The following is a 55199-nucleotide window of genomic DNA, read 5'->3' as shown; positions in this document are numbered from 1 at the left end:
CACCGCGGCGCGCCCTTACACCTGCCTAATCGACGGACGAGGGTGAAAGGTTACGCTTCCGTGATTTTCGGGAGAAACATTTATCCCGGGAAACACCGGTGGCCGGGGCATCACGCCCCGGCCACCGGCTTCGACCGGATATCGGATCAGTAGGCCTTGACCCGCTGTTCGACCACCAGGTGGATCAGCGCGAAGGTCTTGTCCTCGTCGATGGCCTTCAGCGCGGCCGCGAGGGCGGCAGGTACATCGGCGTCCTGCTCCACCTTCACCCCGAAGCCGCCGAAGGCCTGGGCCATCAAGGCGAAGTCGGGGTTCTTCAGCTGGGTGCCGGAGATGCGCTCGGGGTACCAGCGTTCCTGGTGGGTGCGGATGGTGCCGTATTCCTGGTTGTCCATGACGATGACCAGCGGAGTGGCGCCGTACTGGGCGGCAGTCGCCAGTTCCTGGCCGTTCATGAGGAACTCGCCGTCGCCGGCGATGGTCACCACGCGACGTCCCGGGTGGGCCAGCGAGGCGGCGATGGCCGAGGGGACGGAGTAGCCCATGGAACCATTGCGGGCCGACAGCATGGAGGCGTAGCCGTGGGTGGGGAAGTAGCGGTGCGCCCAGTTGGTGTGCTCGCCGGCGCCGAGGGTGACCATGGCGTCGCGCGGCAGGCCCGCGACCAGGTTGGCCATCATGGTGTCCATCCGCGCCGGTCCGTCGGTGGGCTCGGCCGGCGGCAGGGCGGCGAACTTGACCTGCTCGCCGCGCATGCGCTGGGTGAAGTCTTTCCACTCGTCCTTCAGCGGCAGGTCCATCATGACCAGGTCGCGGACGAAGACGTCGGGCTTGGCCACGATCTGGTAGGAGACGGGGCCGGAGCGGCCCCGCAGTGACGGGTCGATGGTGACCAGGAAGTTCTTTTTGGACCAATCCTGCCGGACCAGGAAGCCGTCGGTGATGACATCGCCCGGGACCGTGCCGACGAAGACCAGCAGGTCGGTTTCCTCGAGCAGGTCGTAGGTGGGCTTCGGCCGGCCGTAGCCGATCGGGCCCACGTAGGAGGGGGAGTCGAAGGGGATGGTGCCCTCGCAACGCCATTCGACGGCCGCCGCAATGTGGTGCTCTTCGAGCCAGGTCGTGAGTGCGCTGGACCCTTCCTGGGTCCAGTCATTCCCGCCGACCACGAACAGCGGCTTCTCGGCTTCCTTGAGCGCGGACTTCAGCGCCTTCCAGTCCGTGACCGTCATGCCGCCCTGCGCGACGGGGATGACCGGGTGCAGCGTGGCGTCTACTTCTTCGCGGATGACATCCTCGGGGAGACCGACGACGACGGGTCCCGGCCGGCCGCTCATGGCAGCAAACATGGCCTCGGCGACGATTTCGGATGCCCGTTCGGGGTGGTCCAGCACCATGACCCGCTTGGCGCCGGTGTCGAACCAGGATTTGATGTCGAATTCCTGGAATGCTTCGCGGTCACGGTGCTCGAAGGGGATCAGGCCCACGAACAGCACCATGGGCGTGGCGTCCTGCCAGGCGGTGTGGAGGCCAACATGCGCGTTGGCCGCGCCGGGTCCGCGGGTGACCATGGCGATGCCGGGCCGCTGGTTCATCTTTCCGTCCGTCTCGGCCATGTAGGCCGCGCCGCCTTCATGGCGGCAGACGATGGTGTCGATGCTGGAATTGTGGAGTCCGTCCAGCACTTCCAGGTAGCTCTCGCCGGGAACCACGTACGTTCGTTCGACCCCGTGCGCCATCAATGAATCGACAATGATATGCCCCGCCGATTTGCGGACCGGCTGCTGCTGCTGCGCTGCGACTGCGACCGCTTCCATTTGATCCTGTGTCACAGGAGACCTCTTTCACCTTTGAATCGAACTCGTCCGCGGCATTCTTCTCGTGCGGGTGCACGGTTCCCGATGAACGCGCTTGAGCAAAAGTACATGATGAGGTGTGTTATGGCAGCGTCCCTGTGACATGGCGAGGTAACGAAAGTGACGTGGTTCGCATCTGCGGGTCGGGGCGTGCAATCTAAGCGGACCTCCGGCAGCGCCCTCCGGAGCACCGGCACGGCTGTGCGGACCCGCGCGAGGGTTCCTGTTTCAGGCCAGGGGTGTCTGCCGCGACCGTTCTCACACGTGGCGGTGGCGGGACACGAAATCGGCGCAGCCGCGGATGGCGCCCGCCGCCAGACAGATCAGTCCCAGCATGGCCAGAACCAGCGCATTTCCCGCTATGCCTATGAACAGCAGGAGTGCGCCGGCCAGGGCCAGCAGGGTCGCCGCACCGACAATGTGGCCGAAGACCATCACGCCACGGGCAGACAGGGAACGGGCCAGGCGGGGGTCGTCATTCTCCAGTTGCTGCCCCAGCCTGTCCAGGCGCTGCCGTTCTTCATCCGATAAGGACATTCCGACCTCCTCGGGCTCCGCGGCGCCGCAGCTGATGCCGCGCCGGACACCGTATAAGACAAATGTAGCCTCGGGATGCCCGCCGGGGGTATGGGCTGGGGCCAAGCGAAGGCCGATTTGTTACCGGCAGGGCGGCGGTTCGGGGCGGTTTTGCTGGAGCCTCTCGGCCAGTGGTACCTTGATCCGGATAAATCTGATTTATTGACGAGAGGTTGGTCACCAAATCAGATGTAATGGAGCGTCTGAGGAGTTCTGACCATGTCTCTGCAATATCCCCCGCTGGTGGTCATGGGCGTCCAAGGATGCGGAAAGTCTACGGTGGGCCGCGCGGTCGCCAAGCACCTGGGCGTGGAGTTCGTCGACGGCGACGACCTGCACAGCGAGGCGAACAAGGAAAAGATGGCCTCGGGCCACCCGCTGACCGACGCCGACCGCGAGCCCTGGCTGAGCGCCATCGGCCGCGTCATGGCAGGAAAACTGGCGGACGGAACCACCGCCGTCGTCGCATGCTCGGCGCTGAAGCGCAGTTACCGCGACCTCATCCGCTCCTTCGCGCCGCAGGCCCGGTTCATCCACCTCACCGGCAGCCAGGAACTGATTGCCGAGCGGATCAGCGGGCGCGACCACGAATACATGCCCCCGACGCTGCTGGATTCGCAGTTCCAAACGCTGGAACCGCTCGGCGAGGACGAGGCGGGGCTTGTGGTCTCCGTTACCGATTCGCCCGAGGAGATCGCGGTGCTGGTGGAGAACTACCTGCGGGACCCGGCGGGCTCGGCGGGCAGTTAGCGCCGGCGGGCGGGAAGCAACTGAAACACAACTGAAACGGTTAAACCGATAACCCATCGGACGACCGTCCGATACAACGAAGGACAATGATGACCGAACTCGAGCTCAACTGGACGTTGAGCACGGCGGGCCTCCTGCTTGTCGCCGTAGCAGCCATCGCGCTGCTGCTGGTGCTGATCATGCGGTTCCGCGTGCACGCTTTCCTGTCGCTGATTATTGTCAGCCTGCTCACGGCGGTGGCGACCGGCGTTCCGGCCGTAGACATTATGCCGACCCTCCTGGGCGGCTTCGGCGGAACCTTGGCCAGCGTGGCCCTGCTGGTCGGCCTGGGCGCCATGCTCGGCCGCATGCTGGAGGTCTCCGGCGGCGCGGACGTCATGACGCAGGCGTTGATCAACAAGTTCGGCGAGAAGCGTGCTCCGCTGGCGCTCTCCGTGGCGTCGCTGCTGTTCGGTTTCCCGATCTTCTTTGACGCCGGCCTGGTCGTCATGCTGCCGATCATTTTCACCGTGGCACGACGCCTGGGCGGATCGCTGCTGACCTATGCGTTCCCCGCCGCCACCGCCTTCTCCGTCATGCACATCTTCGTGCCGCCGCACCCGGGTCCCGTGGCCGCCACCGGCCTGCTGGGCGCCGACGTCGGACTGGTCCTGATCCTCGGCCTCGTGGTGGCTATTCCCACCTGGTACCTGGTGGGCTACCTGTTCGGACACTTTTTGGGCCGCCGGTTCAACATCGCCGTGCCGGACATCCTCGATGCCCCGAAGGGTTCGGTGGAAAACGAATTCCGCTCCTCCCCGAAGCTGGGCACCATCTTCTTCCTGCTGCTGCTGCCGCTGCTGCTGATCTTCCTCAACACCGGCCTGAACATGCTCGCTACCGCCGAGGTTGTCTCGCTTGAGGACACCTGGGTGCAGATCCTGCGCACGCTGGGTGAGACCCCGGTCGCGCTGCTGATCACCGTGCTCCTGGCCATGTGGCTGCTGGGCCACCGCCAGGGCAAGAAGCACAGCCTCGTCGAGACCGTGGTGGACAGCGCACTGGGCCCGGTCTGCTCGATCATCCTGATCACCGGCGCCGGCGGTATGTTCGGCGGCGTGCTGCGCTCGAGCGGCATCGGCAACGCGATCGCGGAGTCGCTGGACGCCATCGGCCTGCCGATCATCGTGGCCGGCTTCGTAATCGCCGCCGTCGTCCGCGTGGCGCAGGGCTCCGCAACGGTGGCGCTGACCACCGCGGCCGCGCTGGTCCAGCCGGTCGTGATGGGCAACCCCGAGTTCAACCCGGTGGAACTGGCTGCGATTGTGCTGGCGCTGGCCGCCGGCTCGGTGTTCGCCGGCCACGTGAACGACTCGGGCTTCTGGCTGGTCAGCCGGTTCTTCCAGATGGACACCAAGACCACGCTGAAGACCTGGACCGTGGGCCAGGCGCTGGTGGGCATCGTCGGCTTTGTCTTGGCGCTGGCCATCTACTTGGTCGCCACGAACTTCTAGTACAACCTTGGACAACATGGACGGGGCGGCTGCGGCCGTCCCGTCCGCATTTGGAGAGTAAATGACTGTGAACCTGTTCGACATTTCCTCCCGTGTGGCGCTGGTGACCGGCTCCAGCCGCGGGATCGGCAAGGCGATCGCCCGCGGGCTCGCCGCCGCGGGCGCCGTCGTGGTGCTCAACGGGCTGGACGAGGAACGGCTGGAAGGCACCCGCGCGGAACTGGCCGCCGAGTTCGGCGGGGACCGTATTTTTGCCCGGGCCTTCGACGTCACCGACGCCCAGGCGGCGGCCGACGGCGTGGCCTGGGTCGAGCGCGAAGTGGGCCCCCTGTGGGTGCTGGTCAACAATGCCGGCGTCCAGCACCGGGTGCCGATGCTGGACCTGGACGTGGACGACTGGGAGCGCGTGCTGCGCACCAACCTGACCAGCGCGTTCCTGGTGGGCCGCGAGGCCGCGCGGCACATGATCGAACGCGGTGCCGGGAAGATCATCAACATCGCGTCCGTCCAGGCCGACCTGGCCCGTCCGACCATCGCCCCGTACACGGCGTCCAAGGGCGGCATCCGCAACCTGACCCGGGCGATGACCGCCGAGTGGGCCAGCCAGGGACTGCAGATCAATGCGATCGCCCCGGGCTACATCCACACCGAGATGACCCAGAAGCTGGTGGACGACGAGGCGTTCAACACGTGGATCCTGGGCCGCACCCCGGCGCACCGCTGGGGCACCGTGGAGGACATCGTGGGACCGGCCATCTGGCTGGCCTCCGACGCCTCCAACTTCGTGAACGGCCAGGTGGTGTTTATCGACGGCGGCATGACCACCGTCGTCTGACCCGTCTGACCGTCTGGCCGTCTGCGCCGCTGGCCTCGGTCCCCAGGCCGGCCGGCGCAGGCACCCAAGGCGGACCACCGCCGTCGTAGTTTTGCAGCACCACCTGAAAGGCATTTTCCATGACTTCCCTCCCAGCACAGTCCCTCGGCGTTGTGGCCCACGCGGCCGGTGATCTGCGGGTCGAACCGGTCGCGCTCGCGCCGGCCGGGCCCGACGAAGCCGTGGTCGAGATTGCCTACGGCGGCATCTGCGGGTCCGATCTGCACTACTGGCAGCACGGCGCTGCCGGCGAATCCATCCTGAAAGCACCGATGCTGCTGGGCCACGAAGTGGTGGGTACCGTGGCGGCGGCGGCCGCCGATGGCAGCGGACCGGCGGCGGGCACCGCCGTCGCCGTGCATCCGGCGACGCCCGGACCGGGTGACGGATCCAGGTATCCGGAGGACCGCCCGAACCTCTCGCCGGGCTGCACGTACCTGGGCAGCGCCGCACGTTTCCCGCACACCGAAGGCGCGTTCGCCCGCTACGTCAACCTGCCCACGCGGATGCTGCGGGAGCTGCCCGCCAAACTGCCGCTGCGGCGGGCCGCCCTGGTGGAGCCGGCCAGCGTGGCCTGGCATGCCGTCGCGCGCGCCGGAGACGTGGCCGGCAAGCGCGCGCTGGTCATCGGCTGCGGCCCGATCGGCGCCCTGATTATCGCGGTGCTGAAGCGGGCCGGCGCGGCCGAGATCGTCGCCGTCGACATGCACGAGAAGCCCCTGGACATCGCCCGGGAAGTCGGTGCCAGCCGCACGCTGCTGGCGACCGATGCCGAGGCGATCGCCGGGGTCGAAGCAGACATCTGCCTGGAGTCGTCGGGCAACCATTACGGGCTGGCGTCGGCCGTGCGCGGTGCGGCCCGGGGCGGCCGCGTGGTGATGGTAGGACTGCTGCCCTCGGGTGAGCAGCCTGCGCTGATCTCGCTGGCGATCACCCGCGAGCTCGAGCTGGTGGGTTCCTTCCGCTTCAACGACGAGATCGACGAAGTGATCGCGGCGCTGGCCGACGGTTCCCTCTACGCGGACCCCGTGATGACGCACGAATACGCCGCGGCCGAGGCCCTGGAGGCGTTCGGCATGGCGCGGGACTCGTCGCAGAGCGGCAAGGTGCTGCTGCGGTTCAGCGACGCGGAGTAGGCGCCGGGGCGGCGGCCACGGTGGCGCCGGCGGCTTCGAAAAGTCGCGGCTCGGACTCCCAGACGCTGCGCACTTCCTCGACCGTCCGCCGCATGATCTGGTCCATGGCCGCCCGGGCCGCTTCCGGGCGGCCGGACTGGATGGCGTCCGCGACGTCGACGTGCAATTGCAGCGCTTCTTCGTGCGGGTGCGCGGGCATCAGCCCGTAATGGGTGCGGCCACGCAGCACCTCGGCGATCATCGAGTGCATCTGCGCGAACATCTCGTTGCCGGAGGCTGCCAGCACCAAGGTGTGGTAGTGGATGTCCAGTTCCAGGAACTGCTGCAGGTCGCCGGCGCGTCCCACCGCCCGCATCCTCGCCGCGACGGCCATGAGCTCTGCCGATATTTCCTGCGGCGAATGCTGCGCGGCCAGCTCGGCGGCAGCCGGTTCGACGGCGGAGCGCAGCTCGGTCAGCGAGCGGAGCTGGACGCCCTTGCCGTCCCCGGCCAGGCGCCACCGGATCACCGAGGGGTCGAACTTGTTCCAATGCTCCGGCGGCAGGACGCGGATTCCGATGCGCTTGACCGACTCAACGAGTCCCAGGGACTGCAGCACGCGCACGGCCTCGCGCATCACGGAACGGGAAACCCCGAGCTCGGCCTCGAACTGCTCGGCATGCGCGGTGGCACCTGCCGCCAGTTCACCGGAGACGATGCGCTTGCCGAGCGTCTCGATGACGAGGCTGTGCAGGCGCGAACTCATGCGCGCAGAAGGGTAGCGGTCACGCGTTCATTCTATGGTGGCCGGGCGAGTGAACCCGGCTGTGTTGCGGACGTTGCCGAGGCCAACAGGCAGGATGCTAGGGCCTTCGCGGAGGAAGGATCGGCCCCGGGTCGGGGAAGGGGCCGGGCTGCGGTTGCGGCGGAAGGGGCTGTGGCCCCGGGTCCGGCGGCGGCTCCGGCCGTTCGGGCGTGGGCGGCGCGTAGGGATCCGGACTCGGCTCCGGCCGTTCGGGCGTGGGCGGCGCGAAGGGATCCGGGTTCGGCTCCGGCGGGAACGGATGCCTGGGCCCCGGCTCGTTCGGGTCGTGTGCCGGCTCCGGCGGCGGTGGAATTGTCACGGCGTGCCTCCTTGGGCAGCGGTGGTGCGGTAGGCCTGCTGCCTGCCACGCTACAACTGTGTCCCGGGCGTTCTCAAGGATCGTTCCCGCTGTCCATGGCCGGACCCTCAGGAGCGGGGGTGCGCGATGGTCAGCAGCCGGCGCTCGTCGTCCGGGGCCAGGCCGGACTTACGCGGACGGTCGGCGCTGGCCGCCAGCTCCCACGCCAAGGTGTCGGCCAGTGTATCCTTCAGCGGGCGCAAAGCCAGGCCGGCTGCCTTGGCGGCGGCGTTGCTGCGGGAGGCGAAGCCGGCGAACTCGGGCAGCGGCAGCCAGAGCGGCAAGGAGCACTCGCCGGCCCAGGGGCTGACGCCGGCCGCTGCCAGTTCCTCTTGGTTTAGGGACAGGACCGGCCCGGTATGGCCCGCGACCCGGCGCGCGGTTTCAAGGTGCTCGGCCAACGGAAGCACGTCGCCCACCGCGTTGAACTCGCCGGCCAGTTGCTGTTCGGCTGCGGCAATGAGCCAGGCGGCGAGGTCCCGGACGTCGATGACTTGGGCGCCCAACTCCGGCGCGTCGGGAACCAGCACGGCGCCGTCCTCGGCCACGGGCCGGGCGAAACGCAGGGGCCAGTAGCCGGTGCGGTCGGTGATATCACCCGGACCGGCGATGAGGCCCGGTCGGACGATCAGGCTGCGGTCGGGGCCGAAGGCCCGCCGCACCGCCTGCTCGCAGGCGGCCTTCGCCTCGCCGTAGACGTCCGGAGACGTCATCACCTCCGAGGCCAAGGGCGGCAGCAACCCGGCGGTTTCGTCGGCGCCCGGGGTGCCGTGGTCGGCGTAGACGCTGCAGGAGGACACGAAAACAAAGTGCTCCGCCGTGCCGGCCAGCGCGGCCGCAGCGCGGCGAACCTGGCCCGGCTGCCGGGAGACGTCGAGCACGACATCCCAGTGCTGGCCCGCGACCGTGTCCAAGCTGTCCGGGGCATCCCGGTCCGCGCGGACCAGCCGGGCCCCGGCCGGAGCGGACCCCGATGTTCCGCGGGCCAGGCAGGTGACCCGGTGGCCGCGGCGCAGCGCCGCGGCGGCGGTTTCGTGTCCCAACCAGGCCGTGCCGCCCAGGACGAGTAGATGCATGCTGCCCATGGAACACCGTCAAAGGCGCTCCGCGCACCGGTTGTTCGCCTAAAGCAGGGAGAACCGCACGGATTCGTGCCCAAACCCCCTATAGGCCGGGGCGCCCTGTGTCCGGAACTGTGTCTATGCTCCGTAGATGGCTAAACCCGACGACTTCACGCCGCGCCTCGACGCGCCGGACCTGGGGGATCTGTCGGCAGACATCAGCCTTGGTTCCCGAGGTGCGCGTGGCCGGGAAACGGTTTGCGGGGGCGGAAGCGGACGGCCTCCGGCTGGCCGGTGCCTCCTGCACGGAGTGCGAATTCCTGGATGTTTCCGTGGACAGGGTGGATCTGCGTTCTGCCGGTTTCGTGGACGTAACATTCGAGCGGTTGAATGCCCCGGAGTTCAGTGCGCCGCGCTCGCGCTTCCGTCGGGTGGTGATCGACGGTTCACGGCTCGGCTCGGCCGAAGTCTACGAATCCGAGTGGGAGTCGGTGGAATTCCGCAACTGCAAACTTGGGTATGTGAACCTGCGCGGAGCCGAACTTCAAGATGTCGTGTTTGCCGGCTGCATCCTGGACGAACTGGATCTGGGCGGCGCGACCGGTCGCCGGGTGGCCTTCGAAGACAGCCGCGTCGGCCGGCTCGACCTGACCGGGGCGAGCCTAAAGCACGTCGACCTGCGCGGCCTGGAGATTCGGGAACTGGCGGGGCTGGAAGGCCTGCGCGGGGCGGCAATGACCCCCACCCAGATCAGTGAACTCGCCCCGCTGTTCGCCGCCCATTTTGGGATCGTGGAAAAAACTTAGCCGCAATATACGGAATTGCCGCACCGAATTCATCCACAGTTCAGCTTTTTTCTGTTTGGATGGTCTGTAGTGGACTGGACAGCACGCGTCCGGCGAACAACAGAAGGTAGATGATGGACTTCCGTCAGGCCGAGCATCCACGGCCAAACCATTTCTTACTTCACATCAGCGACACCCATTTAGTGGGCGGCGACGGCCGGCTGTACGGGGCGGTGGACAGCGAAGCGAAGCTGGAGCAGATCTTCGAGGATCTTGAAGACTCCGGCTCCCGGCCCGAAGCCCTGGTATTTACCGGCGATCTGGCCGACAAGGGCGAACCGGAAGCCTACGGAAGGCTCCGCCGGATCGTCGAGCCGGCAGCCGTCCGGCTGGGAGCCCAGGTGATCTGGGCCATGGGCAACCACGACGACCGTGCCGGGCTGAAAACCATGCTTTTGGACGAGCCCGGCGGCTCCGAGCCGCTCGACCGGGTCTACGACGTCAACGGCCTGCGCGTGATGACCCTGGACTCAACCGTGCCCGGGGCACACTACGGCCGGCTGGAGGACGAGCAGCTCCAGTGGCTGGCCCACGAGTTGGCCGAACCTGCGCCGCACGGGACCATCCTGGCCATGCACCACCCGCCGGTGCCGAGCGTGCAGGACCTGTCCGTGCTGGTGGAACTGCGCGGCCAGGCCGAACTGGCCGAGGTGCTGCGGGGCAGCGACGTGAAGTCGATCATCGCCGGCCACCTGCACTATTCCACCACGGCCACGGTTGCCGGCATCCCGGTGTCCGTTGCCTCCGCCACGTGCTACACCCAGGATCTCGCCGCCGACGCGGGCAGCACCCGCGGCCGCGACGCCGCGCAGGCCTACAACATGGTCCACGTCTACGAGGAGACCGTGGTCCATTCCGTGGTTCCGGCGCGCGGAGGCCTGCCGGTGGGCCGCCAGGTCACCGCGGAGCAGACCAGGCAGCTGCTCGAGGCCGCCGCCGTCAGCATCCCCGATGCCGTGCGGCCGGGCCGGGTGCCGGCGCACCACTAACCGGAGAGATTACGACGCCGGCGGTTTCTCCCACGGCGCACGGAGCGGGAAGTAGCGGGCCAGGAAGTCCGTGACCACCCGCTGGCGTTCCTCGGCCGGGACCTCCGGGAAGCTGCCGTCGTTAAGGCAGAAGAAGTCCCTGTTCCGTTTCTGCAGCAGTTTCTCCAGCTGCTTCAGGCCCGAGTACATGGTGGTGTCCACGTACGTGACCTTGGCGCCGGGGTTGGTCACCGCGCGGCCGGTCAGCAGCGCATAGTAGTGGTAGAGCGAGTTGGTCACCGAGATGTTGTCCTTGGCCCGGAAGCGGCTGGCCGCCGTCGTCTTGAACTCCTCGGCGAATTCTTCCTCCATCTCCAGCAACACGGATTTGCGCAGCGGCGCGGCGCAGTGTTCCAGGTGCCGGGTGGTGATCCTGCCGAAGCGGTCGTGCAGCAGCATGCGGTTTACCCGGGCGGCGTTCTCGAAACCGGAACGGTCCAGGTGGTTGTCGCCGAGCCCGATCCGGGTGTCTGCCTCCACGAACTTGGTGATGCCGCCGGGAGAGAAGAACATGTCCGGACCCACCGGCCGGCCGAAGAACATGTCGTCATTCGAGTACAGGAAGTGCTCGCCCAGTCCCTCGATGTGCTGCAGCTGCGCCTCGATCGCCTGCGAGTTGAACACCGGCAGCACCGACGGGTCGCGGAAATGCTGCTCGCTGCGCACCACCTGGATGTCCGGGTGCTCCGCGTCCAGCCACGCCGGCAGCGGCGAGTCCGTGCAGATGAAGATGCGCCGGATCCAGGGCGCGAACATGTAGACCGAGCGCAGCGCGTACCGCAATTCGTCGATCTGGCGGAACCGGGCATCGGCGTCGTCGCCCTCACCCACCACGGCGTGCTCCATGAAACTGTTCCGGTAGCGCCGGTACTCCGCGTTGTTTCCGTCCACCCAGGAGAAGACGATGTCGATTTCGAAGTCGATGTCCGTGGCGTGGTCGGCGAACATGTTCTCGATGGTGGGCCAGCGGTGCCCGTAGCGCTCCACTTCGCCGCGCACTGCCTCCCCGGCCGGCAGGGTGCGGCGCGTCAGCGAGTTTTCGATCGGCAAGTGGATCAGATCGTTCTCCCACCGCCACAGCTCCACCTGCACACCCGTGCCCTGGCCGTACCGCAGCCCGCCGGTCGGCTCGATCCGGGGCCGGTACAGCCGGAAGGCGCGCGCCTGGTCGCCATCGGCGAGCTCCCCGTCGGCCACCAGCCTCGCCGTTTTTTTCTTCGCGTCCACGGTCAGCGAATAGAACGGCTCATCGGCGCAGGCGTCCACCAGCGCCGCGCGCAGTTCGTCGCGCTTCTCCCAGTTCACCGCCACCACCGGGCGGGCATCGTTGCCGCGCACCAGCAGGTAGGGAATCTGCGCCTCGTCCAGCACCCTGCGGACAAACAGCAGGTCCTCCACCATGGCCTGGTGCGGCGTCAGGGTGGTGTTGACCAGTGCGTAACCGCCCTTGACCATGACCACGTCGGGGCGCTGCGTGAGGCGTACGACGGCGGCGGGCGAGGCTATCTCGACCGTCGACTCGGGTGCGAGGTCGGGTTCGGGCTCGGCGTAGAACGCGTCCTGCACAGCAGGCATGCTGGTCACAAAAAACCTCCGGAGAATGGTGGCGCCAGCCGGTCAAAGGGCTGATGTCACCAATGGTAGAACGTGGGTGTCGGGCGTTACAGGCGCTGCCGCAACGAAATGAGGGCTGCCACGGATCGTCCGCGGCAGGCCACCCTTTGACGGTACATGCAGTTGCGCCTGCCCGCGGCGCAAAGACGCGACCGGTCGGCAAAAAACGTTCCGGTACGGCACCCTGGCAGAGCCTGCCGGCTCCGCCGTCGTTGTCTTGGCGCTCCCGGCCGTGCAAAGTTCAGCAGCATTTTCCCCGCTGCATGCCCAAGGTGGCATACGATCTGTGCATGCCAGATCTTGCCGCGTCGATCGGACTGGTGTCCGAAGTGCTGACGTGGGCTGCCCTGGTCCCCGGCCTGTTGTTGCTGTTCGTGGCCGCTGTGCTGCGCCTGGCCGGGACCCGCTGGCACAGCGCCGAAGGCGTCGCGTTCGACGACGGCCGGCGCCGCGGGGTGCGCTGGTTCGACACCCGGCACGGTTTCCTGGAGGGCGTCTTTCCGACCGGAACGGGCGCCGAGGTGGCCGCCGGGTCGGACGTGCTGGTCTTCTACGACGCACGGCGGCCCGACCGCTGGCAGGTATCCGAACCGGAGCGGCCGGGCCGGACGGTCTTGCTGCTGGGCAAGATCCTCACCGCCGTCGGTGTGCTGTCCGCCGTTGTCGGGCTGCTGGCCATGGTCCTGGCCGGGGGCTAGCCGGGCCGGCTTTTGCTCTCGCTGCATGCGCGGGTAGGGTGAAACCCGGTGCGCCGGGAAGTCTGGTCGGCAAGTTCTATTGTCGACCCGTGAGGAGCCGCTGTGGCAGCCAAGACCCCTGAATCGTCCGCCAAACCCAAGGTGTTGGGGCGCGGAAGTTATGCCGAAGCGCTGCGAATCGGCGAGATCCTGCGGAAGGAAACCGTGGGCGGTGCCTTCTTGGTGGCCGCCGCCGTCATCGCCCTGATCTGGGCCAACTCGCCCGCCGCAGACAGCTACTTCGCCCTGCGCGACTTCACCATCGGCTACGAGCCCTGGCACCTGGAGCTGAGCCTCGGTGCGTGGGCCGCCGACGGGCTCCTGGCGGTGTTCTTCTTCCTGGTGGGGCTGGAGCTCAAACGCGAGTTCGTCGCGGGGGACCTCAGCAGCCCGCGGAAGGCCATGGTGCCGGTAGCGGCCGCCATTGGCGGTGTGGTTGTTCCCGCTGTCATCTACGCGGCCATCAACTGGGGCAGTCCGGAGACCATCCGCGGCTGGGCCATCCCGACGGCGACGGACATCGCCTTTGCGGTGGCGGTCCTGGCCGTCATCGGGTCGCACCTGCCCAGCGCGCTGCGGATTTTCTTGCTGACGCTGGCCGTCGTGGACGATCTCATCGCCATCGCCATCATTGCGTTCGTCTACACCAGTGAAATCGAGGTACCGGCACTGCTGCTGGCCCTGATCCCCATCGCGCTCTACGCCTTCCTGGCCCAGAAGTTCCGCAGGTTCTTTGGGAAGCATCAGGCGGCTTTGTGGGCGGTCCTGTTGCCCATCGGCATCGTGGCCTGGGCCCTGGTCCATGCCTCCGGCATCCACGCCACCATCGCGGGCGTGGTGCTCGGCTTCACCGTCCCGGTATTGCGCAGCAAGGCCAGCGGCGGACCGGAAGCGGGACCGGGGCTCGCCGAGATCTTCGAACACCGGGTCCGGCCCGTTTCCGCCGGCTTCGCGGTCCCGGTCTTCGCGTTCTTCTCCGCCGGCGTCGCCGTGGGTGGAGTTGATGGGTTTGTCTCGGCCCTCGGCGACCCGGTGGCGATTGGCGTCATCGTCGGCCTGGTGCTCGGCAAGCCGATCGGCATCGTCGGCACCACATGGCTGATGAGCAAGGTGACCCGTGCGGAGCTGGACAAGTCGATGAAGTGGGTCGACCTGTTGGGCATCTCCATGCTGGCCGGCATCGGCTTTACCGTCTCCCTGCTGGTGGCCGAGCTCAGCTTCGGGCTCGGCACGCCGGCCAACGACCACGCCAAGGTGGCGATTCTCGCGGCGTCCCTGCTGGCCGCGTTGGTGGCAGCGGTGGTATTGCGCGCCCGCAACCGGCATTACCGGCGGATTCAGGCCGAAGAACAGGTCGACGCGGACAACGACGGCATTCCGGACGTCTACCAAGAGGGCACGGCATAGCCACACCGGGCCTTCGGCACCGCCGGCGCGGCTTCCCATCTGCTGCCACGCCGGCACGGCCACACCGGACCGCGGCCGCCCCTACTCAGCGGCGCCGCCGTCCCCTAGGGTGGAGGCATGGAAGAGGTCGTCCTGGTGGGGTTCGACGGCTCGGAATCCAGCGCCCGGGCATTGGACTGGGGGTTGTTCGAGGCCCAGTCCCGCGGCTGGCCGGTGCGGCTGGTCACCGTCGTTTCAACCGCGGGCGTGGACGATCCGCAGGTGGACCACCAGTATCTGGCCTCCGCCCGGCGCGGCGGGGAAGGGGTGCTGCAGGCAGCGCTTGACCGCGCCGGAGCACTGGGACTCCAGGCCGAAGGGCACGTGATGGCCGGGGACCCGAGCGAAGTGTTGGTGGACGAATCCGCTTCCGCCGGACTGGCCGTGGTGGGCAAGCGCGGCCGCGGCGGCTTCGCGGGCCGACTGCTGGGCAGTGTCTCCTCGGGACTGGCGGCCCACGGCGCCTGCCCCACGGTGGTGGTGCCGCAGCGCTGGAAACCGGGCGCGACGGCCGCGGAGGTCTCCCCGGATGCCGCCGCCGAACTGCCCGACGGACCGGTGCCCTGGCTGCTGCCGTCGCCGCGGGAGGGGGCGGACCGAGGGCTGCATCCGCCGGATGCCCCCGAACAGTTCAGCTACGCCGGGCAGGTGGTGGTCGGCGTCGACCAATCGGGCAGTTCGAACCCCGCCCTGTGGGCGGCGGCCGAAATAGCCAGCCAGCGTGCCGTCCCGCTGCGGATGCTCTCGTCCCGGGCGCCCTTCTACCGCGATTCGGTCTGGCTGGACCACGCCGAAGGGGCGCACCATTTCCGCGAGGAGGTCGCCGCCGAGCTGGACGGCCCGCTGCGGGAGGTCCGCGGCCGCTACCCGGACCTGGATGCGAGCTGGAACTTCTATCTGGCCAAGCCCGCGGAAGTCCTGGTCCACGCCACCCGCACGGCCCAACTGATGGTGCTGGGGACGCGCGGCCACGGCGGATTCCCGGGCCTGCTGCTGGGATCGGTCAGCCAGGCGGTACTGCATCATGGCCTCTGCCCCATGATGGTGGTGCCCAAGGGTGTGGAGTTCAGCCGGACCCCGTGACGCCGGGAGCCCGGTAGCGGACCTCTCCGGCCATTCGCAGGGCGTCGATGGTTTCATCGATGGTCAGCAGCACGGTTGTTTCGAAGGAACTCAGCGCACCGCCTCCGCTGATGGCCAGCGCGACGGCGGCCATGGAGACGTTGTTCGGGGCCTCCCACACACTGTAGCCGTCGTGCGCGCCGAAGGCGTACCAGAAGCCGTGCAGTTGTCCGCCGACGGATTCGATGTAGGCCTTGGCCGCTTTCCCCCGGTCCTCCGGGTTGTTGATCATTCTGGCCCAGGTCTCCGGGGTGTAGCTGAACTTCGATAGATACAGCACCATTGGCTTTCCTTTCGAACGTGTCCGGCCCTGGATGGGTGCGGAGCAGGCGTTGGCTCACACCTTGGCAGAACGGCGTCCGCGCCTCAGTGCCTGGGCGAACGTGGCAACGGCGTGGCTGGGCAGGGACTGCGCTGCCACGAAGCCGTCAGGCCGCACCAGGTACAGCTGCTCAGGATCGAGCTTCTTGTTTTCGTTCCGCGGCAGCACGTGCATCGAAAGCCCCAGCGCCGCCTCCACATGATTGACGACGACGGCGCGCGGATCTCCGTACGAATGCACCTGCCAGTGGAGGCTGCGCAGGACGTCGAAGTTACCGCCGGTGTACGGCAGCCGCCGTCCCACGACACGGCCCCGCCGGCCCCGCGCCGCTTCCTTGGCACCCGGGGCCATCCAGTAATGGATCCGGGTCTGCGATATATAGCCGAACAACCGAGAGGCACCGGAGGACCGGGGCACCACCCGCGCCACTACGGGAATGAGGAACGGCAGCACCGACCTCCGGGCGGCCAGTGCCCAGGGCGCCGTCGAGGTGATGAAGGCGAATACACGGTCCGTGCTTTGCAGCAGCCGCACCGCGACCGGCCGCCGTTCGGCCTCGTAACGGTCGAGGTAGGAGTCCGCGGCCCGGCCGGCGAGGACATCGGCGAACTTGAAGGCCAGGTTGTGGGCGTCCTGCAGGCCGGTGTTCATGCCTTGGGCACCCACGGGGGAATGGACATGTGCCGCGTCCCCGGCGAGGAAGACCGGGCCGTTGCGGAACTGGGCGGCGATCCGGTGATGCACGCGGTAGGTGGAGAACCAGTTCGAGGCGCCGTAGCCGACGTCGAACTTCTGGGCCAAGCGCTCCCGGAGAGGCTCCTCGGAGACGTCCGCACCGCCGTCGTTGGCCAGCCCCGGCGTGCCGCCCTCCGGGTCGCGGACCACGCCGATCAGCCGGAGGTGGCCGGGACCGCTCATGGGAAACGCCAGCAGGAACTCGTCCACGCCCGCGCGGATATTGACCGCGTCGCCGAACAGGCCGCGGACCTCGGTGGCGTCATTGACAAAGAAGGTGTGCGGACTGGTGGAGCCTTCAAACCCGATGCCCCGGCTGGTCCGCACGGTTGACGAGGCACCATCGGTGCCTACGCAGTAGCGGGCGCGGACCGATGCCTCGCCTCCAGGGCCCGTCAGCTGCGCCCTCACCGGGTGGTCCGGGTGGCTGCCGTCCGCGATGTCCAGGGCGCCCAGCCGGCACTCCCACAGCACCTCGCCGCCGAGTGCGTGCAGGTTCTTCAGCAACAACTCCTCGTTCTTGCTTTGTTCGTAGAACATGATGCCCGGGAACGGTGTGATCCCGCGGCCCATCCGGCCCAGCGGGACCCTGCCGCGCGGCTTCGTGCCGAAGCCGACGACCACCGCTTCGGCGAGGACGCCTTCGGCCGTGACGGTGCCGGCGACGCCCAGCTGGTCGTAGATTTCCATGCTGCGCGCCTGCACCCCGAGGGCCCGGGATTCCCTTGTGGGGCCCGACTTGCTGTCCGCGATGATGTGGTCGACGCCCAGCTTGGCCAGCCAGTTGGCGAGCATCAGGCCGGTGGGACCTGCCCCGACAATCAGCACATCGGTTCGGAGTTCGGCTGCCATGGCGGTACCTCCTCCTCCGAGGTTACCGCTGGCGAAGTTCCGGCGGCAGGGGAGGCCGGCCGAAACGGACGGGACCGCCGGCAGTTACCGCCCGCGCAGGTCGCTGATGAACTCGTCGGCCCGGGCCAGGTTCAGGGCGAGCTTGGTGCGCTTTTCGTCCGCACGCCGGATGTAGTCCTGCAAGAGTCCGCGCTCGGCGGGATGAACGGCACCGTCGGATAAGACATCGATGATTTCCAAAAGCTCGGCCATCTCGTCGAGAGTGAAGCCAAGCGGTTTCATGGAGCGGATGATCAATAAGCGGTCCAGATCCGACTGGGTGTAGACCCGGAAGCCGCCCTCGGTGCGCGTGGTGGCCGGCAGCAGCCCGATGTCGTCGTAGTGGCGGATGGTCCGCAGCGACAGTCCCGTGGCATCGGCCAGTTCGCCGATGTGCATCGTACGCGTGCCGGACGCGGTACCTTCGTCCTTGTCCATGGTCCAACCTCCCTGATCGCCCGATTACAACTCTACCCTCACGTTAGGTTAGGGTTGTCATCATCATCGACGCGATTCTTGTTCGTCGAGTTCTTCCCCGCGCGGCGTCGCGCCCCCAAACTTTTGCTGTAGTGAAGGCGTGCCTGCCTTCAGATGTGAATGGAGACCACCATGCCAACGTCAACCGCCGATGCCCGGCCGGAGCTGACTCCCGAGGAGCGCCGGTCCGTGCTGCGCACCCTCAAGTCGCCGCGGCTGCTGAAGACGGAAGTGCTCGCCGGGCTGGTGGTCGCCCTGGCCCTGATCCCCGAGGCGATCGCCTTCTCCATCATTGCCGGCGTCGACCCGCGGCTCGGCCTCTTCGCCTCGTTCACGATGGCCGTGTCCATTGCCTTCCTCGGCGGACGCCCGGCCATGATCTCGGCCGCGACCGGCGCGATCGCCCTGGTCATCGCGCCGCTGGTGGCAAGCCACGGCGTGGAGTACTTTATCGCCGCAGTGATCCTCGCCGGGATCTTCCAAATCGTCCTCGCCCTCCTCGGAGTGGCCAAGCTGATGCGCTTCATTCCCCGCCAGGTCATGGTGGGCTTTGTGAACGCGCTGGCCATCCTGATCTTCATGTCCCAGGTGCCGGAACTGCTGGGCGTCCCCTGGCTCGTGTATCCACTGACCGTCCTGGGCCTGGCCATCGTCTTCGGTTTGCCGAGGATCACGAACGTCGTTCCGGCGCCGCTGGTGGCCATCGTGGTGCTGACCCTGATCACCGTGCTTGCCTCGATCACGGTTCCCACGGTCGGCGACAAGGGCGAGCTGCCGGAGTCCCTGCCCGCGCTCTTCATCCCCAATGTCCCGCTCAATCTAGAGACTTTCCAGATCATCTTCCCGTATGCCTTGGCGATGGCCTTCGTCGGGTTGCTCGAGTCGCTGATGACGGCCAAGCTGGTCGACGACGTCACGGACACCCGCTCCAACAAGACGCGCGAGTCGTGGGGCCAGGGCGCGGCGAACATCATCACCGGCTTCTTCGGCGGCATGGGCGGCTGCGCGATGATCGGCCAGACGATGATCAACGTCAAAGCCTCCGGGGCCCGGACCCGCATCTCCACCTTCCTTGCGGGACTGTTCCTGCTCATCCTCGTGGTGGCCCTCGGGGATATTGTGGCGCTGATCCCGATGGCGGCCCTGGTGGCCGTGATGATCTTCGTGTCCTGGGCGACGTTCGACTGGCACAGCATCAAGCCCTCAACCCTGAAGATGATGCCGAAGAGCGAGACCGCCGTCATGCTGGTCACCGTCGTCGCCACGGTCGCCACGAACAACCTGGCCATCGGCGTTGGCCTCGGCGTGCTGACCGCCATGGTGCTGTTCGCCAACCGGGTGTCGCATTTGGTGACCGTGGAGCGGACGGTGTTGGAACTGAACGGCGAGGAAACGGCCACCTACGTGGTCGACGGCGAGCTGTTCTTCGCGTCCTCGAACGACCTTTACACGCAGTTCCAGTACGCACACGACCCGGACAAGGTCATCATCGACATGCACGCCTCGCACCTGTGGGATGCCTCGACCGTGGCGGCACTGGATGCGATTACCGAGAAGTACCGCAGCCACGGCAAGGACGTGCGGATCATCGGGCTGAACTCGGCCAGTGTGGCCATGCGGGAGCGGATGGCGGGCAAGCTCAACGGCTGACCCGTTCGCCCGGCCGCGGCCGCACAGGGTGGCCTGCCCGCGGCCGCGGCCGACAGCCTCCCGTGGTCGCCAGCCTCCCGTGTGGGCGGTCCACCCCATGTACCGCGGCAACGGCGTAGTCTAGGGGCACTCCGGTCCGCAGCTGCCCGGACCGATTAGCCGACGGGAGGCACACATGAGCGAGAGCTTGACCCACGAGGATGTGGAGCACTTCGCCGAACTGCTGGACGCCCGCGAGGCATCGGACCGCGCCCAGGTGGAGCGCCTCACGGTCGACATTGCCGAAGTCACCGCCGCGACCCGGGACGTCCCGGCCGACGACGAACACGACCCCGAGGGGTCGACGGCCACGCTGGAACGCGCGCGCGAAGTGGCGCTGCTGGCCAGCACGGAAAAGGCGCTGGCGGACATCGCCGCCGCCCGGGCCCGGCTGGCGGCCGGCACCTATGGCACGTGCGCCTCGTGCGGCAACCCCATCCCGCGCGAACGCCTGGAGATCCGGCCGGAAGCACAATACTGCGTGACCTGCGCCGCGAAGCAGCGCCGTGCCTGAGCGAACCAAAGTTTCTCGTGCCACGCACGGGGCGGGCACCGCCGTCGTCGTTCCGGATGGTGACCCCGTCACGGCGGTGACCGGCACACGGTTGGCGGACGGCCGGGAGCTGCTGTATTTCGACGACGGTGCGCGGCCGGTTCCGCGGTCTTCGCGGGACACCCGGGACCTGCCGGAGCGGCCGCCGGTGGGGGAGCTGCGCTACGACGTGCTGACGGGGGAGTGGGTGGCGCTGGCCGCGCACCGGCAGACCCGCACGTACCTGCCGCCGGCGGACGCCTGCCCGCTGTGCCCGAGCACGCCGGACTACGCCTCGGAAATCCCGGCGGCTGACTATGACGTGGCCGTGTTCGAGAACCGGTTTCCGTCGCTCGGGCCTGACCTGCTGGCAACACCCCAGGACCCGGAGTGGGGCCGCGCCTACACCGCCGGCGGGCGCTGCGAGGTGGTCTCCTTCACCTCGGCGCACACCGGTTCGTTCACCGGCCTGGACACCCGCCGGGTGCGCACCGTGATCGACGCGTGGGCGCACCGGACCGCGGCGCTCAGCGCGATGGACGGGATCGCGCAGGTCTTCTGCTTTGAAAACCGCGGCGCGCAGATCGGCGTGACGCTGCACCATCCGCACGGGCAGATCTACGCCTACTCCTACCTGCCGCCGCGCGGGGCAGTCATGGCGGCGGCCGCGCAGAAACACTTCGAGGCCACCGGCGGGCGGCAGACCCTCACCGGGGCGGTGCTGTCCGGCGAGCGCTCCGCCGGCTCCCGGATGGTGCTGGAAGGCGAGCACTTCAGCGCCTACGTGCCCTTCGCGGCGCGCTGGCCGCTCGAGGTTCACCTGGTGCCCCACCGGCAGGTCGCGGACCTCGCCGGGCTCACGGGTGCGGAGCGGGACGAACTGGCGGAGCTGTACCCGCAGCTGCTGGGCCGGTTCGACGCGCTCTACGACAGCCCCACCCCGTACATCGCCGCCTGGCACCAGGCGCCGGTCGCCCGGGCGCTGCGGGAAGCGGGCTACCTGCACCTGCAGCTGACCTCGCCGCGCCGGGCCGCCGACAAGTTGAAGTACCTGGCGGGCTCAGAGGCCGCGATGGGCGCCTTCATCAACGACACGCTGCCGGAGCAGGTGGCCGCCGCGCTGCGGGAGGCGGATCCGGGCCGGACCCCGAGAGCAGGCGGTGACGGGCTGGACGGGACGGGCGCAGCGGGTGAAGCCACCGAGGACGCCGTGGCAGCCAGCGGGGACACCCCATGACCGCCGACGCATTGGCCGCACGCACCGCCGACGCCTTCGCCGCACGGTTCGGCCGCGGCCCGGACGGGGTGTGGGCGGGGCCCGGCCGGGCCAATCTGATCGGCGAACACACCGATTACAACGGCGGCTTCGTGCTGCCCTTCGCCATCGACAAGATCACGACGGCGGCGCTCGCCGTCCGCGGCGACCGGACCATTCGGGTGGCCTCCGCCCTGCCGGGCGCCGAGGCAGTGGAGGTCGGGCTGGACGATGTGGGCCCCGGCGCGGTTTCCGGTTGGCCGGCGTACCCGCTGGGCGTGGCCTGGGCGCTGGAGCAGGCGGGAGTACGCCTGCCCGGCTTCGACCTGCTGGTGGACTCGGACGTCCCGGTGGGCGCCGGATTGTCCTCGTCTGCCGCGCTGGAATGCGCGGTGGCCCTCGGGCTGGCCGAACTGGCGGGAGATCGGTGGCCGGATTCGGGGCTGGATCCGGCCGGGTTGGATCGGACCGGGTTGGATCGGACCGGGCTGGACCGGGCCGGGCCGGATCGGGCCGGGCCGGATCGGGCCGGTCTGGATCGGGCCGGTCTGGCGGCGGCCGGCCGGCGCGCGGAGAACGAGGTGGTCGGTGCGCCCACCGGCATCATGGACCAGTACGCCTCCCTCTTCGGGGCGGCCGGGTCCGCGGTGTTTCTGGACTGCCGCAGCGAAGCCGTGGAGCTGGTGCCGCTGGACCTCGAGACTGCGGGCCTGGTGTGCCTGGTGATGGATACCAAGGTCTCCCACGCACACGCTACCGGGGGCTACGCCAGCCGACACGACTCCTGCGTGCGCGCAGCGAAAACGCTTGATGTGCCGCTGCTCCGCGACCTTCCAGCCAGTCGGCTGGGGGAGGCACAGCAGTTGCTCGACGACGAGACCTTTCGCCGCGCGCGGCACATCGTGACCGAGAACGACCGTGTCCTGGCCACCGTGGAGGCGCTGCGCTCCGCCGGCCCAGCGACCATCGGCCGGCTGCTGGACGCCAGCCACGTCTCCATGCGCGACGACTTCGAAATCTCCTGCCCGGAGCTTGACCTGGCCGTGGACACTGCGCGAGCGAACGGCGCCCTGGGCGCCCGCATGACCGGCGGCGGTTTCGGCGGTTCAGCCATCGCCCTGGTTCCCTCCGGCGAAGCAGCCCGGGTGCAGGAGGCTGTGCTGCACGCCTTCGCCGCGCAGGGGTTCCGCCGGCCCGAGCTGTTCACCGTGTTGCCGGCCGACGGAGCACGCCGCCTGCTGTAGGTCGGACTATCCGGCCAGCGGCCCGGCCAGCGAGACCACGAGCGTGGCGGCAATCATGGACGGACCGAAAGGGACGTCCGAATCCCGCTTGAGTACGCGGGCCAGCATCAGCAGGACGATGACCGCGGCGTTCAGCAGGAACGCCCCCAGCAGGACGGCCACCCACGCCGTTACGCCGTCATACCCGGCAAACAGGCCCACCACGGCAGCAAGCTTCACGTCTCCCATGCCGATGCCGCCGGGCTTGATCAGAGCTGCCAGCAGATAGGCGGCAAACATCGCCAACGAGCCGAGCACCCCGGCCAAAACCGGCTGCCACGCGGAGTCGGTGAAGGCGGGCAGGAGCAGCAGGGCCAATGCCGCTCCCAGGAACGGGAGGACCACGCGATTCGGCAGCAACTTGTGTCGCAGATCAATGGCGGCCAGCAGCACGCCGAGGACAGCCAGAAGGCCGAAGGCCGGCAACTCAGCGGCTTCCCGGGCCGGGGCCAGGAGGCCGCACAGGACGCCGGTGGCAGCGGCCATCGGCCCGCGCCACCCGGCGGGCAGGGATGTGCGATCCTCCCGGTGGGCGAGCGCGAAGACGCACCATCCGGCGAAGGCTCCGGCAACGGTCAGCACGAGTGCCAGCAGCATGGTCACCGGTTCCGCCCACAGGTCACAGCCCTTGTTCCTTCATGTCCCTCGGCTCTTCGGATCGTTGGTCACCCTTTCATCACATTGCTGCCCAACATAGGCTCACAGTAGAACGAATCGATTAACCTCTAGGAGTATCAGAGATCCGGGCTTCTGCAGAGGCCGGACGGGCCTTCGGGCATGAGCCCGACGCGGACCGTGCAGGGAGGAGATGCAAGATGAGTGACCCGGGTGCGGCCGTAGTGATAGAAGACGACGTGGACATCCGCAATCTTGTGAGCGCCGTCCTCCTGCAATCAGGCTTCGACGTGCAGGCAGCCGCGAGCGGGCGGGAAGGTATCCATGCCGTGCGGCAACGGATCACCACCGTTGTCACCCTGGACATCTCGCTGCCGGACATCGACGGCTTCGAAGTGCTCCGGCGGATCCGTCAATTCAGCAACTGCTACATCGTGATGCTCACCAGCAGGAACGAAGAACTCGACACGCTTACGGCGTTGCAGCTTGGCGCGGACGACTACATGACCAAACCATTCCGTCCCCGCGAGCTGCGGGCCAGGATCCAGGCGATGATGCGCCGGCCCCGCACTCCCCATCCGCTGGAAACCACCCCGGCAAACGCACCGCCGCTGCCGGCGGCCCCGCCCGCCGACAGCAGAATCCTCGAGCACAATGGGCTCGTCCTTGATGCGGACCGGCGTACGGCGTCGCGCGAGGGTGAGGATCTGCGTCTGACCAGGAGCGAGTTTAACGTGCTCCAGGAGATGCTGCGCAGTTCGGGGGCGGTCCGCTCGAAGGCCGAGCTGGTCAAGGTAGTGCGCGGGGACTATTACCCCGAGGACGCCTATATCAGTGAAGCCGATGAGCGGGCGATCGAAGTCCACGTGGGCAATTTGCGGCGCAAACTGAAGGAAGATCCGCACCGCCCCCGCTGGTTCGTTACGGTGCGGGGAATCGGTTATCGGCTGGCGCCGGAGCGCCCGGTGTAGCGGGTGCTCCTCCTTCGGCCTTCATTCCCTGCATTTCGCTGACTGTGGCCGTACCGCATTGATGGATGAGAGCAAGCAGGGCGGTTGCCTCCGCAAAATCCGCCGCCCGAACATGAGCCTCGACCTTGCCGGACAGCCACGCCAGTCGACTGGCACCCACCATGATCGAGGCGGTCTTCAGGCTGAGGACCGCGTCCAGGGAATCGGTCCGGTCCTGGCTTTCCAACGCGGTCTCCAAGCAGCTGAACCGTTCCGGCCATGCTTCGGAAAAGTCCTGGACCAAACCGCGGGCGATGCCGTGGTCGGCTAAACCGTCGCCAAGATCTTCCACGACCGCGGGGTCAACCAGCGGCAGGACCTGGTGCTGGTCAGCGGTCATCATGGCACGCGCCGCGGGGGACGGGTCCCGGCCGGGGCCAGACCGGCCAGTGCACAGTGGGTGGATGGGGTGGGCATGGTTCGAGACTACTTTCCGATGGCGGGTGGGTCTGCCGGTTTTCCGGTTTCTTTGGCTAATGTTGCGGTATTGCTGTGGTTGCCGGCGTGCCGGTCCTCGGTCAGCCGCCCAGGGTAGCGATGATGTTCAATGCCGCAGGGCCGAGCAACGCGATAAAAAGCACCGGAAGAATGCAGAACATCAGCGGGAAGACTACCTTGACCGGGATCTGCATGGCCTTTTCCTCGGCGCGCTGGCGCCGCTTGACGCGCATCTCGGCCGCCTGCGTGCGGAGCACGCCGGAGACGGACACGCCATAGGCGTCCGCCTGGATGACTGCGCGAACGAACTGCTGCAGGTCCTTCGACGTGGTCCTGCCGGCCAGGGAGTCGTAGGCCTCGCGGCGGGAGCGGCCCACCTGCATGTCCTGCAGGACGCGAATCAGTTCGGCGGCCAGCGGGCCGGAACCGTTCGCTCCTACCCGGGCGACCGCCGCGTCGAAGCCCAGGCCGGCCTCCACGGCGATGGTCATTTGGTCCAGCGTGTCCGGCAGTTCCTCGCTGATCTTTGCCTGGCGTTTCTGCCCCGCGCTGTGCAGCAGAAGATCGGGGAGGCAGTAGGCGACGACGGCGACGACGATGGCCAGCAGGACGCTGGACCCTGCGGATGTGGCGGCCACGTACAGGAGCCCGAGTACGATGCCTGCCACGGCAAGTACGATCTTCGCCGCCATGAGCCGCTTCAGCGGCCAGGCCTCCGGACGTCCGGCCAGCGCCAGTTGACGTTCCAAGCGCTGGGCAAAGGTCGCCGGCGTGAACCGGCTGGCCAGCGCCTCGAACCGGCGCCGGCGTTTGCGTTTGACCGCGCGCGGTCCGGCCAGGCCACGGGACAAATTGGCCCGGATGGCCTCGTGCTGGGGATGCTTGCCGCCCAGCAGGGACCAGACAAACAGCGGGAGCGACAGCACCAGGGCTGCGGCAGCCACCATGATACTCAGCGGCATCGGCGGACTCCTTTACTTACGGTGCTGAACTTAGAACTTGAAGCTGACGACTTTGCGCATCCACAGCCCGCCCGCGACGAGCAAGGCGCCGGCCACGAACAGCAGGGAGAAACCGAGCGGGCTCTGGGTGAAACTGTCCAGGTAGCCGGGGCTGGACACGAACAGGAATCCGCTGAGGCCAAAGGGCAGGACCATCAGGACCAAGGCGGAGATCCGTCCTTCGGCGCTGAGCGCCTTGACCTGGCCCCGGATCTGGGAGCGCTCCCTGATCGTCTGGCCCACCTGGTCCAGGACCTCTGCCAGGTTGCCACCTACCTCGCGGTGGATGTCTATGGCCTGGGCGACCCAGTGAAAGTCTTCGCTGCCCATCCTGTCGGCGGTATCGTGCAGCGATTCGCCGAGGTCCCGGCCCAGCCGCGTTTCGTTGACCACCCGCCGGAGCTCTTCGGACGTCGGTGCCGCCGATTCGGCCGAGACCGCGTCTACGGCGCGCAGCAGGCTGTGGCCGGCACGCAGGCCGCTGGCCAGCAATTGGAGCGTGTCGTCGAGCTGGTCGGCGAAGGCCGTCCGGCGCCGGCCGGCCCGGAAAGCCAGGAACGCTTTGGCGGCGGCCGGGGCCACAAGAGCCAGGAGCAGGCCGGCGGCGGGTCCGGCGAGCATGAGCCCGAGGGCCGCGCCGACCGCGGCACCGGACAGAACCAGCACCACCAGTTCCGCGGGGCTGAGCCTCAGCCCGGCGGCTTCGAGGGCGCCGGCCATCGCCGGGGCTTGTCGGCGGCGGGCCAGGAGCCGTTCGATGGCAGCGGTGGAGCGGGCGGCCACGTCACTGAGCCGGGAGCCATGTTCCGGGGCGCCACGGCGGGACGCCGAAAGCTTCAGGGACCGCGTGCCGAAGCCGGCTGACACCAGCAGGGCCAGCGAGCCGTAGCAGAACAGCATCCCTACAACCAGGACCGCCGGGGTCATCGCGTCGCCGCCTGGGGCCGCAACGGGCCGGCGGCCGGCTCGAAGATGTCGGCCGGCAGGTCGATGCCCAGTTCCCGGAACCGGTCGGTAAACCGGGGACGAACTCCGGTTGGAACGGGTTTGCCCAGGAACCTTCCGCTGGCATCCACACCGGCGCTGTAGTCGAAGACGAACGCGTCCTGCAGCGTCACGATTTCGCCTTCCATGCCCTGTACCTCGGTCACATGCGTCACTCGGCGAGTACCGTCGCGCAGGCGGGTCAATTGAACAATGACGTCCACCGCGGAGGCGATCTGTTCCCGGATCGCCCGCAGGGGCAGATCCATCCCGGCCATCAGCACCAAGGTTTCCAGGCGCGCGATGGCGTCCCTGGGGGAGTTCGAATGCACGGTGGACAGCGATCCGTCGTGGCCGGTGTTCATGGCTTGGAGCATGTCCAGGGTTTCTCCGCCGCGGACCTCGCCCACGACGATCCGGTCCGGGCGCATGCGCAGCGAGTTGCGGACGAGGTCGCGGATGGTGATCGCGCCCTTGCCTTCGATGTTGGTCGGGCGGCTTTCCAACCGGACCACGTGGTCCTGCTGCAGTTGGAGTTCCACGGCGTCTTCGATGGTGACAATGCGCTCGCCGGCCGGAATGAAGGAGGAGAGCACGTTGAGCAGGGTGGTCTTTCCGGTGCCGGTGCCGCCGGAGACGATGATGTTCAGCCGTGACCGGACGCAGGCGTCCAACAACGCGGCCATCTCCGGCGAGAGCGTGCCGAAACCAATGAGGTCCTGGACCTGGAACGGGTCGGCGGCGAACTTCCGGATGGTCAGTGAGGACCCGTTGACTGCAAGCGGCGGGATGACGGCATTCACGCGCGAGCCGTCGGCCAAACGGGCGTCGACGAGTGGCGACGATTCGTCGATCCGGCGGCCGACCCGGGACACGATGCGTTCAATGACGCGGCGCAGCTGTTCCTCGGACAGGAACCGGGCCGAACTGCGCGACAGCTTGCCCTTGTGCTCCACATAGATCATGTCGGGTCCGTTCACCATGATTTCGGAGACGTCCGGATCTTCCAGCAGCGGCTGCAGCGGACCGTAGCCGAGCACGTCGTCGCTGACTTCACGGATCAGGCGCTGGCGCTCCTGGTGGCTGAGCGGGTTCTCTTCTTCCTCCACCACCTTGGCAAGTTCCTGCTGCACCACGAGATGCAGTTTGTCTTCATCTAGGGAGGAATCCAGCAGCCGCGATCCCATGCGTTCGAAGAGGACCGTGCTGGCACGTTCCTTCATCTTGGACAGGGCATCCTGCGCCGGGGGCTGGGCCGCCGGGGGAGCGGTGCGGCCGGCAGCGGCCGGCTGCGCAGCCGCCACGGTGGAGGAGGACGCCGCCACCGTCGCCGTCGCAGCCGGAGCAGGGGAGCCGGAAGTAGCCGGTGCCGGCGCAGCCACCGTGCCGGTTGCAGCCGGCGCGGCCGCATGATGACGGGCGGGGAGAGCTGTGGGGGCGGTGCCGTGCACTGCCTGAAGCCGTTGGGCAAGGTTCATGGCTATCCTCTTCGGTGACGACCGCGGCGCTTGAGCAGACCGGCCGGGGCGGGGGCAAAGCGGTCCACCACCTTGTGCAAGGCGCGGGCCGCAGGATCGCGCGGGGCGCTTTCGAGCACCGGCACGCCTTGGTTGGTGGAAATCCGGACCGCGCGGGTGTCCGGGATGACGTCGTCGACTTTGCAGCCGAGGGTGGTCTCCGCATCGCGGCGGGTGAGCCCGTCGCGCGGATCCGCCCCGTTCAACACGATGTGGCGGGTGAGCGGTTCCATGCCCAGCTCGCGCAGGATTTCGAGCTCCTTTCGGAGTCCGCGGATGCTGGGAACGTCCATGCCGCCCACGAAGATATAGTCCGTGGCACGATCCAGCGCCGCCAGCGTGTGCTCCGACAGCCCCGGTGACGTGTCGATGATGACGTGTGCGTACTGCGCGGCCAGTTGGTCCAGCAGCAGCGATACCTGCTCGCCGGTGACCTGATCGGCATCGGCCGGCGACGGCGGGGCGCACAGCGCATACAGCCCGCTGGGGTGCCGGGCCAGGAAGGACTTGAGCACAATGCTGTCTTTCTGCGCGTTCGGCTGCACGGCGTCGACCAGCGAATGCTCCGGCTCCAGGCAGAGCGCGCTGGCCACGTCGCCGAACTGCAGGTCGAGGTCGACGATGACGGTCTGCTGCTCCGAGGCCGCAGCCAGCCCGACGGCGAGGTTGGTCGCCACCGTGGTCTTTCCGGCGCCGCCCTTGGGCGAGACGACGGCGATCACGCGGCCGTTCGAGGCCTGGCCGTCGGACGAGGGAACGCTGTGCCGGCGGTGATTGGCGCTGCGAACCGCACGGTGCAGCAGCGCGGCAATATCGCGGACATCGGCACTGGGATCCACGACGTCGCGGATACCGGCACGCATGGCGGCCAGCACGACGTCGGGGCTCGGCCCCGCGACCAGCAGCACCGAAACCTCGGGCCGCTGCGATTCGAACTCCGCCGCCAGGTCCAGCGCCTGCCTGGGGGCCAGCCCGGGGCCAAGCACCACGGCATCCACGAGTTGCGGGTTGGACAGCACGGCGAAAACATCGTTGGGTTCGGTGGGGAAGCCCGCTCCGTTCCACAGCTGGGTATGGCCGGCCAGGGAGCCTACCGCGGCGGCGGCGAAGCGTTGTTCGAAGTCGGTGTCTGTGCCCACCAGTACATAGCGGCTCATTTGTACACCTCGTCCTTGTCCACCAGGCGCGTTCCCTTTTCGCTGGCGTCGGCCGGTTCCTTCGAGAGCCAGGTGCGGGCGTACTCCTGGGCGTACACGATCTTTTCGGCGTCCGGTGCCATAACAGCCAGGGTGACGAGTACGTTGTTGGCAGGCACGGTGGCATCGCCGGACTCCGCGGCGACCGCCACCCCCTGCACCCGGGTGACCAGGACCTTATGCAGGGTTAGGTGTGTGACGCCTTTGGTGTCGCCGGGGCCGGCTTCCATCGAGACGAAGACGCCCACGGTGTCACCCGCCGCCACCTGGCCACCGACAACGCGTGCCGGGTCCAGGGAGATGGTGACCTCCTGCATGCCCTCGGGCACGGCGACCGTTCCGGGTTCTTCCAGCTCCGCGGGCAGGGCAAAACGTGCGGCCAGTAACTGTTCCCCGGCGACGAGGTCGACAGCGGCCACCCGGCCGGACAGCTCCTGAAGATCCTTCACGGCATCAGCGGGGACAACCTTGGCCGGTACGAGCTCGGTTGCCACGTAGGCTGCCACCTGGTCGGCGGGCGTGCCGGCCGGCACGTTCTCGGCGACGACCAAAACCTCCACCGTTTCGGTGCCGGCCAAGGCGCGCTGATCGGCGCTGCCGATGTAGGCGAGGACCATCATCGTTCCGACGACGGCCATCAGCAGGGCGGCCAGGCCCCCTATGATTCTCTTTTTCACCGACGGTGCTCCTAGTGGACAAGCGTGACGAGGGAGGCGCCGAAGGTGTCGTTGGCGCCTCCGAAGATGAAGTCTTGTTCGCCGGCGTCGAGCGTCACGAAAGTTTCGAACTCGCCGATGAGTGCCCGGCAGTTGCCGGTGCACTGCACCGAGGCCGGGCTGAGGTTGTTGTAGGACGTGCTGCTGAAGTTCCAGCCGGCGACTTTGAAGGCCGCGAACCCGATGATGTGGTACCAGCCATTTGTCCCCTGGCCGCCGACCTTGTCATACAGCGGCAGCAGGACGGTGGTGCCGGCAATCTGCTGCAGCATGTTGGTCTGCTTGCAGGAGGACGGCACATCGTTACCCGAATCGCTGGCGACTTCGGGATCGACGGGGAAGCCCGGAAGGCCGGTCGCGCCGAGGTTGATCTTGGCTTGGCACGGACGGGCCGGATCTTGCTTCAGCCAGCCGAAGCCGCCCGGAATCGTGTAGTCCGCCCCGGTGCTGCCCGGCACCGTTGAGCTGGAACATCCAGACGTTGTCAGCCCGTTCGGGTTGAATTCCACCCGCTGCAGCCCGCCATCGAGCATGCCCACGAACTGGCAGTAGGAAATGGCGATGGGGAGGACGGATTTGCCGGCGACGGGGGCTCCCCATCGGGCCCGGGATTCGGTGGTGATGGAGGCGGAGTCGTCCAGGCCGAGGATGGGCGCGAAGTGTTGGGCCAGGAAGTGGCCGTCGGAAGACCGGGTGGTGGTGGTGACGGTTGCGGTGGCAGCGGCAGGGTCCAGTTGGACGCTGGCGTTCGCCAGGCCGTCGTTCGCGTTCTGGCTGGCGAGCGACGTGGCGAGGGCCGTGAAGTCGGCATCGCAGTGGCCTGCCGCGCAGTTCTGCGCGACGGCCAGCGCGCCGGCGTCGGCGCCGTTCTTCAGCTGGGCGCGCTCGAAGTACAGCGCCCCGATGTCCACGACGACGGCGGCCATGCCGAGCAGGACCACCATGAAGAGGGCGGTGGTGACGGCGGTGGCGCCGCGTTCGTCGCTCAGACGCTGCACTGCATGACTCCTTTGCCGGTCAGGGTGATGCTGGCCCCGAAGAGGCCGGACAGAAAATTCATGGGGTAGGCCACGGTGACGGTGGCGACCGATCCCGGCGCGCAGGCGCCGGTGTTGCCGGGGCTGACCGCGATAGTGATCTGGTCGGCCGTGATGGCCGGTGCCAGCGCGGGGGCCGAGGCGATCACTGCCGCCCGGGATTCCGCCGCGCTGGACGCCGTGCCGTTGATGGTCATCACGCGCGCCCCGTCCCGTGCCGCTGCGGTGAGCTGCATCTGGGCGTTGTAGACGCGCCCGAACTCGACGATCCCCAGCAGCAGCAACAACAGAACCGGCAAGACCAGGGCGAATTCGACGGCTGCCGCTCCGCGTTCCGATTTCATCCGCTTCATGTCTTCTGTTCTTTCGGGATTTCGTGGCCCGGGACGGCCACACTAAGCGGCCGTCCCGGATCGTGAGGGGCTGAATAAGCGTGGTCAGAAACCGGGCTTAGACACCACCGGTCGTGGTGGGGGCCTTTACGATGTTCAGCTGACCGGCGAGACCGCCGAAGAAGGTGCTGAGCTGCGGGCCGAAGATGGTCAGGCCGCCGATGAGGACGACGGCGATGAGGCCCACCATGAGGGCGTATTCGACGGCGGTGGCGCCGGTCTCCTCGCGCTGGAGGCGGTTCTTCACGGTGAAACCGAGGGTCTGAAGGGTGGCGATGATGGAAAGCATGAGAACTCCTGTGCGATTGAATCGCTGGCATTCTGGCCAGCGGCCGGCTGGCACCTCGCCAGCTCTTCAAGAAAATTAGCAAGCCGAAAGCCCCGAAACGGCCGGCTTTTGCCAATCCTGCGACACCTGCAGGGCAATGCTTCCCCCGGTGGGTAAACGATGCACTTCCCCTGCGGTTTAATGGTTTTTCCTGCGGAAAGGTGGGCACCAAAAGACGGCTTCCGCCCCCGCGCAAGGCCCGCCTCCGCCCCCGCGCAAGGCCCGCCTCCGCCCCCGCGCAAGGCCCACCCCCGCCCCGCGCCAAAGGCCCACGTCGGTCGGCGAACAGGCCCTAGGCGACTTCCCGCAGCAGCAGGGGAATCAACCAGGGGTCAGGCGGACCGGGCAGCCTCGAGTTGCATCTCCAGGCCGGCGATCAATGCCTCAAGGCCCAGCCGGAAGGCCGCGTCGGCCGCCGACCCTGCGGGGCCGGCATCCTGCGACCGCACGGCGGACGTGAAGGCCGGGTTGGCCGCGGCGAGCTCGCCCGATTCGAAGATGTCCGCCGGCGCGGTCACGTCGAAGGCCGAACCGAAAATGAAGGACTCCAGGGCCACGATCGCCGGCACCACCTGCGGCTCCGGCCAGCCGGCCTTCAGGAAGCCGGCAGTGACGGCCTCGTACATGGCCAGCGTGTGCGGGGCACCGGTGACCGGCAGCACCGCGATCACGGGAATCAGCGGGGCGTGGTGGGTGAAAGCGTCGCGGTAGGACCAGGCCCAGCGGCGCACCGCGTCCGGCCACGCCCGGTCTGAAAACACGCTCACGTCCACGCCGGCCATCACGTGGTCCTGAAGGAGCAGCAGGACGTCGTGCTTCGACGCCACGTGGTTGTAAAGCGCGGAGGGTGCCACGCCGAGGCTGCGCGCCAGGGCCGACATGGTGAGCCCTTCATAGCCGCGCGATTCGATCAGTCCGAGCGCCGCCGTCGTCATCAGTTCCTTGGACAGCAGTTTCTGCACGGGGCGGCCGGCGGGGCGGTTCCCGTTGCGGACGGAGGCGTCCTCGCCCGCTGGGCGTGCTGTTACCACGGGCTCCTTCTTCCCTCGGCCGTGCGGGCCGCGGCGGTGCGGCCTGTAGAGCCATCCTACGCAACGGTTTTCAAAAGGCTGTGGCACGGGTTACAGTGTTGTGGCTAAATGAATGACATTCATTTAGCGGCGGCGGCCAGGCACTCATGCGGCCGGCCCGCCACGGCACGAATGGGAGTTGAACACAGTGAGCAAGTTGAAGCGGGACGTAGTAGTCATCGGCGCCGGGCCCTCCGGGCTGACCGCGGCGCGGGACTTGAAGCGGGCCGGAATGTCCGTGGCCGTGTTGGAGGCGCGTGACCGCGTGGGCGGCCGCACCTGGACCGATGTGGTGGACGGAGCCATGCTCGAGATCGGCGGGCAGTGGGTTTCGCCCGACCAGACGGCCCTGCTGGAGCTGCTCGAGGAGCTGGGGCTGGAGACTTACAGCCGCTACCGCGACGGGGAGAGCATCTACCTGGGCGCGACGGGCGAAGCCAAGCGCTACACCGGCGCCATGTTCCCGGTCAGCGCCTCCACGGAGTCCGAGATGAACCGGCTGATCGGGCTGTTGGACGCCTTGGCCGCGGAGGTCGGCGCCGAGGAACCGTGGGCCCACCCGAAGGCCCGCGAGTTGGACACCATCTCCTTCGACCAGTGGCTGCGCCAGCAGTCCGCGGATGAGGAAGCCTGCAACAACATCGGCCTGTTCGTGGCCGGCGGCATGCTGACCAAGCCGGCGCACTCGTTCTCGGTGCTGCAGGCGGTGCTGATGGCCGCGTCCGCCGGCTCGTTCAGCAACCTCGTGGACGACGAGTTCATCCTGGACAAGCGCGTGGTGGGCGGCATGCAAGAGGTCTCCGTGCGCCTGGCGGCACAGCTGGGCGACGACGTTGTGCTCAACGCACCCGTCCGCGCGCTGCGCTGGAACGACGACGGCGTGACCGCCACCGCGGACGGTGTCACCGTCGAGGCCCGATACGCCGTGATGGCCGTGCCGCCGAACCTGTATTCGCGCGTCTCCTACGAACCGCCGCTGCCGCGCCGGCAGCACCAGATGCACCAGCACCAGTCGCTGGGCCTGGTGATCAAGGTCCACGCCGTCTATGAGACGCCGTTCTGGCGGGCCGACGGCCTCTCGGGAACGTGCTTCGGCGCCAACTCGGTGGTCCAGGAGGTGTACGACAACACCAACCACGGTGACTCCCGCGGAACCCTGGTCGGCTTCGTGAGCGATGAGAAGGCCGACGCGATGTTCGAACTCGGCGCGGGGGAGCGGAAGGCCGCGATCCTCTCCTCCATTGCCGACTACCTGGGCCCGGCCGCGCTGGATCCGGTGGTGTACTACGAGTCGGACTGGGGATCCGAGGAATGGACCCGCGGCGCCTACGCCTCCAGCTACGATCTGGGCGGCCTGTCACGCTACGGCAAGGACCAGTCGACTCCGGTGGGACCGATTTATTGGTCCTGTTCCGACCTGGCCGGCGCCGGCTACCAGCACGTGGACGGCGCAGTGCGGATGGGCCGCGCGACTGCCGCCCGCATCCTCGAAGCACACGCGGCCGACGCCGGTGAACTCGTCCCTGCCGCCGGCCGGAAGGGCTAGGCATGCGACGCTATGTTGTTGCCTACACCGCCACGGACAGCGGACGCGAAGCGGTCAACCTCGCGACGGCGCTGGCCCGCCGGCAGGGCGGCAGCCTCGACCTGGTCATGGTGCTGCCCGAATCCTCGCCTTACTCGGGCGCCTATCCGCGGCCGGAATCCGGTTTCGGCGGAATTCTCTCCGAACAGATCCAGCAGTGGCTGGCCGAGGGGCTCGAGATGGTGCCCGACGACGTTCCGGCCCGCGCCCATGTTCGCACCGCCGATTCCAACGCCGAGGGCCTGATTGCCGCCGCCGAGGAATTCGGCGCGGCGCTGATCGTGATCGGTGCCGGGCGCAACAGTGTTTTCCGCCGCTTCAGCGTCGGCACCGTCGCCAGCGGACTGCTCCACGCGTCCACGGTCCCCGTGGCGTTGGCGCCGCGCGGCTACCGGCGCACCGAACCCGTCTCGCGGATGACGGTGGGCATCGGCAACCGGGCGGGGGCGGACGATGTCATGCAGGTTGCCGTGAACGCCGGCCATCGGCGGGGCCTGGACCTGCGGCTGCTCTCGCTGGTGCCGCTGGATTCCTCCGACGCGGACGCGATAGTCCGTGCCGAAGCGCACGTGAAGGAACGGCTGGCACAGGCAGAAGCTGTGCTGCCCGGTCGGGTGACCGCCGGCGTCGCTGAAGGCCGTTCGATCGAAGACGCCATCGACGCGCTGGAGTGGGACGAAGGCGAAGTGATGCTGATCGGCTCCAGCCGGCTGGCGCCGCACAACCGCATGTTCCTCGGGGCGACGGCCAGCAAGGTGCTGCGAGCGCTGCCGGTTCCCATGCTGGTGGTCCCGCGCGGCTGCGCGGGCGCCGCACAACTTACCGAAGATCCGGGTCAGCCCAAGGGCCCTGAACATTCCGACGGCACCGGCCGCAAGGAGGCATGACCATGACCAGTACCATCACCAAGGCCGGGAGCACCGCGGGCGGCCTGAGCCGGAAGGGCCTGAAATCGGGTTCGGTCGGCCTGCTCGGCGCCGTGGTCATCGGCGTCTCCTGCATTGCCCCGGCGTATACGCTGACCGGGGCGCTCGGCCCCACCATCGCCGAGGTCGGCGTGCACCTGCCCGCGATTTTCCTGGTGGGCTTCATTCCGATGCTGCTGGTGGCCCTCGGCTACCGCGAACTGAACAACGCCATGCCTGATTCCGGCACGTCCTTCACCTGGGCCACCCGTGCCTTCGGTCCCTGGGTGGGCTGGATGGGCGGCTGGGGGCTGATCGCCGCAACGGTGATCGTGCTCTCCAACCTGGCGGCGGTGGCGGTCGACTTTTTCTACCTGATGCTCGCCCAGCTCACCGGCAACGCAGCGCTCGCCGACCTGACCAACAACCTGCCGCTGAACATCGCCACGACCTGGATCTTCATCGGGCTGGCCTGCTGGATCTCGTACCGCGGCATGGAAACCACCAAGACCTTCCAGTATGTGCTGGTGGCCTTCCAGGTGGTGGTGCTCGTTTGGTTCGCCGTGGCAGCCTTCGGCCACGTGGCGGGCGGCACGGCGTTCGACGCGCTGGAGATCTCCGCCGACTGGTTCAACCCGTTCGGCGTCGAGTCCTTCTCGGCCTTCGCCGCCGGCATCTCGCTGTCCATCTTCATCTTCTGGGGCTGGGACGTCACCCTCACCATGAACGAGGAGACGAAGGACCCGGAGAAGACTCCGGGCCGTGCCGCCGCGGCAACCATCATGGTCATCGTCGTGATCTACATGACCGTGGCACTGGCCGTGCTGGCCTATGCGGGTGTAGGCACCGAAGGCCTGGGCGCCGGCAATCCGGAGAATCAGGAGAGCATCTTCGCCACGCTCGCCGGCCCGGTGATGGGACCGTTCGCCATCCTGATGTCGCTGGCCGTGCTGAGCAGTTCGGCGGCGTCGCTGCAGTCCACCTTCGTCTCGCCCGCCCGGACGATGCTCGCCATGGGCCACTACCGGGCGCTGCCGGCCGGATACGGCACGATCAGCCCGAAGTACAAGTCGCCCAGCTACGCCACCGTCGCCGCAGCCGTGGCGGCCGGCGGCTTCTACACCGTCACCCGGGTGATGTCCGAGAACGCGCTGTGGGACACCATCACCGCGCTGGGCATGATGATCTGCTTCTACTACGGCGTCACCGCCTTGGCGTGCGTCTGGTACTTCCGGGCCGATGCTTTTGCCTCGCTGCGCGGATTCGGGCTCAAGTTCCTGGCGCCGCTGCTGGGAGGCGTCATCCTGCTGGTGATGTTCGTGCAGACGGCCGTGGACTCGATGGACCCTGCCTACGGTTCCGGTTCGTCGATCGGCGGCCTGGGCCTGGTATTCGTGCTCGGCTGCGGCGTGATCCTGCTCGGGGCGGTGCTGATGGTGCTCATGTATCGGCGCAACCCGGAGTTCTTCCGCGGCGCGACCCTGCGCAGGGGAGTGGCAGCCGACGACCTGGCGGATCGCGGCTAAGCGAAGAGAACAGCCATCCTGTAGGAACCGTCGACGGCGGTGCCTCCCCCACGGCGGGGCGGGGGCACCGCCGTCGTGCTTTCCGCAGCGCTTGCGGAAGCGAGGGCGCGGCAGGCGCTGCGGCGGTCATGGCCTCGGCTCGGGCTTGTGGCTACAGTGGCACAAAGCCGACTGGAGGTACCCATGAGCGCAGCGAACGACTACACACCGGACTCCGTCGCCGACCTCGCCTCACAAAACGGGCTGACCATCGATCCAAAGTCGGTCAGGTTCAACGAGGCAGGGCTGGACTACCTGGTGGCCTATGCAACCGCCGACGACGGCAAGAGGTGGGTGCTCAGGATACCGCGGCGGCCCGACGTCTCATCGAAAATGGCTGACGAGGCCAAGATCCTGAACCTGGTCAAGAACAGAATTTCCGCAGCCGTGCCCGACTGGCGGATTCGGAACCGCAGCCTGATTGCCTATCCGCAACTGCCGGGCGAGCCGGGACTGACGCTTGAGGACGGAGAGCCCGTCTGGCACTTCGACCGCGAGTCGCCGGCCTACTGCGCGTCGTTGGGGCGGTTGATCGCCCACCTGCAGCGCATCAGCCCGGATGAGGCGCGCCAGGCTGGCATCCCGGCGTTCACCGCCGCCGAGGTGCGGCAGGAGATGCGAACCAACCTGGACAAAGTGAGCTCGGAGTTCCGGGTGGCGGCGGACCTGATGCGGCGGTGGGATGCCTGGCTGGACGACGACAGCTATTGGCCGGACTTCACCGCTTTCAGCCACGGTGAGCTGTACCCGGCCCACCTGCTGCTGGACGAGAACGCGGAGATCCGGTCGGTGCTGGACTGGACGACGGCCAAGGTGGGGGACCCGGCGCTGGACTTCAGCCTGCACTGCATGATGTCCACGCCCGAGGCGTTCGAACTGACCGTGCGGGCTTTCCGGGACGAGGGCGGCCGGGTGCCGCCGCGGCTGGCCGAGCACTGTGCCGAACTGGTGTCGGCCGGTCCGATCAACTACGGGTTGTATGCGATTGCCACCGGCGACCCGGACCACCAGGCAGCAGCTGCCGCCCAGTTGGATCCGTCCGGGGGCTGACCGGCAACGGCAGAGCTGCGCCCGGGCAAGAGCTGCCGTCGGGCAAGAATAATGGCCGGCGCCCGTTCGCTGACGCCGGCCATTGGATGTGTGGGGCCGCTACTTCTTGCGGCCTTTGCCCTTCTTGAGCGGGTTGCCCTTGGCCAGCGGCGGGGCGGTGCAGGTCGTGGTCGCCGCGGCGCCTTCCGCCCGGAATTCGGCGACGTTGGGCTTTTCACCGCGCGGTGCCGTCGCAGTTCGGGCGCTGTGCATGGCGGGGGCGTTGCCTGCCGCCGGCGCAGCGAGTGCGGATACCGGCCGCGCCCTGCCGTCGTTGTTTGCGGCTTCAAGCTGCAGCCGGGGAGTCGCTGCGGGCAGCGCAGCAAGGCCGCTGCCGGCCGCCGGCGCTAGGCCGCTGCCGGCCGTTGGGGGAGTGGCGTTCCGTGCCAGGCTGCCGGGCACGGCCGGAACCGGTCCGATGTCTTCGGGATACTCGAACAGAACCTCGGTAAACCTGTCGGCGTAGCCCAGCCGCTTGGCGATCAACCAGACGGAGGCGCCGACGATGACCATCGTGGCGATGACCGCGATGCCAGTGCCGTAGATCCGCAGCAGCGCGTTGACCGGAGAGAGGGCGTGGACGGGTGCGGTGTCCAGCAGCCAGACGATGGACCAGAACACCGCAGTGCCGGCCAGGGTCAGCAGCGGGAACAGCAAACCGGCGGTACGTACTTTCTGTGTCAGCATCTGCCGAGTGGCGGTCAACCGTGTAGAAAGCGTGTGCAGATCGTGTTTGCCACCTTGCTCAAGAGCCTTCGATGACATCGCCGGTCGTGTTCCTTTCTGAGTCGCTTCGGGGGGATGCTTCGCCGCGCAGCAGTTGCTCGGCGAAGCGGGTAAAGAGTTGGGCGAAAGTTTCGCGGTCTTCGGCGGACCAATCCGCCAGGATTTCATCGACGACGGCGGCGCCGGCCTTGCCGATGTTGCGGTGCATCCGCCGTCCGGCCGTGGAAGCCGTCAGCAGGGTGGCCCGGCCGTCGTCCGGATCGGCCTGCTTGTCCACCAGCCCTTTGTCCTCCAAGCGGCGGACCTGGGGGGTCATGGTGGACTTGTCCACGCCCTGCTGCGTGGCCAGTTCCGAGACCCGGACGGGGCCGTTGTCGTCGATGTACTCGAGCAAGGCCACGTCGGTGGGCGTCAGGCCCACCTCGCGCGGATCGAACAGCTGTTTCCGGGTCTCCGCATGGGACGCCCAGCGCACCACTTGAGCCACGGCGTCACGGATCATGACGCCCGGATCGGGCTGTCTGCGGGAGCTGGGGGGCATGCTCCAAGTTTACCCGTTTCCGTTTGGTTTTGCCAATCAAACCAATCAGGCGCTTTCGGGCGTTTTCCGGCACCGGGTCCCAACGCCGGGATCCTGGAAATACCGCCGGGGCTCACGGTTGCGTGGTCCTGGCCAAGGGTCCGACGACGGGTGGTGGATCGGGGCGCCTTGCGAAGGGTTTGGTGGCGGCCCACCAGGCGGTTTCGCAGAGCCAGAGCAGCAGGGCCCCGGCCGCGGCTGCCGCCAGCACGGGGGAGAACAGGGCGAAGGCCGGAGCCAGGACGGCAACCACCGCCCAGTCGCGGCTCCAGGTTAGGCAGAGCGCGCCGGTCAGGAAGACAGCTGCGGCCAGGGGCACCAGGCCGGCGCCGGTTGCCGCGAGCACGACGCCGGCCAGCAGCCCGATGGCTCCGGCGCCCACGGACGCGGTCAGCAGCCGGCCGCGGGCGCCGGCATGCTCGACGTAAGCCTGGACCGTCACCACCGCCCACATCAGCCGGGCACGCAACGCGGCCACCCCGGTGTCCAGCAGTGCGCGGCGGAATTCCTCGTCATAGATGCGGCGCAACTTCAGCGCCTGGTCGCTCTGCAAGCGGGCGCACATCGTGGTGCGCTGGTCGTGCAGCAGGGCCGGAGCCGTCTGCCGGCCGTAGCTGGCAATGAGTCCCCACATCCAGGTGGGCACCGAGGCCAGATCCGTGGAGTTGTGCTTTAGCCCGGCGGAGAGGTGGTGCGCTTCGATCCGGACGATGGCGGAGGTTGTTTCCGCCTGGTAATAAATCGGCGCCGCCAGTTGGAAGCATCTCTTGGTGCGCTGGACCAGGTGAATGGCCGTCAGCGGTTCGGTGGCGGAGGCGTCCTGGTAAAACGGCATGCCGCCAGTCTTACATCCGGCGCAGACGTTCGCACGGGCCCGCCGCGGAATCTGCGGCAGGTATGCCGCTCCTGCCGCGGCCGCGGGCCCCGCCCGGTGGTTACCTTCGCAGCGACGGGCGTGGCACACTCGTGCCATGAGCCCCGTGAGTCGCAAGCGCAAGCCGAAGAAGCTGAAGACCAGCCGGTTTGGTGGCCGGCAGGGCGGGCCCGCCAGCGACCCGCTGCTGGACCTGTACCGCGAGTTGGAAGGGCCATTTGCGGACACTCTGGACTCGCCCAGCCCGATCGAAGCCCATTCCCTGGGCGGTTACCTGCTGGACCTGTGGGACACGGCCGACGCGTCGGGCCAGCAGCGCCGTCACGAGCTGTTCTACGCCTGGCTGGACCTGGCCGAGGACCGGACCGGCCCCGGCGCCGTGCCGATGCTGCGCGCGCTGGCCTTCCTGATCGATCGTCCGGACATGCGCCGCGACGCCGAAACCCTGGCAGACCGGTTGGTGGCCGACGGGTTCACCGAACCGGAATGGGCCAAGCATCCGGTGGCCGTGACGGCCCTGCACCGTTATGCCGATGCCTACGGCGACGAAGCCAACATGCTCTTCGAGTTCACCACCGGCACCGAGAAGGTGGGGCTGCTGGTGCTGCTGGACGGCAACACCTTCGGCGGCACGGTGATGGAAACCGGACTCGTGGACGATCCCGCCGCGGCGCTCAAGGACCTGAACGCGGACGCCCAGGATACAGGGCTGGTGCTCGACGCCGACGCAGACCTGACCGGCACCGCGCTGGACGCCTGGGAAGGCCTGGACGCCTCGATGGACCTGCCGGAGCACATGGTGGACGAAGACTTCGGTGCCCGCCGCTGGGTGGCCCAGGCGTGGCTGCGCACTATCATCGAGCTCGCGGACGACACGGAGGACGAGAGCGAAGACTGGCTCTCCGATGAGGACTACGCCGAGCTCGACGATGCCGAGGCAGGGGCGGCGACCGCGGCCGCGGCGGGGCCGGGGACCGAGGCCGCGCCAGCCGGCACGCTGCCGCCCGGTGACCCTGAATCAGGGCCCGCCGCCCGGGAAGAAGAAATCGAGGCGATCCGGCAGGAGGAAATCGATGAGATGGCAGCCCGTTACGCCCGGGAGACCGGGCGCGATTCGGCCGCCGAACTCGGCATGGTGAACCTGGTCCTTGGCTACGGCTGGGATTACGACGGCGGACGCCTCACCCGGGTGAGCCCGGTCAAGCTGGACCTGATCAGCGAAACCGTGCTGGCCGAGGGGGGACTGGAGCCGGTGGATCCGGGCGAGGTGACCGCCTTCCTGCACCGGTGGGTGGACTGGTGCGCCCCGCGGGAGGAACTGTCCGCGCATGCGGTGGCCTTCCTGCACCGCCACCTGGACGGCGGCTAGGAACCGGTCCGCTCCACGGCCGCCGAAAGCCCCTGCCCCCGTAACTCTTGCGGGGGCATGAACCGGAGCGGGTGCGGTCAGGATCGCGCGGCGGCCAGCGGGTCCGGGTCCGTCCGGTAGCCGAGCACCAGGTCGGCATCCAGTTCCACCGTCTCACCGTTGGCGATGTAGCCCCGGGGCGATCCGTGCAGAAGGCTCAACGTGAGCCGCAGGATGGTGCCGTGGGCCACCACGACGATGTTGCGGCCCGGGTAGGTGCGGAGCACTTCCTGCAGGCCGGCGATGCCGCGGGCTGCCACCTCCGGCTCCGGCTCGGCCTGCCGCATGAGCTGGTCGATCTCCGGCCGTTCCAGGCCGCGCAGCACGGTGCCTTCGATTCCGCGGTAATCGCGTTCCGAAAGATCAGGAACGGTCTCCGCCAGCTCCAGGCCTACCTGGCTGCCGATGATCCGTGCGGTCTCCATCGCGCGCCGCAAAGGCGAGGACACGAGGACGTCCCATTCCCGCTCCGAGAGCGAGGCGCCGGCGTCCAGCGCCTGCCCTCGGCCCACGTTGTTGAGCGGCACATCCGTATGCCCCTGCAGCCGGCCTTCGGCGTTCCAGTCGGTCTGCCCGTGACGTACCAGTGCCAGCACTTTTCCCCCTCTGCCCGGTGGAACGGGACGGTTCCCACAGCGATTTGTCCCCTCATCAACCTTAGCCCGGCGGCGGTGCAGGGCGGCCCGGATGCGGCTTCTGAAGGCGGAGGACCTCCCGTGCGCACCGGACTGAACGGCGTGGGGAGCACGGGCGACGAAGAGGTAAACGTTTCATGAGAAAGCCCTCATGCGGCTGTCATGTTCGTTTCATCGCGGGTGTGTTGACTCAATCCTGACGCACCCACCAACGAAGGAGCAGGCCATGACCATCACGGATTTCCCAGTAGGCACCGCCGGAACAACGGGACTCGAAGTACTCGGAACCCCTGCAGCATCGGCGGCAGGGGTGACGGAGGAGGTCTTCTGCACGGCAGCCGCTCCGGCAGACCCGCAGCGGCTGCGCCGGGCCAAGAAGGCGTACACCACCAGGTTCCTGGCCGAGCGCCTCTGCCTCGACGCCGCCGGCTACGAATTGCTCGATGCCGCGCCGGCCGCGGGCGACGTGGTGCTGGCCCGGGTGGTGGAAATTGGCAAGCACACCCGCTTGGAGAGCCCCGCCTCGCGGCGCCAGGCCATGTTCGTCGGCGACGAAATCCTGGTGGCCTACGGCAACCGGTACGCGCCGGACCAGTTCCTGGCGGTGGTACCCGGCGACCTGTCCGAGTGCTCGCTGGTGGCCGGCGGCGGCCTGGCGGCGCGGGTGCTGGAACAGCACGCCGACATCGTCATGGCCACCCGCATCCAACCCATCGGCCTGCTGGCGCGGGACGGGCGGGTGGTCAACCTGGCCGATCTGGCGCCGCACACGATCAGCGCCAACACCGTGCTGCCGGGACGGCCGCCGGTGATTGCGGTGCTCGGCACGTCGATGAACTCCGGCAAGTCCACCACGCTTGGCTGCCTGGTCAAGGGCCTGACCTCGGCCGGCCTGACCGTGTCCGCGGGCAAGGCCACCGGCACGGGCGCCGGCAACGATCCGCTGCTGTTCGCCGATGCCGGAGCGGCGAAGGTGCTCGACTTCACCGACTTCGGCTTCCCCACCACCTACCTGCTGGACTACGAGCGCGTGCGCGGCCTGCTCACCAGCCTGATCGACGCGCTGACCACTTCCGAGACCGACGTGGTGGTGGTGGAAATCGCCGACGGCGTCTACCAGGGCGAAACCGCCCGGCTGCTGGCGGACCCGGTGTTCCATGCCGCCGTGGACCACGTGGTGTTCTCCGCGGCGGACGCGCTGGGCGCTACCGCCGGCATCGCGGTCCTGCGCGACGCCGGCGTCAGCGTGCCCGCCGTCTCCGGCCTGCTGACCGCCTCGCCGCTGGCCGCCCGGGAAGCCGCCGGCGTCATTGAAGCCCCGGTGATCAACACCTACGACCTGTGCGACCCGGCCATCGCCCTGCAGCTGCTGCCGGAGCGGAAGTAACAGTGACGGCAGGCCAGGCGGCCAAGGCCGCGCCGGCGGCATGGGATCGGACGGACCAACCGGGGAAAGTTCCGCGGCCGCCCGACGGGCCGCTGCCCAAGCTGCTGTGCGGCCGGCGCCGCTGGTTGATGGCGGCCCTGCTGGGGACCGGCCTGTTGATGGCCGCGGCCGCCGGGGCGAGCGCGCTGCTGATGACCCGGCTGCTGGGCAGCACCGCGCCGGATGCGGCCGGGATCCTGCCTCCCGCCCTCGGCCTGGCCGCCGCGGCGCTGGGGCTGGGCGGCCTGCGGGCCGTCGAGCGCGTCCTGGCGGAGAAGCTCGGACAGGACTACATCCACGAGATCCGCAAGGGCCTGGTGGCCTCCGCCCTGGCCACCGACCGCGGTCCGTCGCCGGGGGTGACGATCGCGCGCAGCACCAACGACCTCTCCAGCGTCCGGAACTGGATCGCGCTGGGCATCGCGCCGCTGGCCGTCGGCATCCCGCTGATTGTGGGAACCGCGGCGGCACTGTGGTTCCTGTCCCCGGTGCTGGCGTTCGCCGTCGTCGTGCCGCTAGTGCTGCTGGCCGCCGGGCTGGCGCTGCTGTCCCGGCCGGCGTTCCACCGCGCCCGCGAATTGCGCCGCCAACGGGGACGGCTGGCCGCCCGGCTCGCGGACACGGTGATTGCCGCCGGCACCATCCGGGCCGCCGGCGGCGAGGACCGGGAGGTCAAGCAGATCGACAAGGCCGGGCGGAAGGTGGTGGATGCGGCCGTGCACCGCGCCGCCGCCGCCGGTCACATCCGCGGGGCGGCGGCAGCGGCCGCCTCGCTCGGCAGCGCCGCCGTGGCCGCCGTCGGAACCTGGCAGGCGGTGCCCACGGCCAGCATCGCCGCCGGGCTGACCATCGTGGGGATGATTTCCGCGCCCGTCACGGACATGGGCCGGGTGGTGGAATACCGGCAGAACTTCCGGGCCGCGCGGCGCATTCTCGGTCCGGCCCTCGCGGTGGCCGCTGCGGCGCGGGATGATCGACGGCGTCGCTCGGCCGCCCGGTCCGGGACCCGTCCGGCGACGGCGACCGGGACAGCGGGGGAGTCCGGCGCACCGGCGGAGGCTTTCACCCCGGCGGATTCCCACCCCGACGGGGCCGTGCTGGTGGACGGCCTGGCCGCGTGCCGCAACTGCCCGGTGCCGTCCTTGTCCGCCGGCCCAGGCGCGCGGGTCCGGATCCAATCCGCCGACCCGGCGGCCGAGACCCGGGCACTTGAGACATTGGTCGGCATCCGCAGCGACCCGCACGCGGTGGCCATGGTGGGCGGCCGGCAGCTGCTGGAAAGCGGCGGCCGCACCCGCCGGAAGCTGGTGGGGTACGCCGCCGCGGGCATGTACGTGGAGCGCGGCTCCATCGCCCGCAGCGTGCGGTACCGCCGGCCCGACCTCTCGCCGGACGACGGATCGGCGGCCCTGGAACGCGTCGGCCTTGCCGGCCGGATCGGGCAACTGGAGCGGGGCGAGGAGACGCAGCTCAAGCGCGGCGGCGAACCGTTGACCACCTCCGAGCTGGCCCGGCTGATGCTGGCGAGGGCGTCGCTGGGTGATCCGCCGCTGCTGGTCTTGAACCGGCTCGACGCCGATTTGGACCGGCAGGGCACCGCCATGTTGGCGGAATTCATCCGGGACTACCCGGGAGTGGTGTTGTTCGCCTCCGAGCATCCGGACTCGCTCGGCGTGGACTACACGGAATGGAACATTGACTGCGCCCACGCCGGCCTAGACCTGGTCTGGCGCCGGCACGCGGAAGGCACATAACTGCCGGTGAAGGAACACATGATGGAAGCGATGCGCCGGAGGGACCCGCGCCCCCGGCCGGCGGAGCCGGGACTACGCCCTGCCGGCCGCGGGCGTGAGCGGAAGCACGACGCCGCATCCCGGGGAGCCTGGCCGGGCGGGGATATCTTTAGTCCGTGGTCAAAGTTGTGGGAATCATTCAGCCGGTGGAAACCAAGGAGTTGTCGGCCGAGGGCGATACCTATGCCGACGCCAAGGCCGCGATCGAAGCGCAGGTGCCCGAAGGCTGGCGGCTGCTGCAGATCATGACGCAGTAGGCGCCGGCGGCGGCCGGGCGCCGGGTGCGCTGAGGAACTGCCGATGCCGGCTACTCGCCGAACAGCCCGCGGATGTCGGTGGCGGTGAGCTTGGAGGAGAACATCGCATCGTCTTCGAGCACCGAGGCGATCAGTTTGGCCTTGCGTTCCTTCAGGGCCATGACCTTCTCTTCGATCGTCCCGCGGGCCACCATCCGGTAGACCATCACGTTCTTGGTCTGGCCGATCCGGTGCGTGCGGTCCACGGCCTGCGCCTCGGTCGCCGGGTTCCACCAGGGGTCCAGCAGGAAGCAGTAGTCGGCTTCGGTGAGGTTCAGGCCGAACCCGCCGGCCTTGAGGCTAATCAGGAACACCGGCGCGTTGCCGCTCTTGAACTTCTCAATGACCTCGGCGCGGCGGCGGGTGGAGCCGTCCAGATAGCAGTACTCGATGCCGGCCGCGTCCAACTGCTGGGCGGTCTTCTTCAGGTAGCTGGTGAACTGGCTGAAGATCAGCGCCCGATGCCCCTCGCCGAGGACGTCTTCCAGTTGCTCGAACAGGACGCCAAGCTTGCTGGAGGGGACCGACGAGTATTTCGGATCCACCAGCGAGGGGTCCAGGCTCAAGAGCCGCAACAGGGTCAGCGACTGGAAGATCGTGAACCGGTTCTTGTCCATGTCCTCGACCAGCCGCAGCACCTTCTGCCGCTCTCGCTGCAGGTGCGTGTCGTAGATCCGCCGGTGCTTGGGCGTCAGCTCCACCTCGAGGATTTGCTCCTGCTTCGCCGGCAGGTCGTCGGCGACGGCCTCCTTGCTGCGGCGCATCATCAGCGGTTTGATCCGGCGGCGCAGTTTCTGCAGCAGCTCCTTGTCCTGGCTGCGTTCGATCGGCCGCTGGTACTGGTCCACAAACCGGACCGCGGACGGGAAGAGCCCGGGCGCGACGATGGAGAAGATGGACCAGAGTTCCATGAGGTTGTTCTCCATGGGCGTGCCGGTGATCGCCATCTTGAAGGGCGCGTGCAGATCGCGGGCGCACTGGTGGACCTTGGTGGCGCGGTTCTTGACGAACTGGGCCTCATCCAGGATCAGCCCGGCCCAGTTCATCTCCTTGTAGGTGTCGAAATCCAGCCGGAACAGCGTGTAGGAAGTGACGATGACGTCGGTGTCCGCGGCGATCTCGGACAGCGGCCGGCCGCGGCTTTGGGTGTCGGTGATGCTCTCGATCCGGAGGTCGGGGGCGAAGCGCCGGCTCTCGTGGACCCAGTTGGACACCACCGAGGTGGGTGCCACGACCAGGAACGGCCTGGCGCTGGCCGGTTCGCCCTGCTGTTTGGCGTGCAGCAGCAGGGCCAGGGTCTGCAGCGTCTTGCCCAGTCCCATGTCGTCGGCCAGCACGCCGCCCAGCCGGTGCTTCCAGAGGAAGGCGAGCCAGTTGAAGCCTTCGGCCTGGTAGGGGCGGAGGTCGGCGTCCAGCCCGGCCGGCAGCGGGGTCTGTTCCACCGCTTCCAGTTCCAGCAGGCCCTGCACCGATTCGCGCCAGGTGCGCGCCTGCACCGTTTCGGTGGCGACTTCCTCCAGGTCCTCCCAGAGGGACGCCTGGTAGCGGCTGATCTGCAGCAGTTCGCCGGATTCCCGGTCCTGCATGTGGCGGGCTTCGTCCACGAGTTGGCGGAGCCGGTCAAAGACCGGCTGCTCCAGCGACAGGTAGGACTTGTCCACCAACAACAGCCTGGTCTGCCCGCGGGCCAGGGCCTTGAAGATGTTCCCGAACGGGACGGTGCGGCCGGCCACGCGGACCATGACGCCCAGGTCGAACCAGTCGCTCTCATCCGTCTCCACCGTGCTGATGGTCAGCTCGGGTGCCTCGGTGAGCTCCTCGTACTCGGGCTTGTCGCCGACAATATCCACGCGCACGCCGTCGAGCTGTTCGAGCGCCGGCAGCGCGTAGCGGGTGAAATCCACGGTGGCCATGTCCCGCAGGGTGCGCGCCGCCGTCGTGCCCACGCCCGGCACGGCTGCGGCCGCCTCCAGCAGGTCCTGCTCGGCCGGCAGATCGCGGTAGTGGCTGCCGTCGGGTTCCTCATCGACCGGCAGGCGCAGCGGTTTGTCCCCGTGGCGGTACTCGAGGTGCCAGCCGAGCTGCAGCACGTTGCCCTTGCGGTAGGACGCGGTCAGCACCAGCGCCGGGGGTACGATCTCCGGGAAGCTCACCGAGTCGTCGCTGCTGACCACAGCGATGCGCTGGCTGAGCACGGGGTAGTAGCGCTCCATGAACTGCTCGACGTCGGCGGCCGGCACGGTCAGCGGCGTGCCGGAGAGCAGCAGGTTCGCTTCCTGCTCGGTCACCGGATGCCCGGTCGGAGCCAGCGTGATGACGGTCTGTCCATCGACGGCGTAGTGGTAGACGCCATGCGTTCCGACGATGCCCGCCGTCTCGGTGGGCAGTTCCCGCCCGTCGATCCGCAGCGACGGCGTAAGGACCAAGTCGTCGGTCACCGGCCGGGTTTCTCCGGCGGATTCCGGGGCGGGGGCTTCGGCTGGAGGCTCCGCGGCGCTTTCAGCTGGAGGTTCGGGGGCTTCCGCGGCGGCGTCAGCTGGAGGTTCGGCGGCTTCGGCCACCGAGGCTGCCGCCACGCCGTCGCGGTGGGCGTCCAAACCGATGACGGCCTGTTCCCGGACCTCGACGACGGTGTCCGCCTTGGCGCCGATCAGGGCAATGCCCAGCCGCTTGGCCTCGGTGAAGAGTTCCCACAACAGCGGGCTGCTGAACTCGTCCAGGAAGAGCCAGTCGTTGTCTTCGCCGAAGTAGGTGAGGCCGGTGGCCCGGTGCAACGGCGCGAACTGGCTGAACCAGCGGTGCTGTTCGGGGTCCAGCGGCAGGCCGTACGTCTTGTAGCTGATGGTGTTCCAGCGCAGCTTGCTGCGGATCCATCGGCCGGTCTCGTTCTGCAGCACGGGACGGACCCCGACGCGGAGCCGGTTGCCGGCCTTGCGGGTCCAGCTCTGACCCGCCGCGGAGGCTTGCGGCAGGGAGAGACCCGAGGGACGGTACTGGCGGTCCTCCCGGCGACCCGGCTCCATGAGCTCGAACTGCAGCCCGAGCGGGGACGTGCTTTTCGCCTTGGCCTTTGACGGCTTGCCGGTGTCCTGCCGGGTGGAGTCCGGCTTGCCGCCAATCAGTCCCTCCAACGAATCCTGCCAGCCGGCCGGTTCCGGTTCCGGCTCGCGCGCAAAGGCCTGGCTGGAGATGACGTGCCGGCTGTTGCTGGCCAAGAGCACGGCGGCCACGTGTTTGCAGTCGTCGCCCACCGGGCAACTGCAGGAGGACGATGCCGGGCGCCACTGCCCGCCCTTGCCGGTTTCCAAATAGATCCGGCAGCGGTACGGCAAGGCGGCGGTGCCGATGACTTTGGCAGTCAGCAGCCGGACTGAGGGATCCCAGGCGGGTTCTGCGACAGAGCCGTCGGAGGCGTAAATCTTGCCGCGGGCAAAGGCGGCGCCGCCCACCAACCGGATGATTTCGCTGACGTCAACCAGCGGAAAAGTGAGAGCGGCCATGGCTTCCATCATCTCACGCTGGAACCGGCGGCCGGTCACGCTGGAACCGTCGTCCGGCACGGGCCGCTGGCGCTGTGGACGGGGGAGGACGGCGGCGGAGGGCAGGCTCCGCCGCCGTCCTGCCGTGAAAGCTACAGCGTCCTGAGGACCTTCGGCTTCTTGTCCTTGGTGTCGAGGATCAGCGCCAGCGCGATGCCGAGCAGCCAGAGGTCCTTGGCCAAGGGAGTGCCCTCGGAGCTGGGGCGGACGCCGCCTTCGGTGGTCATGTGGGGGGTGTTAAAGTACATGGCCAGCATTGAACCGGAGAAGGCGGCCAGGCCCAGGCCGGCCAGCCGGCTGGGCACGAACGGCAGCAGCAGGGCCGCGCCGAGGGCGATCTCGCCGTACGCGAGCAGTTTGCCGAACTTCTCGGGGTCCATTTCCTTCAACTGGGGGATCGCGCGGCTGCCCATCTCCTGCATGGCCGCGGCACTGTCCCTGTCCAGCTTCCGCTTGCCCAGGCCGGAGTTGAAGATGAACGCGCCGGTGGACAGGCGCAGGGGGATATGGCTCAGTTTCATCGGATGTCCTTCTCCGGTAGGTGGCTGTCATGTTCGAGCCTACGGTCCTGCCGCAGTGTCCGCTAGGGCGGGAGCACGCACGCTGGGGGAAGATCGCCGGGCCCGGTATTTATGGCACGCTGGCTCCCTAAACCGTCGCTGCCCCTAGCTCTTGGCGGCCCGGATCACGCGTGCCACCGCCCGCCCTGCCATCCAGACCAAGGGGATCAGCACGGCGTACAACGCGACGGTATTCGGCCGGAACGTGGCGGGTCCGCTGCCGTGGCCGATGTAGGCGCCGAGCGGAACAGCGCCACCGCCGCCGCCACCGCCGGCTGCGCCCTCGGAGTCGCCGCCGCCGCCGAATCCGTAGTAGACCATGGCCACGGGCACCACGGTGTCGCCGCCCACCTGCAGCGGTTCTCCGTAGGTCCGGGCAACGCCCAGGGACTTGAGCTGCTCAGCCAGCCGCTCCGGTACGGACTGCCCGGCCGGCGCGCGCTGCCCCTGCGCCAGGGAGGATCCATTGTCGGACGGGAAGGAACCAGTTTCTGTGGGCATGGCCACATCCTAGTGGAAGCAGGGAGGGCGTCCACCGGTCCTGGCTCGGGCTGAAGCTTTCACCCGGCCAGAAAGCCAAGCACGCCGCGGGCTTCGAGATTAAGGGCGCGGCGCTTGACTCTGATGGCCAGCCGGTAATAGTCCACCAGCTGCTCGCAGAGCACCGGCCAGGTGCGCCCTTGCACCGAGTCGAAAGCTGCCCTGCCCAGCGCCCGGCGCTTGGTGTCATCGCCCACCAAATCCTGGACGTACCCGCGCAGCTGGTCCAACTTCCCGGGCTCGTAGATCCAGCCGGTCCGCGAGGGGTCCACCAGGTCCACCGGACCGCCGCGGCCCACCGCCACCACGGGCACGCCGCTGGCCATGGCCTCCTGGATGGTCTGGCAGAACGTTTCCGATTCGCCCGGGTGTACAAAGAGGTCGAATGAAGCCACATGCCGGGCCAAGTCTTCGCCGCTCTGGAAACCGGCAAAGTGTGCGCCGGGCAATATCTCCTGCAGCTCCTCCTTCAGCGGACCGGAGCCGACCACCACCAGCCGGGTGCCGGGGAGGTCGGCCAGCACGGCCAGGTCCTCCACCTGCTTCTCCGCCGCCAGGCGGCCCACGTAACCGATGATCCGCTCACCGTGCGGCGCCACGGATGCCCGCCAGCCGGCGTCGTGCTTATCCGGATGGAAACGGCTGGTGTCCACGCCGCGGCGCCACAGGTGGACGCGGATGCCGCGGCTGCGCAACTGCTCCATGGCGAACGACGACGGCGCCAGCGTCAGGGTGGAGGCCTTGTGGATGTTCTCCACTCGCTGCCACAGCAGCTCCTGCAACCACGGCGCACCGTAGCGGGCTGCGTAGGCGGGCACCTCGGTCTGGTAGATGGAGACCGTCGGCAGGCCGAGCTGCTGGGCGGCCTGCACCGCACGCCAGCCCAGGATGAAGGGCGACGCCACGTGGACCACGTCCGGACGGAAGTCAGCCAGCACCCGGCGGATGCGGGTTACGGTTCCGGCCGCCACCCGCACGTTGGGATAGCCGCGCAGCGGGATGGACGGCAGACGGTGCACAGGGTAGCCGTCCACCGTGGCCGGGGCGGTGTCTTCCAGCCAAGACGACGCCGGTGCGATCACCAGGACGTCGTCGCCGCGGCGCCGCAAGTGGGCGATCACCTGCAACAGCGACTGGGTGACCCCGTTCATGTGCGGAAGGAACGATTCGGCAACGATAGCTATCCTCACGCCTCCAGCCTGCCCGCGGCCGGCGACCGGCAGGCAAGCAGGTGTGATCGTGTCGGTGAACGGCGGCCTAACTCCACTCTGGGAGGGTGGTCGGGTGACCATGGGACTCCTGGCGCTGATCACCGGCGCAATCTTCTTCGGTTCGGTGGCCCAGCGCATCGCGGGCATCGGGTTCGCGCTGCTGGTGGCACCGATCCTGGCGATCCTGCTCGGGCCGCACGAGGGCATCATGATGATCAACATCTGCGCCGTCGTCTCCTGCGGACTGATTGTGCCCCGGGTCTGGCAGGAGATCGACTGGACCCTGCTGCTCTGGCTGTCCGTCCCTGCCGCCGCCGGCACGGTTCTGGGTTCCTGGTTCGCGGTGCAGGTCCCGCCCGCAGTGCTGTCCGCCGTCGTGGGCGGCGTGGTGATGGCCGGGCTGGCCGTCGCTGTGGCTTTGGGCCGCGCCCAAGTCACCGTTTCCGGGCAGCTGCCTAAGGTGCTCGCTGGTTTTGGCTCCGGGTTGACCAACGCGCTCGCGGGCGTGGGCGGCCCGACCGTCAGCGCGTACGCCATTTTGTCCCACTGGCCGCCGCGCCGGTTCGCGGCGACGCTGCAGCCATTCTTCCTTCAGCTGTGCCTCATCACCGTCGGCGCCAAGCTGGCGGTGGATCCGGGCAGCGTGCCGCACTTGCAGTGGTGGATGTGGGCGGTGATTGTGCTCTCGATCATCATGGGCATCGTTGCCGGCGAACGGCTCGGCCGGCGGCTGCGGGACGAGCACGCCAGGACCGCAGTTGTCGTGCTCGCCTTTCTGGGTGCGGCCGGTGCGCTGGCCAAGGGACTGGCGGACCTGCTGGCCTGAAGGCACTTTTCCGATATTTTATGCGGCCGGAAATCGGGGCTGGCTTTATTTCCCAAAGCGGGTATGGTCTTTAGCAAGACATCCCGCTTGAGAAAGAGGAGCACGAATGTCAGGTAAAACGCCGTCACGCGAGAGTGCCAAAAAACAGGGCAGAAGCATTAAAGAAAAGCGTGCCGAAAAGCGCGAAAAGGCGGTCTTGGAGAACGAAACCGTTCCCAAGCGCCGCAAGCGCTAGCACGCCGGAACCGCCGGGGTCCGCGCAAACGGCAGCGCGATGCGGGGCTGCAGTTCGAGGGGCGCGGACCAGCGGGTCCGGAAGAACCGCGGGAACACGGTTCTTGCAGACTGGCGGAGCCACGGAAAGAGTCCGCGGAATTTGTTTTCCTGCGTTGAATTTCCGTTGAGCGAATATCCGCCTGCGGGGCGGCCGGATTGATGTCAAATGTCATCCGGCCGCCCATTCTATTTTTCCAGCATTGTACGAAAAGCAGCCCGGGTATCGCGTTGCAATCGAGGCCTCGCTGGCTCTAGCGACGTCGGCGCCCCCTGCCAAGCAACGCCCGCCGCCAATAGGGCCGGCGCCCGTTGCGTCGGCAACGTCGGCGGCCGCTGGCGGTGTGCCGATGGCCACGGCACCGAGTCGCTGAACGGGCAAGGGCGGCCGGACTGGCACCATAGAAGCAATGAAACTCACGTCGCGACCGGACGGTCAGGCCGGACTGCCGATGCCCCTGTGGCTGCAGGGTGTCTTCGAGTTCTTTCAGTGCGCCCTGCTCTCGGCCATCCTGGTGTTGCTGCCGCTGGTGGGTGTGTGGTTCGCGGACGGTTTCGACGACCGCAGTTTCGATTCGCTCGCCCGGCTCGGTGGCCAGGCGTGGCTGCTGATCCACGGCGTCCCACTGGAGTTGGCCATCCAGACCGGCTCAAGTTCGGCGGAAACGCTGCGCGGCACGATATCGCTGGTGCCGCTGGGACTCATGCTCGTCCCGTTCTTTCTGTCTTGGCGCGCCGGACGGCGCCTTGCACGGGCGTCCTACACCGACCAGCTCTGGCAGGCGCTGATCGGCGCGCTGGGAACCTACGCTGCGGCGGGAGGCGCAACCGCCTATATGGTGCGCACCGACGAAGTGAATATCTCCACTCTGGCCGGCGCGCTCATCCCGCTTTTGCCCGCCGGTGCCGGGCTGATCGTCGGCGCGTACCGGGAGGCGGGATCGTGGGGGCGGTTGATCGGCGTGGATGCGGCAGCATGGGTGGCACGTACCAGCCAGCACTCACGCTGGGCCGGGTCTTACGTCTGGGCAGCCGTCCGCGCGGGACTGCTGGCGGTGACGGCCGCGGTGTCACTCTCGGCACTGCTGCTCGCCGTGGATCTCGGCCTGCACTGGGCTGAAATCGTGGAGATTTACGAACAGCTCGGCGCGGGCATTATCGGCGGTGCCGTGCTGACGGTGGCGCAGCTTGGGCTGGTCCCGAATTTCGTGGTGTGGACGCTGGCATGGTCCTCGGGGGCCGGCTTCGCTATCGGATCCGGCAGTTCCATCGGGCCGCTGGCCACCACGGTGGGCCCGATGCCGGCGTTTCCGGTGCTGGGCGCGCTGCCTACCGGCGAGCTGACCTACGGACTCGCGGCTCTGGCCTTGCCCGTGCTTGCCGGGGTGTTGGCCGGATGGTGGTTCCTGCGCGAGGGCGAGAACCATTTCGACGAGTGGCTCTCCATCAAGATCCAAGCCCGCTGGTTCACCGCATCCGGATCCACGGTGGTCCTGGGGCTGTTCGTTGGGTCTGTTGCCGGGGCCGCGGCCGCCGGGTTGGTGTGGCTGTCCAACGGTTCGCTGGGCATCGGGCGGTTGACGGAGATCGGACCGGATCCGGTCTGGACCGCCCTCTGGGTAGCGGGCGAGGTCGCCGTGGGAACGATGCTCGGCTACGCGGTGGCCCCCTGGCTGGAACGCGAACCGGCCAAGTCCCGCAGCCGGAAATAACCTACGGGTTCAGCAGATCGTTCAGGTTCAGCAGCTTGTCCTCATAGGCGGCCAGGCATTCTTCGCGTGCGGACTGCGTGACAGCCATCTGGTTGCAAGCCTCGAAATCGGCCGTCAGCGGCCAGAAGAGCACCTGCGCCAGCGTGGTCAGCAGGAAGAATCCGCCCGCGCCGATGCCCAGTACATAGGTAAGCCGGAGCGAGCCCGGCAGACCGGCGCGCACCGCTTTGACCAATCCGACCACGGCCACCACGACGCTTGCCACGGCCAGCACGGGAGCCACGGCCTTCCAGGGGAGCGGCAGCGCCGTTGCCAGGAAGGTGGAAGCCAGTAACAGCAGCAAAACACGGATGAAAAGCCCCGCCGACTTGGTCTGTTCCTCGGTCGGCGCCGGGCGCGTGTTCTGCAACATGGGTTTAAGCCTAGGCGAGAGAGACGCATAAAGTTGCTTCCATGCGCATCGTGGTCCTCGTTTCCGGTTCCGGCAC

At 68.1% G+C, this 55199-nt stretch carries 54 protein-coding genes (1 of these 54 cut by a window edge); 26 read left to right on the top strand and 28 right to left on the bottom strand.

Annotated elements, in window-relative coordinates:
- Nucleotides 1–146: 146 nt before the first annotated feature.
- Nucleotides 147–1817, bottom strand: a complete 1671-nt coding sequence (locus tag AC5RUK_RS15795; RefSeq protein ID WP_494152803.1) for a thiamine pyrophosphate-dependent enzyme — start codon at nucleotides 1815–1817, stop codon at nucleotides 147–149.
- A 297-nt stretch (nucleotides 1818–2114) separates the two neighbouring features.
- Nucleotides 2115–2393, bottom strand: a complete 279-nt coding sequence (locus AC5RUK_RS15790) for a DUF3040 domain-containing protein (RefSeq protein ID WP_493987796.1) — start codon at nucleotides 2391–2393, stop codon at nucleotides 2115–2117.
- 258 nt (nucleotides 2394–2651) lie between these two features.
- On the opposite strand from AC5RUK_RS15790, the gene AC5RUK_RS15785 reads away from it, so the two are divergent.
- From AC5RUK_RS15785 to AC5RUK_RS15770, 4 genes are all read left to right on the top strand, one after another.
- Entirely contained in the window at nucleotides 2652–3182 is a 531-nt protein-coding gene (locus tag AC5RUK_RS15785; protein ID WP_494152740.1) for a gluconokinase, read from the top strand.
- A gap of 86 nt (nucleotides 3183–3268) precedes the next feature.
- Nucleotides 3269–4675, top strand: a complete 1407-nt coding sequence (locus tag AC5RUK_RS15780; protein ID WP_494152739.1) for a GntP family permease — start codon at nucleotides 3269–3271, stop codon at nucleotides 4673–4675.
- Between the two features lie 61 nt (nucleotides 4676–4736).
- Complete coding sequence (locus AC5RUK_RS15775) at nucleotides 4737–5510, top strand: SDR family oxidoreductase (protein WP_494152738.1); 774 nt, start codon at nucleotides 4737–4739, stop codon at nucleotides 5508–5510.
- Between the two features lie 119 nt (nucleotides 5511–5629).
- A complete protein-coding gene (locus AC5RUK_RS15770; RefSeq protein ID WP_493987800.1) occupies nucleotides 5630–6685 on the top strand; it encodes an L-idonate 5-dehydrogenase in 1056 nt (351 codons plus the stop codon).
- On the opposite strand, the gene AC5RUK_RS15765 is transcribed toward AC5RUK_RS15770, so the two are convergent.
- On the bottom strand, nucleotides 6669–7430 hold the full coding sequence (locus AC5RUK_RS15765; RefSeq protein WP_494152737.1) for a FadR/GntR family transcriptional regulator: 762 nt from the start codon (nucleotides 7428–7430) through the stop codon (nucleotides 6669–6671). The genes AC5RUK_RS15770 and AC5RUK_RS15765 overlap by 17 nt on opposite strands.
- Before the next feature lie 465 nt (nucleotides 7431–7895).
- Nucleotides 7896–8903: an NAD-dependent epimerase/dehydratase family protein gene (locus AC5RUK_RS15760; protein ID WP_494152736.1), complete on the bottom strand. Its 1008-nt coding sequence runs from the start codon at nucleotides 8901–8903 to the stop codon at nucleotides 7896–7898.
- 209 nt (nucleotides 8904–9112) lie between these two features.
- Between AC5RUK_RS15760 and AC5RUK_RS15755 the strand changes: the two genes are divergently transcribed.
- Both AC5RUK_RS15755 and AC5RUK_RS15750 read left to right on the top strand, forming a co-directional pair.
- Nucleotides 9113–9694: a pentapeptide repeat-containing protein gene (locus AC5RUK_RS15755; RefSeq protein WP_494152735.1), complete on the top strand. Its 582-nt coding sequence runs from the start codon at nucleotides 9113–9115 to the stop codon at nucleotides 9692–9694.
- Nucleotides 9695–9807: 113 nt separating this feature from the next.
- Nucleotides 9808–10722 carry a phosphodiesterase gene (locus AC5RUK_RS15750; RefSeq protein ID WP_494152802.1) on the top strand — a complete coding sequence of 305 codons (915 nt, stop codon included), beginning with the start codon at nucleotides 9808–9810 and terminating at the stop codon, nucleotides 10720–10722.
- Nucleotides 10723–10731: 9 nt separating this feature from the next.
- Here the strand turns inward: AC5RUK_RS15750 and AC5RUK_RS15745 are convergent, their stop codons facing one another.
- The gene (locus tag AC5RUK_RS15745; RefSeq protein WP_494152734.1) at nucleotides 10732–12336 is read right to left on the bottom strand and encodes a stealth conserved region 3 domain-containing protein; all 1605 of its coding nucleotides are present in this window, start codon (nucleotides 12334–12336) and stop codon (nucleotides 10732–10734) included.
- 329 nt (nucleotides 12337–12665) lie between these two features.
- Here AC5RUK_RS15745 and AC5RUK_RS15740 point away from each other — a divergent pair, with 329 nt between their 5' ends.
- The 3 genes from AC5RUK_RS15740 to AC5RUK_RS15730 all read left to right on the top strand — a co-directional run bounded on the left by AC5RUK_RS15740 (nucleotide 12666) and on the right by AC5RUK_RS15730 (nucleotide 15641).
- Nucleotides 12666–13073 (top strand): hypothetical protein, encoded by a 408-nt coding sequence (locus AC5RUK_RS15740; protein WP_493987805.1) that lies wholly within the window; start codon nucleotides 12666–12668, stop codon nucleotides 13071–13073.
- Nucleotides 13074–13175: 102 nt separating this feature from the next.
- Nucleotides 13176–14519, top strand: coding sequence for a Na+/H+ antiporter NhaA (gene nhaA / locus AC5RUK_RS15735; RefSeq protein ID WP_494152733.1), 1344 nt, complete (start codon nucleotides 13176–13178; stop codon nucleotides 14517–14519).
- Between the two features lie 117 nt (nucleotides 14520–14636).
- Nucleotides 14637–15641: a universal stress protein gene (locus AC5RUK_RS15730; RefSeq protein ID WP_494152732.1), complete on the top strand. Its 1005-nt coding sequence runs from the start codon at nucleotides 14637–14639 to the stop codon at nucleotides 15639–15641.
- Here AC5RUK_RS15730 and AC5RUK_RS15725 read toward each other — a convergent pair.
- The 3 genes from AC5RUK_RS15725 to AC5RUK_RS15715 all read right to left on the bottom strand — a co-directional run bounded on the left by AC5RUK_RS15725 (nucleotide 15625) and on the right by AC5RUK_RS15715 (nucleotide 18066).
- Entirely contained in the window at nucleotides 15625–15963 is a 339-nt protein-coding gene (locus AC5RUK_RS15725; RefSeq protein WP_494152731.1) for a GYD domain-containing protein, read from the bottom strand. The genes AC5RUK_RS15730 and AC5RUK_RS15725 overlap by 17 nt on opposite strands.
- A 54-nt stretch (nucleotides 15964–16017) precedes the next feature.
- A complete protein-coding gene (locus tag AC5RUK_RS15720) occupies nucleotides 16018–17589 on the bottom strand; it encodes an FAD-dependent monooxygenase (protein WP_494152730.1) in 1572 nt (523 codons plus the stop codon).
- Nucleotides 17590–17673: 84 nt separating this feature from the next.
- Entirely contained in the window at nucleotides 17674–18066 is a 393-nt protein-coding gene (locus AC5RUK_RS15715) for a MerR family transcriptional regulator (RefSeq protein ID WP_494152729.1), read from the bottom strand.
- A gap of 171 nt (nucleotides 18067–18237) precedes the next feature.
- Between AC5RUK_RS15715 and AC5RUK_RS15710 the strand changes: the two genes are divergently transcribed.
- The 4 genes from AC5RUK_RS15710 (at nucleotide 18238) to AC5RUK_RS15695 (ending at nucleotide 22825) form a co-directional block, all read left to right on the top strand.
- Nucleotides 18238–19755: a SulP family inorganic anion transporter gene (locus AC5RUK_RS15710; RefSeq protein WP_494152728.1), complete on the top strand. Its 1518-nt coding sequence runs from the start codon at nucleotides 18238–18240 to the stop codon at nucleotides 19753–19755.
- Between the two features lie 175 nt (nucleotides 19756–19930).
- Nucleotides 19931–20308: a TraR/DksA family transcriptional regulator gene (locus AC5RUK_RS15705; protein WP_493987812.1), complete on the top strand. Its 378-nt coding sequence runs from the start codon at nucleotides 19931–19933 to the stop codon at nucleotides 20306–20308.
- A 76-nt stretch (nucleotides 20309–20384) separates the two neighbouring features.
- Nucleotides 20385–21563, top strand: a complete 1179-nt coding sequence (gene galT, locus AC5RUK_RS15700; RefSeq protein WP_494152801.1) for a galactose-1-phosphate uridylyltransferase — start codon at nucleotides 20385–20387, stop codon at nucleotides 21561–21563.
- Nucleotides 21560–22825, top strand: coding sequence for a galactokinase (locus AC5RUK_RS15695; protein ID WP_494152727.1), 1266 nt, complete (start codon nucleotides 21560–21562; stop codon nucleotides 22823–22825). Before galT ends, AC5RUK_RS15695 begins: the two co-directional genes overlap by 4 nt.
- Before the next feature lie 6 nt (nucleotides 22826–22831).
- Here the strand turns inward: AC5RUK_RS15695 and AC5RUK_RS15690 are convergent, their stop codons facing one another.
- Nucleotides 22832–23461, bottom strand: coding sequence for a prepilin peptidase (locus tag AC5RUK_RS15690; protein WP_494152800.1), 630 nt, complete (start codon nucleotides 23459–23461; stop codon nucleotides 22832–22834).
- A 218-nt stretch (nucleotides 23462–23679) separates the two neighbouring features.
- Between AC5RUK_RS15690 and AC5RUK_RS15685 the strand changes: the two genes are divergently transcribed.
- On the top strand, nucleotides 23680–24450 hold the full coding sequence (locus AC5RUK_RS15685) for a response regulator transcription factor (protein WP_493987815.1): 771 nt from the start codon (nucleotides 23680–23682) through the stop codon (nucleotides 24448–24450).
- On the opposite strand, the gene AC5RUK_RS15680 is transcribed toward AC5RUK_RS15685, so the two are convergent.
- The 10 genes from AC5RUK_RS15680 to AC5RUK_RS15635 all read right to left on the bottom strand — a co-directional run bounded on the left by AC5RUK_RS15680 (nucleotide 24401) and on the right by AC5RUK_RS15635 (nucleotide 33129).
- Nucleotides 24401–24781 carry an Hpt domain-containing protein gene (locus tag AC5RUK_RS15680; protein WP_494152726.1) on the bottom strand — a complete coding sequence of 127 codons (381 nt, stop codon included), beginning with the start codon at nucleotides 24779–24781 and terminating at the stop codon, nucleotides 24401–24403. The genes AC5RUK_RS15685 and AC5RUK_RS15680 overlap by 50 nt on opposite strands.
- A 226-nt stretch (nucleotides 24782–25007) precedes the next feature.
- A complete protein-coding gene (locus AC5RUK_RS15675; RefSeq protein ID WP_493987817.1) occupies nucleotides 25008–25889 on the bottom strand; it encodes a type II secretion system F family protein in 882 nt (293 codons plus the stop codon).
- Between the two features lie 30 nt (nucleotides 25890–25919).
- A complete protein-coding gene (locus AC5RUK_RS15670; protein WP_494152725.1) occupies nucleotides 25920–26855 on the bottom strand; it encodes a type II secretion system F family protein in 936 nt (311 codons plus the stop codon).
- Nucleotides 26852–28390 (bottom strand): TadA family conjugal transfer-associated ATPase, encoded by a 1539-nt coding sequence (locus tag AC5RUK_RS15665; protein WP_494152724.1) that lies wholly within the window; start codon nucleotides 28388–28390, stop codon nucleotides 26852–26854. The genes AC5RUK_RS15670 and AC5RUK_RS15665 overlap by 4 nt, the downstream gene beginning before the upstream one ends.
- A gap of 2 nt (nucleotides 28391–28392) precedes the next feature.
- Nucleotides 28393–29586 (bottom strand): CpaE/TadZ family protein, encoded by a 1194-nt coding sequence (locus AC5RUK_RS15660; protein ID WP_494152723.1) that lies wholly within the window; start codon nucleotides 29584–29586, stop codon nucleotides 28393–28395.
- A complete protein-coding gene (gene cpaB / locus AC5RUK_RS15655; protein WP_494152722.1) occupies nucleotides 29583–30302 on the bottom strand; it encodes a Flp pilus assembly protein CpaB in 720 nt (239 codons plus the stop codon). The genes AC5RUK_RS15660 and cpaB overlap by 4 nt, the downstream gene beginning before the upstream one ends.
- Nucleotides 30303–30313: 11 nt before the next feature.
- Entirely contained in the window at nucleotides 30314–31339 is a 1026-nt protein-coding gene (locus tag AC5RUK_RS15650) for a pilus assembly protein TadG-related protein (RefSeq protein WP_494152721.1), read from the bottom strand.
- Nucleotides 31327–31731, bottom strand: a complete 405-nt coding sequence (locus AC5RUK_RS15645; protein ID WP_494152720.1) for a TadE/TadG family type IV pilus assembly protein — start codon at nucleotides 31729–31731, stop codon at nucleotides 31327–31329. Before AC5RUK_RS15645 ends, AC5RUK_RS15650 begins: the two co-directional genes overlap by 13 nt.
- A gap of 97 nt (nucleotides 31732–31828) precedes the next feature.
- Nucleotides 31829–32059, bottom strand: a complete 231-nt coding sequence (locus AC5RUK_RS15640) for a Flp family type IVb pilin (RefSeq protein WP_494152719.1) — start codon at nucleotides 32057–32059, stop codon at nucleotides 31829–31831.
- Nucleotides 32060–32430: 371 nt separating this feature from the next.
- Nucleotides 32431–33129, bottom strand: coding sequence for a TetR/AcrR family transcriptional regulator C-terminal domain-containing protein (locus tag AC5RUK_RS15635; protein WP_494108157.1), 699 nt, complete (start codon nucleotides 33127–33129; stop codon nucleotides 32431–32433).
- Between the two features lie 187 nt (nucleotides 33130–33316).
- Here AC5RUK_RS15635 and AC5RUK_RS15630 point away from each other — a divergent pair, with 187 nt between their 5' ends.
- The 4 genes from AC5RUK_RS15630 to AC5RUK_RS15615 all read left to right on the top strand — a co-directional run bounded on the left by AC5RUK_RS15630 (nucleotide 33317) and on the right by AC5RUK_RS15615 (nucleotide 38273).
- Entirely contained in the window at nucleotides 33317–34714 is a 1398-nt protein-coding gene (locus AC5RUK_RS15630) for a flavin monoamine oxidase family protein (RefSeq protein ID WP_494152718.1), read from the top strand.
- Nucleotides 34715–34716: 2 nt separating this feature from the next.
- Complete coding sequence (locus AC5RUK_RS15625; RefSeq protein ID WP_494152717.1) at nucleotides 34717–35640, top strand: universal stress protein; 924 nt, start codon at nucleotides 34717–34719, stop codon at nucleotides 35638–35640.
- A complete protein-coding gene (locus AC5RUK_RS15620) occupies nucleotides 35637–37184 on the top strand; it encodes an APC family permease (protein WP_494152716.1) in 1548 nt (515 codons plus the stop codon). The genes AC5RUK_RS15625 and AC5RUK_RS15620 overlap by 4 nt, the downstream gene beginning before the upstream one ends.
- A gap of 183 nt (nucleotides 37185–37367) precedes the next feature.
- A complete protein-coding gene (locus AC5RUK_RS15615; protein WP_494152715.1) occupies nucleotides 37368–38273 on the top strand; it encodes a macrolide 2'-phosphotransferase in 906 nt (301 codons plus the stop codon).
- A gap of 99 nt (nucleotides 38274–38372) precedes the next feature.
- Here the strand turns inward: AC5RUK_RS15615 and AC5RUK_RS15610 are convergent, their stop codons facing one another.
- The 3 genes from AC5RUK_RS15610 to AC5RUK_RS15600 all read right to left on the bottom strand — a co-directional run bounded on the left by AC5RUK_RS15610 (nucleotide 38373) and on the right by AC5RUK_RS15600 (nucleotide 40453).
- Nucleotides 38373–38999, bottom strand: a complete 627-nt coding sequence (locus AC5RUK_RS15610; RefSeq protein ID WP_494152714.1) for a hypothetical protein — start codon at nucleotides 38997–38999, stop codon at nucleotides 38373–38375.
- A 58-nt stretch (nucleotides 39000–39057) separates the two neighbouring features.
- Nucleotides 39058–39579 carry a MarR family winged helix-turn-helix transcriptional regulator gene (locus AC5RUK_RS15605; RefSeq protein ID WP_493987831.1) on the bottom strand — a complete coding sequence of 174 codons (522 nt, stop codon included), beginning with the start codon at nucleotides 39577–39579 and terminating at the stop codon, nucleotides 39058–39060.
- Nucleotides 39580–39691: 112 nt separating this feature from the next.
- Nucleotides 39692–40453 (bottom strand): DUF1353 domain-containing protein, encoded by a 762-nt coding sequence (locus tag AC5RUK_RS15600; RefSeq protein ID WP_494152713.1) that lies wholly within the window; start codon nucleotides 40451–40453, stop codon nucleotides 39692–39694.
- 136 nt (nucleotides 40454–40589) lie between these two features.
- Here AC5RUK_RS15600 and AC5RUK_RS15595 point away from each other — a divergent pair, with 136 nt between their 5' ends.
- Nucleotides 40590–41861, top strand: a complete 1272-nt coding sequence (locus AC5RUK_RS15595) for a hypothetical protein (RefSeq protein WP_494152712.1) — start codon at nucleotides 40590–40592, stop codon at nucleotides 41859–41861.
- A 77-nt stretch (nucleotides 41862–41938) separates the two neighbouring features.
- Here AC5RUK_RS15595 and AC5RUK_RS15590 read toward each other — a convergent pair whose 3' ends face one another.
- Complete coding sequence (locus AC5RUK_RS15590; RefSeq protein WP_494152711.1) at nucleotides 41939–42496, bottom strand: histidine phosphatase family protein; 558 nt, start codon at nucleotides 42494–42496, stop codon at nucleotides 41939–41941.
- Nucleotides 42497–42761: 265 nt separating this feature from the next.
- Between AC5RUK_RS15590 and AC5RUK_RS15585 the strand changes: the two genes are divergently transcribed.
- The 3 genes from AC5RUK_RS15585 to AC5RUK_RS15575 all read left to right on the top strand — a co-directional run bounded on the left by AC5RUK_RS15585 (nucleotide 42762) and on the right by AC5RUK_RS15575 (nucleotide 46011).
- A complete protein-coding gene (locus AC5RUK_RS15585; RefSeq protein ID WP_494152710.1) occupies nucleotides 42762–43922 on the top strand; it encodes a P-loop NTPase family protein in 1161 nt (386 codons plus the stop codon).
- Between the two features lie 2 nt (nucleotides 43923–43924).
- Nucleotides 43925–45715, top strand: coding sequence for an ABC transporter transmembrane domain-containing protein (locus tag AC5RUK_RS15580; RefSeq protein WP_494152709.1), 1791 nt, complete (start codon nucleotides 43925–43927; stop codon nucleotides 45713–45715).
- Nucleotides 45716–45870: 155 nt separating this feature from the next.
- Nucleotides 45871–46011: a hypothetical protein gene (locus AC5RUK_RS15575; RefSeq protein WP_493987837.1), complete on the top strand. Its 141-nt coding sequence runs from the start codon at nucleotides 45871–45873 to the stop codon at nucleotides 46009–46011.
- Between the two features lie 50 nt (nucleotides 46012–46061).
- Here AC5RUK_RS15575 and AC5RUK_RS15570 read toward each other — a convergent pair whose 3' ends face one another.
- The 4 genes from AC5RUK_RS15570 to AC5RUK_RS15555 all read right to left on the bottom strand — a co-directional run bounded on the left by AC5RUK_RS15570 (nucleotide 46062) and on the right by AC5RUK_RS15555 (nucleotide 51879).
- Nucleotides 46062–49550 (bottom strand): DEAD/DEAH box helicase, encoded by a 3489-nt coding sequence (locus tag AC5RUK_RS15570; protein WP_494108146.1) that lies wholly within the window; start codon nucleotides 49548–49550, stop codon nucleotides 46062–46064.
- 131 nt (nucleotides 49551–49681) lie between these two features.
- Nucleotides 49682–50110 carry a DoxX family protein gene (locus AC5RUK_RS15565; RefSeq protein WP_494108145.1) on the bottom strand — a complete coding sequence of 143 codons (429 nt, stop codon included), beginning with the start codon at nucleotides 50108–50110 and terminating at the stop codon, nucleotides 49682–49684.
- Nucleotides 50111–50254: 144 nt separating this feature from the next.
- Entirely contained in the window at nucleotides 50255–50650 is a 396-nt protein-coding gene (locus AC5RUK_RS15560) for a hypothetical protein (protein ID WP_494152708.1), read from the bottom strand.
- Nucleotides 50651–50709: 59 nt separating this feature from the next.
- Nucleotides 50710–51879, bottom strand: coding sequence for a glycosyltransferase family 4 protein (locus AC5RUK_RS15555; protein ID WP_494108143.1), 1170 nt, complete (start codon nucleotides 51877–51879; stop codon nucleotides 50710–50712).
- Between the two features lie 100 nt (nucleotides 51880–51979).
- On the opposite strand from AC5RUK_RS15555, the gene AC5RUK_RS15550 reads away from it, so the two are divergent.
- The 3 genes from AC5RUK_RS15550 (at nucleotide 51980) to AC5RUK_RS15540 (ending at nucleotide 54711) form a co-directional block, all read left to right on the top strand.
- On the top strand, nucleotides 51980–52726 hold the full coding sequence (locus AC5RUK_RS15550; RefSeq protein WP_494108392.1) for a sulfite exporter TauE/SafE family protein: 747 nt from the start codon (nucleotides 51980–51982) through the stop codon (nucleotides 52724–52726).
- Between the two features lie 106 nt (nucleotides 52727–52832).
- Nucleotides 52833–52961: a hypothetical protein gene (locus AC5RUK_RS15545; RefSeq protein WP_493978854.1), complete on the top strand. Its 129-nt coding sequence runs from the start codon at nucleotides 52833–52835 to the stop codon at nucleotides 52959–52961.
- Nucleotides 52962–53409: 448 nt separating this feature from the next.
- The gene (locus AC5RUK_RS15540) at nucleotides 53410–54711 is read left to right on the top strand and encodes a cell division protein PerM (RefSeq protein ID WP_494108142.1); all 1302 of its coding nucleotides are present in this window, start codon (nucleotides 53410–53412) and stop codon (nucleotides 54709–54711) included.
- Between the two features lies 1 nt (nucleotide 54712).
- Here AC5RUK_RS15540 and AC5RUK_RS15535 read toward each other — a convergent pair whose 3' ends face one another.
- Entirely contained in the window at nucleotides 54713–55123 is a 411-nt protein-coding gene (locus AC5RUK_RS15535; RefSeq protein ID WP_493987843.1) for a hypothetical protein, read from the bottom strand.
- 41 nt (nucleotides 55124–55164) lie between these two features.
- Between AC5RUK_RS15535 and purN the strand changes: the two genes are divergently transcribed.
- Nucleotides 55165–55199, top strand: partial view of a phosphoribosylglycinamide formyltransferase gene (gene purN / locus AC5RUK_RS15530; RefSeq protein WP_494152707.1) — the beginning only. The gene runs 523 nt beyond the window's last position; the window shows 35 of its 558 coding nt (coding positions 1–35); the start codon lies at nucleotides 55165–55167; its stop codon lies off the right edge, out of view.

Source organism: Arthrobacter sp. Y3223065 (genome assembly GCF_059090885.1).
The sequence above is the reverse complement of the archived record's forward strand: the minus strand, read 5'-3'. Positions and strand labels throughout refer to the sequence as shown.

Bases quoted from the DNA above. Each gene is read 5' to 3' on its own strand.
- AC5RUK_RS15795 (WP_494152803.1), bottom strand. From the start codon at position 1,817: ATGGAAGCGGTCGCAGTCGCAGCGCAGCAGCAGCAGCCGGTCCGCAAA.
- AC5RUK_RS15790 (WP_493987796.1), bottom strand. From the start codon at position 2,393: ATGTCCTTATCGGATGAAGAACGGCAGCGCCTGGACAGGCTGGGGCAG.
- AC5RUK_RS15785 (WP_494152740.1), top strand. From the start codon at position 2,652: ATGTCTCTGCAATATCCCCCGCTGGTGGTCATGGGCGTCCAAGGATGC.
- AC5RUK_RS15780 (WP_494152739.1), top strand. From the start codon at position 3,269: ATGATGACCGAACTCGAGCTCAACTGGACGTTGAGCACGGCGGGCCTC.
- AC5RUK_RS15775 (WP_494152738.1), top strand. From the start codon at position 4,737: ATGACTGTGAACCTGTTCGACATTTCCTCCCGTGTGGCGCTGGTGACC.
- AC5RUK_RS15770 (WP_493987800.1), top strand. From the start codon at position 5,630: ATGACTTCCCTCCCAGCACAGTCCCTCGGCGTTGTGGCCCACGCGGCC.
- AC5RUK_RS15765 (WP_494152737.1), bottom strand. From the start codon at position 7,430: ATGAGTTCGCGCCTGCACAGCCTCGTCATCGAGACGCTCGGCAAGCGC.
- AC5RUK_RS15760 (WP_494152736.1), bottom strand. From the start codon at position 8,903: ATGCATCTACTCGTCCTGGGCGGCACGGCCTGGTTGGGACACGAAACC.
- AC5RUK_RS15750 (WP_494152802.1), top strand. From the start codon at position 9,808: ATGGACTTCCGTCAGGCCGAGCATCCACGGCCAAACCATTTCTTACTT.
- AC5RUK_RS15745 (WP_494152734.1), bottom strand. From the start codon at position 12,336: ATGCCTGCTGTGCAGGACGCGTTCTACGCCGAGCCCGAACCCGACCTC.
- AC5RUK_RS15740 (WP_493987805.1), top strand. From the start codon at position 12,666: ATGCCAGATCTTGCCGCGTCGATCGGACTGGTGTCCGAAGTGCTGACG.
- AC5RUK_RS15730 (WP_494152732.1), top strand. From the start codon at position 14,637: ATGGAAGAGGTCGTCCTGGTGGGGTTCGACGGCTCGGAATCCAGCGCC.
- AC5RUK_RS15725 (WP_494152731.1), bottom strand. From the start codon at position 15,963: ATGGTGCTGTATCTATCGAAGTTCAGCTACACCCCGGAGACCTGGGCC.
- AC5RUK_RS15720 (WP_494152730.1), bottom strand. From the start codon at position 17,589: ATGGCAGCCGAACTCCGAACCGATGTGCTGATTGTCGGGGCAGGTCCC.
- AC5RUK_RS15715 (WP_494152729.1), bottom strand. From the start codon at position 18,066: ATGGACAAGGACGAAGGTACCGCGTCCGGCACGCGTACGATGCACATC.
- AC5RUK_RS15710 (WP_494152728.1), top strand. From the start codon at position 18,238: ATGCCAACGTCAACCGCCGATGCCCGGCCGGAGCTGACTCCCGAGGAG.
- AC5RUK_RS15705 (WP_493987812.1), top strand. From the start codon at position 19,931: ATGAGCGAGAGCTTGACCCACGAGGATGTGGAGCACTTCGCCGAACTG.
- AC5RUK_RS15695 (WP_494152727.1), top strand. From the start codon at position 21,560: ATGACCGCCGACGCATTGGCCGCACGCACCGCCGACGCCTTCGCCGCA.
- AC5RUK_RS15690 (WP_494152800.1), bottom strand. From the start codon at position 23,461: ATGCTGCTGGCACTCGTGCTGACCGTTGCCGGAGCCTTCGCCGGATGG.
- AC5RUK_RS15685 (WP_493987815.1), top strand. From the start codon at position 23,680: ATGAGTGACCCGGGTGCGGCCGTAGTGATAGAAGACGACGTGGACATC.
- AC5RUK_RS15675 (WP_493987817.1), bottom strand. From the start codon at position 25,889: ATGCCGCTGAGTATCATGGTGGCTGCCGCAGCCCTGGTGCTGTCGCTC.
- AC5RUK_RS15670 (WP_494152725.1), bottom strand. From the start codon at position 26,855: ATGACCCCGGCGGTCCTGGTTGTAGGGATGCTGTTCTGCTACGGCTCG.
- AC5RUK_RS15665 (WP_494152724.1), bottom strand. From the start codon at position 28,390: ATGAACCTTGCCCAACGGCTTCAGGCAGTGCACGGCACCGCCCCCACA.
- AC5RUK_RS15660 (WP_494152723.1), bottom strand. From the start codon at position 29,586: ATGAGCCGCTATGTACTGGTGGGCACAGACACCGACTTCGAACAACGC.
- AC5RUK_RS15645 (WP_494152720.1), bottom strand. From the start codon at position 31,731: ATGAAGCGGATGAAATCGGAACGCGGAGCGGCAGCCGTCGAATTCGCC.
- AC5RUK_RS15640 (WP_494152719.1), bottom strand. From the start codon at position 32,059: ATGCTTTCCATCATCGCCACCCTTCAGACCCTCGGTTTCACCGTGAAG.
- AC5RUK_RS15625 (WP_494152717.1), top strand. From the start codon at position 34,717: ATGCGACGCTATGTTGTTGCCTACACCGCCACGGACAGCGGACGCGAA.
- AC5RUK_RS15620 (WP_494152716.1), top strand. From the start codon at position 35,637: ATGACCATGACCAGTACCATCACCAAGGCCGGGAGCACCGCGGGCGGC.
- AC5RUK_RS15615 (WP_494152715.1), top strand. From the start codon at position 37,368: ATGAGCGCAGCGAACGACTACACACCGGACTCCGTCGCCGACCTCGCC.
- AC5RUK_RS15610 (WP_494152714.1), bottom strand. From the start codon at position 38,999: ATGCTGACACAGAAAGTACGTACCGCCGGTTTGCTGTTCCCGCTGCTG.
- AC5RUK_RS15605 (WP_493987831.1), bottom strand. From the start codon at position 39,579: ATGCCCCCCAGCTCCCGCAGACAGCCCGATCCGGGCGTCATGATCCGT.
- AC5RUK_RS15600 (WP_494152713.1), bottom strand. From the start codon at position 40,453: ATGCCGTTTTACCAGGACGCCTCCGCCACCGAACCGCTGACGGCCATT.
- AC5RUK_RS15595 (WP_494152712.1), top strand. From the start codon at position 40,590: ATGAGCCCCGTGAGTCGCAAGCGCAAGCCGAAGAAGCTGAAGACCAGC.
- AC5RUK_RS15585 (WP_494152710.1), top strand. From the start codon at position 42,762: ATGACCATCACGGATTTCCCAGTAGGCACCGCCGGAACAACGGGACTC.
- AC5RUK_RS15570 (WP_494108146.1), bottom strand. From the start codon at position 49,550: ATGGCCGCTCTCACTTTTCCGCTGGTTGACGTCAGCGAAATCATCCGG.
- AC5RUK_RS15565 (WP_494108145.1), bottom strand. From the start codon at position 50,110: ATGAAACTGAGCCATATCCCCCTGCGCCTGTCCACCGGCGCGTTCATC.
- AC5RUK_RS15560 (WP_494152708.1), bottom strand. From the start codon at position 50,650: ATGCCCACAGAAACTGGTTCCTTCCCGTCCGACAATGGATCCTCCCTG.
- AC5RUK_RS15550 (WP_494108392.1), top strand. From the start codon at position 51,980: ATGGGACTCCTGGCGCTGATCACCGGCGCAATCTTCTTCGGTTCGGTG.
- AC5RUK_RS15545 (WP_493978854.1), top strand. From the start codon at position 52,833: ATGTCAGGTAAAACGCCGTCACGCGAGAGTGCCAAAAAACAGGGCAGA.
- AC5RUK_RS15540 (WP_494108142.1), top strand. From the start codon at position 53,410: ATGAAACTCACGTCGCGACCGGACGGTCAGGCCGGACTGCCGATGCCC.
- AC5RUK_RS15535 (WP_493987843.1), bottom strand. From the start codon at position 55,123: ATGTTGCAGAACACGCGCCCGGCGCCGACCGAGGAACAGACCAAGTCG.